This window comes from Peptacetobacter sp. (genome assembly GCF_029264495.1).
Taxonomy (GTDB): domain Bacteria; phylum Bacillota; class Clostridia; order Peptostreptococcales; family Peptostreptococcaceae; genus Peptacetobacter.
The window spans coordinates 1-50,939 of sequence record NZ_JARIBH010000008.1 but is presented as its reverse complement, the minus strand read 5'-3'; the positions used below and the strand labels follow the sequence as shown (position 1 = coordinate 50,939).

Annotated in this window: 48 protein-coding genes; 43 read left to right on the top strand and 5 right to left on the bottom strand. The window is 27.5% G+C overall.

Annotation, left to right across the window (positions count from 1 at the left end):
* The 12 genes from Q1J78_RS00870 to Q1J78_RS00815 form a co-directional block, all read left to right on the top strand.
* Window positions 1-943: cell wall-binding repeat-containing protein (locus Q1J78_RS00870; RefSeq protein ID WP_300279201.1), on the top strand; the 943-nt coding region annotated here is incomplete at its 5' end.
* A gap of 196 nt (window positions 944-1,139) precedes the next feature.
* A complete protein-coding gene (locus tag Q1J78_RS00865) occupies window positions 1,140-3,035 on the top strand; it encodes a BglG family transcription antiterminator (protein WP_300279198.1) in 1,896 nt (631 codons plus the stop codon).
* Window positions 3,036-3,044: 9 nt separating this feature from the next.
* Window positions 3,045-3,605, top strand: a complete 561-nt coding sequence (locus Q1J78_RS00860; RefSeq protein WP_300279196.1) for an RDD family protein — start codon at window positions 3,045-3,047, stop codon at window positions 3,603-3,605.
* Between the two features lie 82 nt (window positions 3,606-3,687).
* Window positions 3,688-4,008: a PTS sugar transporter subunit IIA gene (locus Q1J78_RS00855; protein WP_300279193.1), complete on the top strand. Its 321-nt coding sequence runs from the start codon at window positions 3,688-3,690 to the stop codon at window positions 4,006-4,008.
* Window positions 4,009-4,020: 12 nt separating this feature from the next.
* A complete protein-coding gene (locus Q1J78_RS00850) occupies window positions 4,021-4,341 on the top strand; it encodes a PTS sugar transporter subunit IIB (protein ID WP_300279190.1) in 321 nt (106 codons plus the stop codon).
* 23 nt (window positions 4,342-4,364) lie between these two features.
* On the top strand, window positions 4,365-5,711 hold the full coding sequence (locus Q1J78_RS00845; RefSeq protein ID WP_300279187.1) for a PTS sugar transporter subunit IIC: 1,347 nt from the start codon (window positions 4,365-4,367) through the stop codon (window positions 5,709-5,711).
* A gap of 13 nt (window positions 5,712-5,724) precedes the next feature.
* Window positions 5,725-6,246: a GrdB-related putative oxidoreductase gene (locus tag Q1J78_RS00840; RefSeq protein WP_300279184.1), complete on the top strand. Its 522-nt coding sequence runs from the start codon at window positions 5,725-5,727 to the stop codon at window positions 6,244-6,246.
* Between the two features lie 64 nt (window positions 6,247-6,310).
* A complete protein-coding gene (locus Q1J78_RS00835) occupies window positions 6,311-7,267 on the top strand; it encodes a glycosylasparaginase (protein WP_300279181.1) in 957 nt (318 codons plus the stop codon).
* A 1-nt stretch (window position 7,268) separates the two neighbouring features.
* Window positions 7,269-8,375 carry a Sapep family Mn(2+)-dependent dipeptidase gene (locus Q1J78_RS00830; protein ID WP_300279178.1) on the top strand — a complete coding sequence of 369 codons (1,107 nt, stop codon included), beginning with the start codon at window positions 7,269-7,271 and terminating at the stop codon, window positions 8,373-8,375.
* 20 nt (window positions 8,376-8,395) lie between these two features.
* Entirely contained in the window at window positions 8,396-9,136 is a 741-nt protein-coding gene (locus tag Q1J78_RS00825; protein ID WP_300279175.1) for a copper homeostasis protein CutC, read from the top strand.
* Between the two features lie 204 nt (window positions 9,137-9,340).
* Window positions 9,341-10,831, top strand: coding sequence for a YfcC family protein (locus Q1J78_RS00820; RefSeq protein ID WP_300279172.1), 1,491 nt, complete (start codon window positions 9,341-9,343; stop codon window positions 10,829-10,831).
* Between the two features lie 123 nt (window positions 10,832-10,954).
* Window positions 10,955-12,061 (top strand): NAD/NADP-dependent octopine/nopaline dehydrogenase family protein, encoded by a 1,107-nt coding sequence (locus Q1J78_RS00815; RefSeq protein ID WP_300279169.1) that lies wholly within the window; start codon window positions 10,955-10,957, stop codon window positions 12,059-12,061.
* 55 nt (window positions 12,062-12,116) lie between these two features.
* Here the strand turns inward: Q1J78_RS00815 and Q1J78_RS00810 are convergent, their stop codons facing one another.
* Both Q1J78_RS00810 and Q1J78_RS00805 read right to left on the bottom strand, forming a co-directional pair.
* Window positions 12,117-13,436: a sensor histidine kinase gene (locus Q1J78_RS00810; protein ID WP_300279166.1), complete on the bottom strand. Its 1,320-nt coding sequence runs from the start codon at window positions 13,434-13,436 to the stop codon at window positions 12,117-12,119.
* A 6-nt stretch (window positions 13,437-13,442) separates the two neighbouring features.
* Complete coding sequence (locus tag Q1J78_RS00805) at window positions 13,443-14,111, bottom strand: response regulator transcription factor (protein ID WP_300279162.1); 669 nt, start codon at window positions 14,109-14,111, stop codon at window positions 13,443-13,445.
* 238 nt (window positions 14,112-14,349) lie between these two features.
* Here Q1J78_RS00805 and Q1J78_RS00800 point away from each other — a divergent pair, with 238 nt between their 5' ends.
* From Q1J78_RS00800 to Q1J78_RS00785, 4 genes are read left to right on the top strand one after another with little or no spacing between them, the layout of a single operon-like run.
* Window positions 14,350-16,284 (top strand): BglG family transcription antiterminator, encoded by a 1,935-nt coding sequence (locus Q1J78_RS00800; RefSeq protein ID WP_300279159.1) that lies wholly within the window; start codon window positions 14,350-14,352, stop codon window positions 16,282-16,284.
* A 24-nt stretch (window positions 16,285-16,308) separates the two neighbouring features.
* On the top strand, window positions 16,309-16,593 hold the full coding sequence (locus tag Q1J78_RS00795; RefSeq protein WP_300279156.1) for a PTS sugar transporter subunit IIB: 285 nt from the start codon (window positions 16,309-16,311) through the stop codon (window positions 16,591-16,593).
* Window positions 16,594-16,602: 9 nt separating this feature from the next.
* The gene (locus Q1J78_RS00790) at window positions 16,603-17,049 is read left to right on the top strand and encodes a PTS sugar transporter subunit IIA (RefSeq protein WP_300279153.1); all 447 of its coding nucleotides are present in this window, start codon (window positions 16,603-16,605) and stop codon (window positions 17,047-17,049) included.
* A 20-nt stretch (window positions 17,050-17,069) separates the two neighbouring features.
* Complete coding sequence (locus Q1J78_RS00785; RefSeq protein WP_300279150.1) at window positions 17,070-18,431, top strand: PTS galactitol transporter subunit IIC; 1,362 nt, start codon at window positions 17,070-17,072, stop codon at window positions 18,429-18,431.
* A 79-nt stretch (window positions 18,432-18,510) separates the two neighbouring features.
* Here Q1J78_RS00785 and nagA read toward each other — a convergent pair whose 3' ends face one another.
* Window positions 18,511-19,656 carry an N-acetylglucosamine-6-phosphate deacetylase gene (gene nagA / locus Q1J78_RS00780; RefSeq protein ID WP_300279147.1) on the bottom strand — a complete coding sequence of 382 codons (1,146 nt, stop codon included), beginning with the start codon at window positions 19,654-19,656 and terminating at the stop codon, window positions 18,511-18,513.
* A gap of 21 nt (window positions 19,657-19,677) precedes the next feature.
* Window positions 19,678-20,403, bottom strand: a complete 726-nt coding sequence (locus Q1J78_RS00775; RefSeq protein ID WP_300279144.1) for a GntR family transcriptional regulator — start codon at window positions 20,401-20,403, stop codon at window positions 19,678-19,680.
* A 201-nt stretch (window positions 20,404-20,604) separates the two neighbouring features.
* Between Q1J78_RS00775 and pfkB the strand changes: the two genes are divergently transcribed.
* The 24 genes from pfkB (at window position 20,605) to Q1J78_RS00655 (ending at window position 45,819) form a co-directional block, all read left to right on the top strand.
* Entirely contained in the window at window positions 20,605-21,534 is a 930-nt protein-coding gene (gene pfkB / locus Q1J78_RS00770; protein WP_300279141.1) for a 1-phosphofructokinase, read from the top strand.
* 156 nt (window positions 21,535-21,690) lie between these two features.
* The gene (locus Q1J78_RS00765; protein WP_300279138.1) at window positions 21,691-22,860 is read left to right on the top strand and encodes an SIS domain-containing protein; all 1,170 of its coding nucleotides are present in this window, start codon (window positions 21,691-21,693) and stop codon (window positions 22,858-22,860) included.
* A 44-nt stretch (window positions 22,861-22,904) separates the two neighbouring features.
* Window positions 22,905-23,756: a tagatose-bisphosphate aldolase subunit GatY gene (gene gatY, locus Q1J78_RS00760; protein ID WP_300279135.1), complete on the top strand. Its 852-nt coding sequence runs from the start codon at window positions 22,905-22,907 to the stop codon at window positions 23,754-23,756.
* A gap of 287 nt (window positions 23,757-24,043) precedes the next feature.
* Window positions 24,044-25,948 carry a BglG family transcription antiterminator gene (locus Q1J78_RS00755; protein WP_300279204.1) on the top strand — a complete coding sequence of 635 codons (1,905 nt, stop codon included), beginning with the start codon at window positions 24,044-24,046 and terminating at the stop codon, window positions 25,946-25,948.
* 1 nt (window position 25,949) lies between these two features.
* Window positions 25,950-26,993: an aminopeptidase gene (ypdE, locus tag Q1J78_RS00750; RefSeq protein ID WP_300279132.1), complete on the top strand. Its 1,044-nt coding sequence runs from the start codon at window positions 25,950-25,952 to the stop codon at window positions 26,991-26,993.
* Between the two features lie 22 nt (window positions 26,994-27,015).
* Entirely contained in the window at window positions 27,016-27,324 is a 309-nt protein-coding gene (locus tag Q1J78_RS00745; protein WP_300279129.1) for a PTS lactose/cellobiose transporter subunit IIA, read from the top strand.
* A 69-nt stretch (window positions 27,325-27,393) separates the two neighbouring features.
* Window positions 27,394-27,726: a PTS sugar transporter subunit IIB gene (locus tag Q1J78_RS00740; RefSeq protein ID WP_300279126.1), complete on the top strand. Its 333-nt coding sequence runs from the start codon at window positions 27,394-27,396 to the stop codon at window positions 27,724-27,726.
* A gap of 38 nt (window positions 27,727-27,764) precedes the next feature.
* Complete coding sequence (locus Q1J78_RS00735; RefSeq protein WP_300279123.1) at window positions 27,765-29,096, top strand: PTS sugar transporter subunit IIC; 1,332 nt, start codon at window positions 27,765-27,767, stop codon at window positions 29,094-29,096.
* A 53-nt stretch (window positions 29,097-29,149) separates the two neighbouring features.
* Complete coding sequence (locus Q1J78_RS00730) at window positions 29,150-30,220, top strand: aminopeptidase P family protein (protein ID WP_300279120.1); 1,071 nt, start codon at window positions 29,150-29,152, stop codon at window positions 30,218-30,220.
* A gap of 4 nt (window positions 30,221-30,224) precedes the next feature.
* A complete protein-coding gene (locus Q1J78_RS00725) occupies window positions 30,225-31,412 on the top strand; it encodes a MalY/PatB family protein (protein WP_300279117.1) in 1,188 nt (395 codons plus the stop codon).
* Between the two features lie 679 nt (window positions 31,413-32,091).
* On the top strand, window positions 32,092-32,421 hold the full coding sequence (locus tag Q1J78_RS00720) for a hypothetical protein (RefSeq protein ID WP_300279114.1): 330 nt from the start codon (window positions 32,092-32,094) through the stop codon (window positions 32,419-32,421).
* Complete coding sequence (locus Q1J78_RS00715; RefSeq protein ID WP_300279112.1) at window positions 32,408-34,393, top strand: V-type ATP synthase subunit I; 1,986 nt, start codon at window positions 32,408-32,410, stop codon at window positions 34,391-34,393. Before Q1J78_RS00720 ends, Q1J78_RS00715 begins: the two co-directional genes overlap by 14 nt.
* 1 nt (window position 34,394) lies before the next feature.
* Window positions 34,395-34,868: a V-type ATP synthase subunit K gene (locus tag Q1J78_RS00710; RefSeq protein WP_300279110.1), complete on the top strand. Its 474-nt coding sequence runs from the start codon at window positions 34,395-34,397 to the stop codon at window positions 34,866-34,868.
* 28 nt (window positions 34,869-34,896) lie between these two features.
* Window positions 34,897-35,472 (top strand): V-type ATP synthase subunit E, encoded by a 576-nt coding sequence (locus Q1J78_RS00705; RefSeq protein ID WP_300279108.1) that lies wholly within the window; start codon window positions 34,897-34,899, stop codon window positions 35,470-35,472.
* A 38-nt stretch (window positions 35,473-35,510) separates the two neighbouring features.
* Window positions 35,511-36,518, top strand: coding sequence for a V-type ATP synthase subunit C (locus Q1J78_RS00700; RefSeq protein ID WP_300279106.1), 1,008 nt, complete (start codon window positions 35,511-35,513; stop codon window positions 36,516-36,518).
* Window positions 36,511-36,834 carry a V-type ATP synthase subunit F gene (locus Q1J78_RS00695; protein WP_300279104.1) on the top strand — a complete coding sequence of 108 codons (324 nt, stop codon included), beginning with the start codon at window positions 36,511-36,513 and terminating at the stop codon, window positions 36,832-36,834. Before Q1J78_RS00700 ends, Q1J78_RS00695 begins: the two co-directional genes overlap by 8 nt.
* Window positions 36,835-36,892: 58 nt before the next feature.
* Entirely contained in the window at window positions 36,893-38,662 is a 1,770-nt protein-coding gene (locus Q1J78_RS00690; protein WP_300279102.1) for a V-type ATP synthase subunit A, read from the top strand.
* A complete protein-coding gene (locus Q1J78_RS00685) occupies window positions 38,663-40,057 on the top strand; it encodes a V-type ATP synthase subunit B (protein WP_300279101.1) in 1,395 nt (464 codons plus the stop codon). It abuts the gene before it with no gap.
* A gap of 18 nt (window positions 40,058-40,075) precedes the next feature.
* Complete coding sequence (locus Q1J78_RS00680; protein ID WP_300279100.1) at window positions 40,076-40,777, top strand: V-type ATP synthase subunit D; 702 nt, start codon at window positions 40,076-40,078, stop codon at window positions 40,775-40,777.
* 206 nt (window positions 40,778-40,983) lie between these two features.
* The gene (locus Q1J78_RS00675; protein WP_300279098.1) at window positions 40,984-42,324 is read left to right on the top strand and encodes a DUF389 domain-containing protein; all 1,341 of its coding nucleotides are present in this window, start codon (window positions 40,984-40,986) and stop codon (window positions 42,322-42,324) included.
* A gap of 53 nt (window positions 42,325-42,377) precedes the next feature.
* Complete coding sequence (locus tag Q1J78_RS00670; RefSeq protein WP_300279097.1) at window positions 42,378-42,980, top strand: HD domain-containing protein; 603 nt, start codon at window positions 42,378-42,380, stop codon at window positions 42,978-42,980.
* Between the two features lie 138 nt (window positions 42,981-43,118).
* Window positions 43,119-44,288, top strand: a complete 1,170-nt coding sequence (locus tag Q1J78_RS00665; protein WP_300279095.1) for a class I SAM-dependent methyltransferase — start codon at window positions 43,119-43,121, stop codon at window positions 44,286-44,288.
* 62 nt (window positions 44,289-44,350) lie between these two features.
* A complete protein-coding gene (gene yaaA, locus Q1J78_RS00660) occupies window positions 44,351-45,154 on the top strand; it encodes a peroxide stress protein YaaA (RefSeq protein ID WP_300279093.1) in 804 nt (267 codons plus the stop codon).
* Window positions 45,155-45,168: 14 nt separating this feature from the next.
* A complete protein-coding gene (locus Q1J78_RS00655; RefSeq protein ID WP_300279090.1) occupies window positions 45,169-45,819 on the top strand; it encodes an Asp/Glu/hydantoin racemase in 651 nt (216 codons plus the stop codon).
* 128 nt (window positions 45,820-45,947) lie between these two features.
* Here Q1J78_RS00655 and Q1J78_RS00650 read toward each other — a convergent pair whose 3' ends face one another.
* Entirely contained in the window at window positions 45,948-46,745 is a 798-nt protein-coding gene (locus Q1J78_RS00650; RefSeq protein WP_300279089.1) for an HAD-IIB family hydrolase, read from the bottom strand.
* A 269-nt stretch (window positions 46,746-47,014) separates the two neighbouring features.
* Between Q1J78_RS00650 and Q1J78_RS00645 the strand changes: the two genes are divergently transcribed.
* From Q1J78_RS00645 to Q1J78_RS00635, 3 genes are all read left to right on the top strand, one after another.
* Window positions 47,015-47,848: a coiled-coil domain-containing protein gene (locus Q1J78_RS00645; protein ID WP_300279087.1), complete on the top strand. Its 834-nt coding sequence runs from the start codon at window positions 47,015-47,017 to the stop codon at window positions 47,846-47,848.
* 29 nt (window positions 47,849-47,877) lie between these two features.
* On the top strand, window positions 47,878-49,245 hold the full coding sequence (locus Q1J78_RS00640) for an MATE family efflux transporter (RefSeq protein ID WP_300279085.1): 1,368 nt from the start codon (window positions 47,878-47,880) through the stop codon (window positions 49,243-49,245).
* Between the two features lie 338 nt (window positions 49,246-49,583).
* Window positions 49,584-50,768 (top strand): cation diffusion facilitator family transporter, encoded by a 1,185-nt coding sequence (locus Q1J78_RS00635; RefSeq protein ID WP_300279083.1) that lies wholly within the window; start codon window positions 49,584-49,586, stop codon window positions 50,766-50,768.
* Window positions 50,769-50,939: the final 171 nt, after the last annotated feature.

Here is a 50,939-nt window from a genome sequence, read left to right as displayed (position 1 = left end):
TAGAATACAAGGTGCAAACAGAATAGAAACAGCAATAGAAGCAAGTAAAGATTTATACAAAACTTCAGCAAAAGCAGTTGTATTAGCTAACTGTGAAAGATATACAGATGTTCTTACTGCAAATCCATTTGCAATACAGGAAGAAGCGTCTATATTATTTACATACAAAGATAAATTACCAGAAAGTACTTTAAAAGAAATAGAAAGACTTGGAACAAAAAAAGTATATATAAGTGGTGGATACTCAGCAGTATCTAAAAAAATCGTTGATACATTAAAATCTAAAGGATATGATGTTGTTAGATTTGACGGTGTAGATAGATACGATACAGCTAAAAAAATAGCTAAAAAAATGAGAGAAAAAGGAAATACTAAAGTAGCAGAACTTGTATCAGGAGAAAATTATCCAGATGCAATATCAATGACTTCTATGGCAGTAAAAGATAATGCTCCTATACTTTTAACTAAAAAAGATTCTTTACCAAAATATACTAAAGAAGCTTTAGCAGAATGGGATATAGAAACTATAAAAATAGCAGGTTTAGATAAAGCAGTATCTAAAAATGTAGAAAAAGAGTTAAAAGAAGGATTTAAAACAGTAAAAGACTCTAAAGATAAAAATAAAATATATACTGGAGCAAAAGAAATAGTGAGATTTGGTGGTTCAGATAGATATGAAACATCAAAAATAATAGCAAGTAAGTCTTTCCCAGAATCAGAAAAAGGTGTTTATGTAACAGGAGAAAACTTCCCAGATGCATTAGTAGCAGGAAACTATGCAGGTAAAAATAAAGCTCCTATATTCTTAGTTAAAAAAGATACATTACCTCAGTCTGTGAAAAACTATACTGAAAACTCAAAAATAAAAAATATAACTGTAGTTGGTGGTAACATGGCAGTTAGTGAAAAAGTTTTTGATTTATTAAAAGAAGCTATAAAATAATTAAATAAATTAATGTTTATAAAGAGTTGTATATCGAAAAGTTGATATACAACTCTTTTTTTATAGATATAGTTAGGAAAAAGAAAAATATATTTCCTATTACTTAGGAAAAGAGAATAATGGATTAGGAAATAATAATGGTATAGAATTATAAATAAGAAATTATATAAAAAATATATCTGAAAGGAGAAAGAATATGTTAACTAACAGGCAGATGAATATTATAAATATTTTAAGTGATTCAAATAATTGGATGACTGGAAAAGAAATTGCAAAAATTATGAATGTAACAGATCGTACTATTCGTTCAGATATTGAGGCTATAAATAAATACTACGAATGTCAACTCATAGAATCGAATAGAAGACTTGGATATCATATAGATGAAGTTCTTTTAATAAAAAAAGATATAGAATTAAAAGAAATCATACCACAGACATCTCATGAAAGATGTATTTGGATAATACAAGAATTATTATTTAGAAATAAAGAAATAAATTTAATACAGTTACAAGAAAGAGTATTTGTGAGTGGATATTCTATAGACAATGATATAAAAAAAATAAGAAAGATGATAGAAATATATCCGACATTAAAATTAATAAGATCAAAAAATCATATTAGACTAGAAGGGGAAGAAATAGAAAAAAGAAAACTCTATAAATATCTCCTTACAGAAGAAACACAAGGTAATTTCATGAATTTAAATTCAATAGCAGATTTTTGGTCTGATTTTGATTTATTGGAAGTAAAAGATATATTTGAAAATATTTGTGAAAAATATGAATATAAGATAAGAGAAACAACATTTCCTATGATTATGATGCACGCTGGTGTTGCTATAGAAAGAATAATAAATCATAATTATTTAACTAGTGATATAAGTGAAAAGGTAAATGAAAGCTTAGAATACAAAGTATCATATGATTTTTTTAAATCTGTAAGCAAATTATTAAATATAGAAATAGTAAATGATGAAGTAAAATTATTTGCACTATTATTACTAGGAAAAAGTGCAGGTGATTATAGAAAAATAGCGAATGAAAAAGAAGAAATAAAAGAACTTATAAATAAACTTATAGAAAAAATAAAAGACTATTTTGGAATAGATTTTTCAAAAGACTGGGATTTAAAAGTTGGACTTGAAACACATATACAATCTCTAATTGAAAGACAAAGAAATAAAGTAGGAGTAACAAATTTATATTTAAAAGAGATAAAGCGTAAATATCCTCTTGTTTTTGAAATGGCAATCCATTCTGCAAAAGTTATAGAAGAGTTTACTGGATATATAATAGATGAATCAGAAATAGAATTTTTGGCATTACACTTAGGTGCAGCTTATGAAAGAACAAATTCGGTTCAAATGTATAGAGCAGTAGTAATAATTCCACATAATCAAACACTTTCAAAACCATGTGTAGATAAATTAAATTCTAGGTTTGGAGATAGAATGGAAGTTGTAAAAATGTTTAGCTTTTTTGAAGAAAGTCAAGTTATAGAATATGAACCTGATTTAATAATAACAACAGTTCAAGTTAAACATAATTTAGAAATTCCTACAATACAGATAAGTTTATTTTTAAATTATGAAGATGAGAGTAGGGTATTTCAATTATTAAATAATCTAGATAAAAGAAGATCAAAAGATGATTTTAAAGCTTTAATAAAAAAACTTATTAGAAAAGATTTATTCCATATACACAAAACTTATGATACAACATCAAAGATAATAAATAAGTTATGTGATGATTTAGTTGAAAAAAACTTGGCTGATAGTAGTTATAAAGAAGATGTGTTTAAAAGAGAGAGTATGTCAGCAACATCATTTTCTTATGGATTTGCAGTTCCTCATTCAGTAGAAGTATCTACAAATGAATCATGTATATCCATTATGATATTAGATAAACCAGTGAGATGGGGAGATTTTGATGTTAGATTAATAATATTATTATCTATAAGAGAAACAGATAATTATTTACTTAGAACTTTCTTTGATTGGTTGTCTAATATAGTTACAGATTCAAAAAAATTAGCAAAACTATTAGATGTAGATAGCTATGAAGAATTTATGATACAAGTTGTAGAATAGGAGAAAATTATGAATAAAAAAAATAATAAAAAAAAATATGAAAATGTTAATTTAACAAGAAGATTTTTGAGCTATATCATAGATTGGTATTTGGGAGGTTTAATGACATCATTTCCAATAGCAATAATTTCTCAAAAATTATTTGGAAATATGTTACAACAAAACATATTATCTTTTCCAAAACCATATGGATTAATTGCAGGGACTCTAGGATTATTATTTGCAATATTTTATTTTATAGTTGTTCCTATGTGGATAACAAAAGGAAAAACTTTGGGTAAAAAAATATGTAAAATAAAAATTGTACAAACTAATAATGAAGAAGTTGAATTTAAAAATATATTATTAAGACAGCTAGTCGGCATAATAATAGTTGAAGGTTCTTTGGTTACAGCAAGTGCTATATGGCATCAGATATTTACTCTATTAACAGGGATAAATGTTGTATCAATACTTATGTATGCAGGATTTGTAACTGGAATTATAAGTGCTTGTTTAGTTCTATTTTCAAAAGATCATAGAGCACTTCATGATTACATAGGAAATACAAAAGTTGTTATGTGTAAATAATTTCCTATCTTTAGGAAAAGGATATATAACATAGGAAATAAAAATAAAAGTATAATTTAAATTAGGAAGTGGAGGTAAAATTATGAACGAATTAGAATTAGTAAGTTTTCAAATAATATCAGCTGTTGGTACAGCAAAATCAAATTATATAGAGGCTATGAGATTAGCAGAAAAAGGAAAGTTTGAAGAAGCAGAAGAAAAAATAAAAGAAGGTCAAAAAGTTTTTCTTGATGGTCATAAAGCTCATGCTGGTTTAATACAGAAAGAAGCAGCAGGAGAAGGAGTAAATATAAATTTACTATTAATGCATGCAGAAGATCAGCTTATGTCAGCTGAAACAGTAAAAATAATGGCAGAGGAAATAATAAAATTAAATAAACGTATAGAAACTTTAGAAAAATAGGAGGAAGAAGTTATGAAAAAAGTATATTTATTTTGTAGTCAAGGTATGTCAACTAGTATGTTAGCTAGTAATATGCAAGGAGTAGCTGATAAACACAATTTACCAATGAAAGTAGCAGCATTTCCTTATGGAGAAATAGGAGAAATAATAAGAACAGATCGTCCAGATTGTATATTATTAGGGCCTCAGGTTAAATTTATGTATGAGGAAATCGTTAATCAATATGGTTCAGAAGGTATTCCAATAGCTGTTATAGACCAAGGAGATTATGGAATGATGAATGGAGAAAAAGTTTTAAAAACAGCAATAAAATTAATAAAATCAAATAAATAATTTAAAATAAGGAGAAAAGTAATATGATTAAAAAACTTGAAAAAGTTTTAATGCCCATAGCAGAAGCTATAGGAAGAAACAAATATTTAATGTCAATCCGTGATGGATTTTTACTATCAACACCACTATTAATAGGTGGATCAATATTCTTATTAATAGCAAACTTTCCAATACCAGCTTGGATAGAATTTTTAGAAGGAACAGTTGTAAATCAGACAACAGGTCAAACATTAGCAAGTTATATAGCAAAACCAGCTGATGCTACATTTACAATAATGGCTATATTTGCAGTTATAGGTATTGCTTATTCATTTGCTGAAAAGCTTGGGACAAATAAGATATTTGGTGCAGCAACTGCATTAGTTTCATGGTTCTTAATAATGCCATACATTGTAACAGGAGAAGTTGATGTAAATGGTGTTGCTCAAGCAGTTAGTTTAACAGCTATACCTCTAGGTTGGGTAGGAGCTAAAGGTATTTTCGTAGGTATATTCTGTGCATTTATATCAGTTCATATATATACATTTGTTGAAAAACGTGGTTGGACAATAAAAATGCCAGCAGGAGTTCCTCCAACAGTTGAAGAATCTTTTGCAGCATTAATTCCAGCAGCAGTAGTAATGATAGTATTCTTTACAGTTAATATATTATGTGGATTTGTAGGAACAGATGTATTCCAGATAATATTTGAATTCTTACAGACTCCATTACTAAATCTTGGAGATACTTTAGGTGCAATGGTTATAGCATATATATTCTTACATATATTCTGGTTCTTTGGTGTAAATGGTGGTTCAGTTGTTGGGGCAGTATTCAACCCTATATTACAAACTTTATCAGCAGGAAATGTAGCAGGAGAACATCATATAATATGTCAGCAGTTCCAAGATTTATTTGCAACATTCGGTGGAGCAGGATCAACTTTATCACTTGTAATAGCGATGTTATTATTCTGTAAATCTAAACGTATAAAAAATCTAGGGAAAATGTCATTAGTACCAGGTATATTCGGTATAAATGAACCAATATTATTTGGATTACCAATAGTATTAAATCCAACAATGTTAATACCATTTATAATAGTTCCAACAGTAAATATAATAATATCTTACTTTGCAATGGCTATGAATTTTGTTCCAATATGTTCAGGAATAAATATACCATGGACTACACCATTAGTAATATCAGGAATACTTGCTACTAACTGGGTAGGTGGTATATTACAAGGATTATTATTAATATTAGGTGTATTCATATACATGCCATTTATAAAAATATTAGATAAACAGTACTTACAAGAAGAAGTAAATACTGTAGAAGAAGATGAAGATGATATATCATTAGATGACCTATCATTTGACGATCTATAGGAGATGATTTAATATGAGAATTATAATGATTTATGATCAAATACAATCAGGAGCAGGTATAAAGGACGACCATAATGTTGCATTAGGTGCAAAAAAAGAAGTTATAGGACCAGCAGTTATGATGGAACAGTCATTAAAAGCAGTTGGTGGTAAAGTAATAGCTTGTCTTTACTGTGGTGATGGAACTTTTGCCGAAAATCCCGATGAAGTTAGTCGTAAACTTTGTGCAATGACAGACAAATTAAAGGCTGATGTTGTTATGTGTGGACCATGTTTAAATTATTTAGGATATGGGAAAATGGCTGCTAGAGTAGCTTATGATATAAATAATACAACTAAAGCAAAAGCATTTGCAGCTATGTCTGAAGAAAATGAAGAAACTATATCAGAATACAAAGATAAAATACATATAATAAAAACACCTAAAAAAGGTGGCGCAGGTTTAAATGAATCATTAGATGCAATGTGTAAATTAGCAGAGGCTATGCACAATGAAAATGATTGTTCAGATATAGTATCAAAATATTGTTTTTAAATAGAAGATTAATGAGGGGATGCTTTTTTAGGCATCCTTTCTGTATAAACAGGAGGAAAATATAATGTGGGGTATAATAGCAACATGGCGTATGGCCGTAGAAGGAATAACAGAAGCAGATAAAATGTTAAAAAATGGAGCAGATTCAGGAGATGCAATTGAAGTAGCAATAAAGGAAGTAGAAAATTTTCCTTATTATAAATCAGTTGGATACGGAGGACTTCCAAATGAAGAAATGGAAGTTGAATTAGATGCAGCTTATATGGATGGAGATACATTAGATATAGGTGCTGTTGCAGCTATAAAAGATTATGCAAATCCAATATCAATAGCTAGACGTTTATCTCATGAAAAAGTAAATTGTATGTTAGTTGGAGAAGGAGCAGAAAAATTTGCTCATAAAGAAGGATTTGAAAGAAAAAATATGCTAACAGATAGAGCAAAAATACATTATAAAAATAGAGTAAAAGAAGTTCAACAACAAGAAATAAAACCATATTCTGGACATGATACAGTCGGGATGGTTTGCCTAGATACTCATGGAAAAATGACAGCAGCGACTTCAACAAGTGGTTTATTTATGAAGAAAAAAGGTCGTGTTGGAGATTCACCAATATCAGGTTCAGGATTTTATGTTGATTCTAAAATAGGTGGAGCTAGTGCAACAGGATTAGGAGAAGATCTTATGAAGGGTTGTATATCTTACGAAATAGTTAGACTTATGAAAGAAGGAAAACATCCACAAGAAGCATGTGAAATAGCAGTAAATAATTTAGATGAAGAATTAAAAGCTAGAAGAGGAAAAGCAGGAGATTTATCACTAATAGCTATGAATAATAAAGGTGAATGGGGAGTTGCTACAAATATAGAAGGGTTCTCATTTGCAGTTGCTACAGAAAATGAAGAACCAATAGTATATCTTACTAAAAATGTAAATGGAAAATGTATACATGAAGTTGCTAGTCAGGAATGGTTAGATAATTATATGAAAACAAGAACAGCACCATTGGAGGAAAAATAAAATGGAATCAAAAATTATTCGGCAGATTGAAAAAAATTCAGATGAAATGATAAAAGGAATAAAAAAAATAGTCAAGATGCCGAGTGTTGAAACAGAGGCTGAAGAAAATGCTCCATTTGGTAAGGATATAGCCTTAACTCTAAATGAAACATTAAAACTAGCAGAAAGCTTAGGTTTTAAAACTAAAAATCTTGACAATTATATTGGTTGGGCACAATATGGAGAAGGTGATGATTATATAGGTATAATTGGACATTTAGATGTTGTACCTGTTGGAGAAGGTTGGAAACATGACCCATTCAGTGCATATGAAGAAAATGGTTATATTTATTCAAGAGGAATTTTAGACAACAAAGGACCTATATTAACTTGTTTATACGCATTATATAGTATAAAACAATTAAATATATCATTAAAAAGACCTATTCGTATAATATTCGGTTGTGATGAAGAAACAGGATTTGAAGATTTAAAATATTATCTAGAAAAAGAAAAAGCTCCTATAATGGGATGGACTCCAGATTGTAAATATCCAGTTGTATATGCTGAAAGAGGAAGAGCTGTAATAGAAATTTCTACACAAGAAAATAATATAGATGAATTTTTCAAATTTGTAAATACATATTTTATGAATGCAAAACCTAATGCAGAAAGTTTAGGATTAGATTATAAAGATGAAGAATTTGGTGTAAATGAAATGAGAAATTATAAGCTGATACATGAAGATAAAAATATTATATTTTCAGTAACTTTCTCATATCCAGTAGGACTTAGCCTTGAAAAAATAGTAAAAACTATAAAAGAAAAAGCAGGTAAAATGGATGTTAAATGTGTTCAACATTATACACCAGTTAAATTTGAAAAAGATGGCGAAATGGTAAGTAGTTTACAAAAGGCATATGAACTTGTTACTGGCTTTGATGGTACACCAGTTACTACAACAGGTGGAACATATGCAAAATTAATGCCAAATATAGTTCCTTTTGGACCAAGTTTTCCTGGACAGAAGGGAATAGGACATCTACCTAATGAATGGATGAAAATAGAAGATTTAATATCAAATGCAAAAATATATGGTTTAGGAATATATTATTTAGCAAACTTATAAAATAAGGAAGAGTGAAAAAAATGAAAAAAACTTTAGAAATTTGTTGTGGAAGCTATGAAGATGCATACAATGCTTATAAAGGTGGAGCTAAAAGAATAGAATTAAATAGTGCTCTACATTTAGGAGGACTTACACCTTCACTAGCTACACTTTTATTAACAAAAGAAAATACTGATTTATCGGTTATATCTATGGTTAGACCAAGAGGAGCTGGATTTAACTACACTGATGCAGAATTTGAGGTTATGAAAATGGATGCAGAAATATTAATGAAAAATGGATCTGATGGGTTAGCTTTTGGATTTTTAACTTCAGATGGAGAAATAGATATAGAAAGAACATCAGAGATAGTTAAAATAATAAAAAAATATAATGGTGAAGCAGTATTCCATAGAGCATTTGATTGTGTAAAAGATCCATATAAAACTATAGAAAAACTAATAGAAATAGGTATAGATAGAATATTAACAAGTGGATTAGAACCAAAAGCTATAGAAGGTAAAGAAGTTATAAAAAATCTTCAAGAAAAATATGGAGATAAAATTGAATTACTAGCTGGAAGTGGAGTAAATATAAGTAATATGGATGAAATAATGAATTATACAGGTATAACTCAAGTTCATAGTTCTTGTAAATCATGGGTTGAAGATAAGACTACATCTAACAATCATGTAAGCTACTCATACGCAGCATCTCCTAATGAAATGAAATTTGATATGGTTTCTACTGATTTAGTAAAAGAAATGGTAGAAAAATTATAATAAAATTGTTTTGAAACAGATACTTAGAAAATATTTCTGAGTATCTGTTTTTTATTTAACTATTAACACAATTAGACATATTCATTATGATAAATGATACAATTTGATATTTTTTAGTTATAAAAACGTTATATTTAATAACTATAATAAAATTGCAGATTAGGAAAACGATAATTTGAATACTTTAAAGGGGGAAAGAGAAAAATGTCTTCTAAAAAGAAAAATAAGAAATCATTTAAAATGCCAACAGCATATACGACGCTTCTTATTATAACATGTGTTATAGCGGTATTAAGTTATATAGTACCAGCTGGAGAATATCAATATGCTAATGGTATTCCAATTGAAGGAACTTATAAGGTTGTTCAATCAAATCCACAAGGGGTTTGGAATATAGCATCAGCTCCTATAAAGGGATTTGCTGGAGCTATAGAAATAGTTCTTTTTGTTTTAGTTATAGGTGGATGTTTAGGAGTAATTTTTGAAACTGAAGCTATTGATGCAGGGTTAGGTAAAATAGCAAAAAAATTAAATGGAAAAGAAAAACTTATGATACCTATATTAATGATTGTCTGTGCAGCAGGTGGAGCAAGTTATGGTATGGCAGAGGAAACAATAGCGTTTTATCCTATAATAATACCAGTTCTTTTAGCAGCAGGATATGATGTTGTTGTCGGCTTGATGACAATAATATTAGGTGCAGGTACAGGAATAATAGGAGGGATAGTAAATCCATTCTCAACAGGTATAGCATCAAGTCTTGCAGGAGTATCACTTGCAGATGGTATAGGATTTAGATTTTTACTTTTAATATCAGTACTTACGTTTGCAATTATATTTGTTATGAGATATGCAGAAAAAGTTAGAAAAAATCCTGAAAAATCTATAGTATATGATATAAAAGCTGAAGTTGAAGCACCATTTAAAAGAGATAATAAAGATAGTGAAGCACCAGAATTAACAAAAGAAAGATCAAGAATTTTAGTAGTATTTGGTGGTGCATTTTTAATAATGATTTTAGCTCTTATACCATGGCAAGATAAATTTGGAATAAGTCTATTTAATGATATACATAGCACTATAAAATCAATACCATTTTTAGGTGCTTTAGTAGGAAATATACCTCCGTTTGGAGAATGGTCATTTACAGATATGACAGTACTATTCTTTATAACTAGTATAATAATAGGAAAAATGTACAAAATGAAAGAAGATGAAATAGTATCATTATTTATAAGTGGAACTAAAGATTTACTAGGAGTTGCACTTATATTAGGAGTTGCAAAAGGTATTTCAGTTGTAATGAATGATGGTCTTATAATAGGTACAATACTTCACTTTGGAGAAGGAATACTAGCAGGACTTAATTCAGCAATATTTGCAGTAGTTACATATATAATGTATATACCTATGAGTTTCTTTGTACCATCTTCTTCAGGTCTTGCAACAGCTACAATGCCAATAGTAGCACCACTTGCAGATTTTGCAGGAGTAGCAAGAGAATTAGTTGTTATAGCATTCCAATCAGGAGCAGAAACAATGAACCTTTTATCTCCAACACATGCTGTTTTGATGGGAGCGCTTGGATTAACAAGAATACCTTATACAAGATGGGTAAAACATATAATTCCTTTTGTTGTAGGTGTATTTTTAATAACATCAGCAGTACTTGTATTAGGAGTAGTAATAGGTTAATATTAATTAAGTAATTAGTGTAGTAAATATAAAATTAATTATAAAATTTTAAATAAATTTTAATATAAATAAAAAATAAAATAATCAATCTTAAAATCCAAAAAATAGAAGGGAAGGGTAATTATGAGTAAAGTTAGTATTATAGGAGCTGGTAATGGTGGTATGACTGCTGCTTACCATTTAAGTAAAATAGGGAATTCTGTTTGTATATATGATTCTCCAAAATTTGATGCACAGATAAGAGCAATAAATGAAAAAGGTGGAATAGAAGCAGTAGAAGAATTACACGAATGCCCAATGTTATTTTCAGGTTTTGAAAAAATAACAAAAGCGACAACTGATATAAAAGAAGCAGTAGAATTTTCAGATATATTAGTAATGATATGTCCATCATTTGCACAGGAAATATTATTTAGAGAAATGCTTCCACATTTAACAAATGGTCAGACATTAGTTTTAATGCCAGGTAACTATGGTGGATTAGTTCTTAACAAAATAAAAAATGAAGAAAGAAAAGACTTAGAATTAACATTTGTTGATGCTATAAGTATACCTTGGGCATGCAGAATAGTAGAACCAGCTAAACTAGCTATAATGGGATTAAAAGAATTCCTTCCTATGAGTGTATTCCCATACTCAAATGTAGAAAAAGTTAAAGCTAGAATGGAAGGATTACTTCCATTAGATGTAGAATTCCTAAAAAATCCAATAATAGCAGGAATGGAAAATATAAACTTTGGAGGACACCCATTATTAACAACATTAAATATGGGTATATTAGAAAACTTCAATGGAGAATTTAGCTACTATAGAGATTGTTGTAGTACAGCAACAGCAAATGCAGCAGCTAAAATGGATCTTGAAAGATTATCAGTAGGAAATGCATATAATTTCAAATTAAGAACAGAACTTGAAGCTATGAATGCATTATATGCATCTGATTATGAAACAGTATATGAATTTAATAGAGCATCAACTACACATGTAAAAATAAGTAGCTCACCAAATAGCTCAAAAGCTAGATATATAACAGAAGATGTTCCATATCTTCTAGTACCATGCTATGAATTTGCTAAAAAAGCAGGTATAAGAGTACCAATAGTAGAATCTTGTATACACATAGCATCAGCATATAATGATGAAGACTACTTTACAACTGGTAGAACTCTTGAAAAAATGGGTCTAGCAGATCTTACAGTAGAAGAAATAAGCTCATATTTTGAAGCATAGTAAATAAGCCCCTTAAAATAAAATTATAAAGACCCCTTAATAAAAAGACACTGTATCAAACAGTGTCTTTTTTATATAATGAAATTTTAAAAATACAACCTTTAGAAGAAGGTATATGTTCAATAGAACCTTGATGAAGTTGTATAATCTTATAACAAATACTCATTCCAAGTCCAGATTTACCATTAGCTCCTTTTTCAAAAGGTTTAAATATACTGTCGTAATTATCTAATTTAAGAGATTCTCCATCATTGTAAAAAATAATATTTATTTTAGAGTTTGATTCAAATATTCTTATAGATATTAAAGATTTTGCATACCTTGTCCGATTATCAAGAATATTTTCAAATGCAACCTTTAATTCATCTTCATATACATATGAATATAAATTATTATCTAAACTAGAAATTACTTTTATTTTTGGATTTGCTATGAAAAATGCTTTAAAAGTATTTAAAACTTCAGATAAAATCAATCCAATAGATTTATATGTAAGTTTAGATTTATCAGGTGATGATTCTAATTTAGATAAAATTAAAAGATCAGCAACTTTTTTTTCTATTCTATCTGTTTGCTCTAATATAATATCGAAAGTAGAATCAACATTTCCAGAAGGATAAATATTTTCTTTTGCAGCCTGTGAATAACTTCCGATTATCATTATTGGAGTTTTTAATTCATGAGAAATATATTGCAACATAGATTGTTGAAGTAAATCTTTTTCATATAATTTTCTCCTCATATCTTCAAAGACATCTCCAAGTCTTTTAATATCAGCATCATCAGAATCTATAGATATAGGTTTATCCCAATCTCTTTCGGCTATTTTATCTGCATATGAACTAATATCATTTATTCCAGAGGTTATTTTTTTACATATAATTTTTATAAATTTAATTGAAAAAATAAAAATAAAAAATAAACCTATAAATAAAAATAAAATAATTTTAGGAAAAATTTCTCTATAAATATCCTTTATAACAGAATATCTATAAACTTTTTCACCACCTTTTTCATCTATATCAATCATATACATAATATATTTTCCATCGACTTTTTCTTTATATAGTTTTGATTTAGCGACTTGTTTTTTAGCTTCATCTAAAATTTTATCAGCTGTTTTTTTACCATGGATAGCTTCTACAAGATCAATACTATTTGCAGTAACACCTAAAATCCACTCATCTTTAATTACACTATCTTTATTATCATTATGATATTCTATAATCCTATCTTCAAAAATATGGTTAAAGTGATAGTATGACCAAAAATAAATTATACCAACATTAATAGATGTAATAACTATAATAAGCATTGAAAAGTATACACATAATCTAGAATACAAACTATGTCTAGGTTTAATATTTTTTTTCATTTATATTTATTTATTTAACCTATAACCATATCCATATATGGTTTCAATATTAATATTTGGAAGTTTTTTTCTTATTCTTTTTATAGAGTTATCTACCACTCTGTCACTTCCAAAATAATTATCTCCCCAAACATTTTTTAAAATTTTGTTTCTAGACAATGCGATAGAATTATTATTTACAAAATAAGTTAAAAGATCGTATTCAAGAGAAGATAAATCGATTTCTTCTGAATTGAAAAAAACAATCCTTTTTTTGGTATCAATAGAATACTCTCCAAGTTTTATAATATGATTTTCTAAAGCTTTTTCAGAAGAAGGTACACGAGCTAATAATTTTTTAGCTCTTAATACAAGTTCTCTAGGCATAAAAGGTTTTGCTATATAATCATCACATCCCATTTCAAGACCGAGAATTTTATCAATATCATCTCCTCTAGCAGAAATTAAAATTACAGGAGTAGATGGATTTAAAGCTTTAACCTTATTCATTAATTCAAAACCACTTCCATCTGGAAGCATAATATCAATTACATATAAATCTACATTGTCTGAAATATTGTCAAAAGCAGAATTTAAATCTGCAAAAGAAGAAACTGAAAAACCTTCATTAGATAAATATAATGAGAGAATATTTCTAAGTTGCTCTTCATCTTCTAAAAGACAAATATTATACAAAAAAATCACATCCTTATCATATTAATTAAATATATTTCCAATATAATTATACTAGAATTATATAATTAATATAAACATATTTTTAATTTATATATGGATAAAAAAAATAATATGGTATAAATAATATTAATGGAATAATATATTTATATATTAAATGTCTTTTGATTAGAGAAAAAAACTAACTATTAAATATACGAGAAAAAATATAATATTAAAGTATAGAAAAAAGGTGATAGAAATGACGAAATTAGCTAAGAGACAAAGATTGATTTTAAATATGTTTATAAACTCAAAAGACTATATAAAAGGAGATTATATAGCTCAGTCTAATAAAATTTCTGTTAAAACTACACAAAGAGAAATAAAAGAAATAAATGATTTTTTAAAGTTATACAATTGTAAAATTGAATCAAAAAGAGGTCAAGGATATAAATTTGAATATACAAAATTAGAAGATGTAAATATATTAAAAAGTATCCTTGAAGAAAGCGATTGTAAATTAACTTACATATTAGAAGAGAATAGAGTAGATTGGATTATACGAAAGTTAGCTCTTTTGTATATAGACAGTGAAAATGAGGCGATAAAATTAGATGAATTGAGCGAAGAACTTTTTATAAGTTTATCAACACTTAAAAGTGATTTAAATGTAGTTAAAGAAATCTTAAAAGAATACAACTTAAATATTGAAAGAAATGGAAATTTAGGAATTTATATTGTAGGAAAAGAAAATAAGTTTAGATATTTTTTATCAGATTATTTAGTTCATAAAATGAACTTAAAAAAATCAGATACTATATTTGGAATGATTGATGATGAATTATCAGATGAAATAAAACATATAATAGTTGAAACTATAAATAATTATAATTTAAATATTACAGATTTAGGATTTGATAATTTATTCAATCATATAGTTATAGCAATTACAAGGATAAAAAATAATAAATTTATAGATGAGAATAAAAAAAATATCATTGAAAATAACGATATTGAATATGAAGCATCAAAATATCTTTGCAACAATATATATAATCTATTAAATACAGAATTTCCAGATTCAGAAATTATGTATATTTATCAGCATTTAAAATCTCAAAATAGATTATTTAAAGATGATAATTATACTCTTGAAAAAGAGGATTATGAAAATTTAACAATAATAAGAAAGACTTTAGTAAAAATATATGAGGAAGTAGGTATAGATTTTACAAAAGATGAGATTTTGGAAAAAGGACTACTTGTACATTTAAACAGTGTATTAAACAGAATAAAATATGGAATGAATATAAGAAATAATTTATTAGATGAAATAAAGAAAAATTATGTTTTTGCATATGAGTTAGGAGATTTTTTAGCAAATGAGATAGGTAGAAATTTAAATGTTGAGATAGATGAAAATGAAATAGGTTTTTTAGCGCTACATTTTGGTGGAGCACTAGAAAGAATGAATATTAGAGAACGAAAAGAAAAATTAAAAGTAATCATTGTATGTGCATCAGGAATGGGGACATCTATACTTTTAAGAAGCAAATTAATAAACAGATTTGGCTCAAAAATTAATATTATGGGAGTGTATCCATCATATAAATTAGACAAAATAGAATTAAAAGACATAGATTTTATACTATCGACAATAGACTTAGAAAATGAAAACCTTCCAATTATAAAGATATCACCAATTTTAGATGAACAAGATTTAAAAAAGATAAATCATTTTTTAAAAAATGGTAATGAAAACTTTGGGATAAATATAAAAAATTATTTCAAAGAAGAACTATTCATAGAGAGTTTAGAAAAAGATAATTATATAGATGTTATAGAATATATGGCAAATAAATTATATGAATTAGATTATATAGATGATGTTATGAGAAATTCATATATTGATAGAGAAAAATTATCTTCGACAGAAATAGGAAATTTAGTAGCAATACCTCATGCGATAGTGGGTAAAGTTAAAAAAGCAGGTATATTTGTAGCTATATTAAAAAATCCTATAAAATGGTTTCACACTGAAGTTCAATTGGTTATGATGTTAGCTATTGACAAAGATGTATTTTTAGAACATGAAAATATATTTTTAGATATTTATGAACCAGTAAACGAATTGTACAAAGTAGAGGAAATTATTAAACATAGGAGTTTAGAATATATAAAAAAACAATATTAATTAAAAAATAAAGGAGAGATTAAAATGAAAAAAATAATAGTAGCATGTGGAGCAGGAATAGCAACATCAACAGTAGCAATACAAAAATTAAAAGCAGAATTTGAAAAAAGAGGGTTATTAAATCAAATATCATTCACTCAGTGTACTGTTGCAGAACTAGCAGGTAAAGCTGATGGACATGATATGATAATAACAACAGCTCAGTTTTCACAAAAATTAGATATACCAGTATTATCAGGATTACCATTTATAACAGGAATGGGAATAGATAAATTAATGGATGAAATAATTGAAAAGTTAGGAATGTAGGTGAATTAAATGTTAAATGAAGATTTAATATTTTTAAACAAAGATTTTAAAACAGATAAAGAGTTTTTAGAAAATATATCAGATGAATTATTAAAAAAAGGATATGTAAAAGAATCTTTTAAAGAAGCAATATTGAAAAGGGAAGAAGAGTTTCCAACAGCAATAGGTACAATAAAATATAATTTAGCAATTCCACATACAGATTCAAAACATGTAAATAAACCAGGAATAGCTTTAGTTAAGTTTAATAATAAATGTAAATTTAAAGAAATGTGTACAAATAATGAAATAGGTGTAGATATAGCATTTGTTTTACTTGTAACAGAAAAAGAAAAACAAGTTCAACTACTATCTAAATTAATGGAAATATTCTCTCAATCTGAGTTTTTAGAAAAAATATATAAAGAAGAAAATTCTTCAAAAATTGTAAGTCTTTTAAATGATAAATTAATATAAAATTATAAGGAGGAATTAATATGAGCATACTACAAAAGTTAGTAGACTTAGGTCCATCAGTTATGATGCCTATAATATTTTGTATATTTGCACTTCTTTTGGGTGTTAAATTTGGTAAGGCCATAAAATCAGGACTTTTAATAGGGATTGGTTTTATAGGTTTAAACATTGTTATAACATTATTAACAGAAAATCTTGGACCAGCAGCAGAAGCTATGGTTACAAACTTTGGATTAAATTTAAAAGTACTTGATGTAGGTTGGCCAGCAGCATCAGCTATAGCATTTGGATCTACAGTAGGTGTACTTATAATACCATTAGGAATAATAATAAACATAGTTATGCTACTTACAAAAACTACAAGAACAGTAAATATCGATATATGGAATTTCTGGCATTTTGCATTCACAGGTTCATTAGTGTATATATTAACAGGAAGTTTATCAATAGCTCTAATTTTAGCCGGAGTTAATATGATAGTAACTATGATAATAGCAGATAGAACAGCTCCGTTAGTGGAGAGTGAATTAGGTCTACCAGGAATATCTATACCACATGGTTTTTCAGCATCATATGCTCCTATAGCTTGGGTAGCAAATAAAATATTAGATTTAATACCAGGTATAAATAAAATAAAAATGGATGCTAATGATATACAGAAAAAATTTGGTATATTTGGTGATCCAGCAATACTAGGAACAATGATAGGTATTTTATTAGGATGCTTAGCTAAATATAATATAAATAAAACATTAAATCTTGCTATAGTAATGGGTGCAGTCTTAGTACTTACACCAAAAATGGCAGCAATACTTATGGAAGGTTTAATGCCTGTATCAGAAGCTGTTCAAGAATTAATACAGCGTAAATTCAGTGGAAAAGCAAAATTATACATAGGATTAGATTCAGCAGTAAGTGTAGGACATCCTGTAACATTAGCTGTATCACTTGTATTAGTACCAGTTACATTAATATTAGCTTTAATCGTACCTGGTAATCAGTTCTTACCATTTGCATCATTAGCAGGATTACCATTTATGTTTGTACTTATAACTCCACTTGCAAGAGGAGATTTCTTTAGAACTTTCGTAATAGGTGTAGTTATAATAGCTGTTGGATTATTAATAGGAACAAATATGGCACCATTATTTACTCAAGCAGCAGTAGCAGCTAAATTTGCAATTCCAGATGGAGCAAGACTTATATCAAGTATAGATTATGGTTCAAGTCCTCTTCCATGGATAATTATTAAATTAGCAGAATATAAAAACATAGGAATTGGAGCTTTAGTTATTGTAACTCTAGGTCTTATGATATGGAATAGAAGTATAATAGTTAAAGAAGATAAACAAATGGAAGAAAAAAATAATATGCAAGCATAGTAAATATAAAAGTTAACCCAATAAAAAAACTAGCTATCATTAGTATAAATGGTAGCTAGTTTTTTATTTGATTTAAATTCTAAAGAGAATATTTACATATTCCGTTTATAAATGTATTATATACATTTAATTTATTATCTATAACAACGAAATCAGCATCAAGACCTGGCTTAATAGAACCACAAACATTTTCTAAATTACAACTTAAAGCAGGATTAAAAGATGCCATTTTTATAGCTTCCTCTAAAGTTGCTATATTCCAATCGACTACATTTTTTATAGCTTTATTCATAGTTAAAACACTACCAGCTAAGCTACCAGTAGTAAGTTTAGCAGTTCCGCCTTTTACAATTACATCAAATTCTCCTAGTGTATAATTACCATCTTCCATAGAACCAGCTCTCATACAATCAGTGATTAATACGATATTATCTCTGCTTTTTGCATTCATCATAATATTTGCAGCAATAGGACTTATATGATGTCCATCACAGATAAGTTCTGCAAAAGTATTCTTTAATTCCATAGCAGCCCCAACCATGCCTGGTTCACGATGTGTAAGAGGACTCATTCCATTGTAAGTGTGAACAAAAATATTTGCTCCAGAAGCTACAACTTTTTTAGCTTCATCGAAAGTAGCAGCACTGTGACCTAAAGCAACAGTTACATTATGTTTTGTAGCATAACTTGTGAATTCTGCAGCATTTTCACGCTCAGGAGCTATTGCTATTTTTTTTATTAAATTATTTGATTTTTTTTGCCACTGATCCAAAATATTTGAATCTGGATCTTTAAAATATTTTTTATTCTGAGCTCCTTTAAATTTTTCTGTAAAGAAAGGACCTTCAAGGAAAATTCCCTGTATCTTAGCACCTTCAATATCATTATAAACATTTGCTATATTTTCAACAGATTCATTAAGTCTTTCTATGGAATCTGTAAGAGTTGTAGGTAAAAAACTTGTTACACCATATTTTAAAAGTCCTTTAGATATTGTTTTTACTGCTTCAGGTGTATTGTCCATAATATCACAATTTAAAAGCCCGTGAATATGAGTATCTACAAATCCTGGAGCGATTAATTTTCCTGAATAATCAATTATATTATCAGAATTAGGTTTTTCCTTTTGGAATGATTCAAATTTGCCGTTATTTATACATAAATAACCATTTTCTTCTACACCATAATTCATAAAAAATTTATCAGCATAAATATAAGTTTTCATAAAATTTCCTCCTAAAAATTGTTATCTAACGTGTCTTATTTTATAAATAAATTTATCACTTCTAGCTACACTTAATGTAAATTCTATAACTATATTATTATCATTATAAGTTGTACGAAGTAATTTTAAACAGGCTGAATCAATAGGTACGTCTAAAAGAGTAGATTCTTTATCAGAAACTATTCCAGCAGAGAATTCTTCATCTGCGATTTTTATAATTTCATTATAATCTTCTTGAAAAATTTCATATAACGGCTTTTCTATAACTCTTTCTTTTGAAAGACCTGGAAATTCTATAAATGGTAAATAAGTTCTTTCAAGCATCATAGGTATATCATCAGCCAATCTTAGACGTACAATTTTTATCATTTTATCACCAGTTTTTATTCCAAGCTTTTCTGCAAAATAATTAGTACATTCTAAAATATCAAAAGAAAGTACTTTTGTAGAAGGTACTTTTCCAATTGATTTCATATGTTCTGTAAAGCTATAGCTATCCATTAAATTTTGAGATTGTCTGTTTATTGAAGATACAAATGTACCTCTACCATGTCGTTTGTAAATGTATCCCATATGTTCTAAATCAGCCATAGCAAGCCTTACTGTTGTTCTGCTTACTCCATATTCATCACAAATTTTTCTTTCAGATAACATCCTATCATTAGGTTGCATCTCATTTTCAATTTTTTTTCTTAATATTTCAACTAATTGGTCGTATATAGGTCTTTTATCTTGTCTATTTATCATAATTATCCTCTCTCTTCTAAGTGGTAATAACCACAGTTAGATTATAAAATACATCATTATCTCTGTCAATTGTCAAATTTAATTATTATATTATCACAAAATCAGTTTTTTTATCTTAAATAAAAATTATTTTATTGACAATAAAAAAAAAATAATTTATATTTAAGTGGTAATAACCACTAAAACTAAGGAGGAATATATATGATTACAACTATAACGTTCAATCCATCGATAGATAGAATGTATAGAGTGGATGAAATAAACATAGGTGAAGTTCAAAGAGTGAAATCTACGAATGCAACAGCAGGTGGAAAAGGATTAAATGTTACCAAAGTTTGTAAAATTTTAGGTGAAGATCCAGTTGCAATAGGATTTCTTGGAGGATTTAATGGCAAATATATAAAAAATGAATTAGATAAAAAAGAAATAAAAAATCAATTTACAGAAATAAATTCTGAAACAAGAAACTGTTTAAATATAATAGATGAGAGTAAAGTTAGTACAGAATTTTTAGAAAAAGGACCTGTTATAGAATTAGAAGAATTAAGTAAATTTGAAAATGATCTAAATAAAGTTATAAAAGATACCAAAGTATTAGCAGCTTCAGGAAGTCTTTGTCAGAATATGCCAGTAGACTATTACGCAAAAATTGGAAATATTTGTAAAGAAAATAATGTTAAATTTATTCTAGATACATCAGGAGAATCTCTTAAATCAGCATTAAAATCAAAACCATATTTAATAAAACCAAATACAGATGAGATAAAACAATTATTAGCTATAGATATAAATTCACAGGAAGAAATAGTAAGTGCAGGGAAACAGCTTTTAGATATGGGAGCTGAAAATGTATGTATATCACTTGGAAAAAATGGAATGATTTATATTTCTAAAGATGTTGTTTATGAAGTTAAAATTCCTACAGTTGAAGCTATAAATACAGTTGGTAGTGGGGATAGTACGATTGCTGGGTTTAGTGTAGCAACTCTTAGAGGATATGATTTAGAAGAAAGTATAAGATTAGCAAATGCTTGTGGTATAAGTAATGCACTTAATATTGATACAGGATTTGTAAAAATTGAAGAAGTAGAAAAATATAAAAAGTTAGTAGAAATAAAAATAATTGGATAAAAATAGATTTGTTTCTATTGACAAAGAAAAATAAATAATTTATATTATCTTTAGTGGTAATTACCACATAACAAGTTAAAAACAAATTTAACAAATATATTTTTTTAAAGAACTGGTTATAACCTTATAACCATATGATATAAGGAGGGATTTAATATGTTTAAACTAGATGAACAAAAGTTAAAAAATCTAGGTGCGATAATAACAACAACAGAAATAAAACAGCAGCCAGAATTATGGGCTGAAGCTTATGAAATATATAAAGCGAATAAAGAAAATATAGATAAATTTATAAACAATATTAATGAAAAACATGGACAATTTAGAGTTATATTTACAGGTGCAGGAACTTCTGCATATGTTGGTAATTCAATAGTTCCGTATTTAAGCAGTAAAAATGATATGAAAAAATGCATAATAGAATCTATAGCAACAACTAATATAGTTTCTAATCCATATCAGTATTTAAAAGAAGATGTTCCAACTTTATTAGTTTCATTTGCAAGAAGTGGAAATAGTCCAGAAAGTATAGCTGCTCTTAATTTAGGAAAACAGATAGTTAAAGATTTCTATCATTTAGCTATAACATGTGCACCAGAAGGTAAATTAGCACAGATGACAAAAAATGATGAACATAACTATTTATTATTAATGCCAGAAAGATCAAATGATCAAGGTTTTGCTATGACAGGTAGTTTTTCTTGTATGATGTTATCAGCAATGCTTATATTTGATAATCTTGATGAAAATGAAGAAAGCTCATATATAAGAACAATAATAGAAATGAGTAATAATGTAATAGATAGAAAAGATGAAATACATGAATTAATAAATACAGATTTTAATAGAGTAGTTTACTTAGGATCAGGTGGCTTAGGTGCCTTAACTCAGGAAGCTCAGTTAAAATTACTTGAATTAACAGCTGGGAAAATAGCCACTGTATATGACTCTTCAATGGGATTTAGACATGGTCCAAAATCATTTATTGATGAAAATACTTTAATATTTGACTTTGTTTCTAATAATACGTATACAAGACAATATGATTTAGATGTATTAGAAGAGATAAATGGAGATCAAATATCAAAATTAACATGTGCAATATCAGTAGAAGGAGAGAATAATTTCTCTGGAAAAACATTTGGATTTGAAAAAAAATATTCTATGCTTCCAGATGTATATCTTGCATTCCCATATATATTATTTGCACAGGCGTTATCTCTATTTGTATCAGTGAAAGTTGGAAATAAACCTGATACACCATCTCCAACAGGAACAGTTAATAGAGTGGTAAAAGGTGTTATTATACACGAATACGAAAAATAAAATTGATTTCTTAATTTATAGATTAATTTAAAGGAGGTTTTACTATGGCATTAGTTACAACAAAAGAAATGTTATTAAAAGCACAGGAAGGTAATTATGCAGTAGGTGCTTTTAATGTAGAAAATATGGAAATGGTAATGGCAGTAGTAAGTGCGGCTGAAGAATTAAATTCTCCAGTAATATTACAGACTACACCATCAACTGTAAAATATGCAAGTTTAGATTATTATTTAGCAAATGTAAAGGTTGCAGCTGAAAGAGCAAGTGTTCCAGTTGCTATGCATTTAGATCATGGTTCAAGTTTTGAATTAGCTATGCAGGCACTTAGAACAGGATATACATCAATAATGATAGATGGATCACATGAATCATTTGAAGATAATATAGCCGTATCAAAAGCAGTTGCAGATGCATGTAGACCATCAGAAATACCAGTAGAAGCTGAACTTGGAAAAGTAGGTGGAAAAGAAGATGATTTAGATGGTGGAGAAGGAAATGCACATACAGATCCACAGGAAGCAAAAGAATTTGTAGAAAGAACAGGAGTATCATCTTTAGCAATTGCAATAGGTACTGCACATGGAATATATAAGGGTGAACCAAAAATAGATTTAGAAAGATTATCAGAAATAAGAGAAGTTGTTTCTGTACCATTAGTATTACATGGTGGTTCAGGTATACCAGATGAAATAATAAAAGAAAGTATAAGAAGAGGTATATCAAAAGTTAATTATGCTACAGAACTTAGAATAGCATTCAGTAATGGAGTTAAAAATTTATTAGCTGAAGATCCTAATGTAATAGATCCTAAAAAATATGGTGCTGCAGGGCGTGAATCTGTAAAAGAATTTGTCAAAGGTAGAATGGAAATTTGTGGCTCAATAAATCGAGCTTAAATAATATAAATTTATAAATAAGAAATATCCTGAATTAAAATAAAAAATTTGGGATATTTCTTAAAATTTTAAACAAAAGGATAAAGTTTTCCTAATAGATATGAAAAAAATGAATTTTTAAAATTAATAAAAAGTTATTATAATTAATTGGTAACAGGAAAGATTGAAAGATAAATAGTACAAAAATTTCAATAAAAATTATGAAAAAAATCATCTTTTACTAAAATAAAGTTTTAGATATAATTTTAATAGGCTTTAGATGATACAACTGATTAGGGGGTGAGGTTATCAGACAGCGTATTATTCTTGAAGAATTTATAAACTGTAAAGAAGAGTATTTAAAGTTAGATTATTTTGCAAAAAAATTAGGAGTATCTACTAGAACTATACGAAATGATATAAAAAATCTTGAAAAAGATTATAAAAAAAATGGATTCTATTTAGAGTATAAAACTAGATTAGGATATATTTTAAAGATAGTAGATAAAGAAAACTTTGAAAAGTACTTTAATGAATTACCCGTAGATATAGTTGAAAGCCCTGAACAAAGAATAGACTCACTAATAGTAGAACTCTTATTAAAAGATGGATATAGAACGATAGAAAATTTAAGTGAGCAATTTTTGATAAGTGTATCTCAGATGAAAAATGATTTAAAGAAGGTAGATGAAAAGTTAGCTGAGTACAAAATAGAAATAGAAAGAAAACCACACTATGGAATAAAAGTCAAAGGAAGTATAGAAGATATACAAGAAGTTCTTAGAGTTGAGTATTCAAAACTTAATAGAAATTTCATGGAATATAGAATGGAATTTATTGATAAAACAAAACTTATAAAAATAAAATCAATCGTAAATGAAATTTTAAAAAAATATGAAATAGAAATAAATATAACAGAACTTGAAGAATTATTGGCTCATATAATAATACTTTATATAAAAACAGGTATAAGAGAAAAAAATGATTCAATTAAATTAGAAAAAAAAGAAGAAAATCAAGTTCTAGGAGAAATATTAAAGAATGTATTTAAAGAGAAGAGGTATTATTTTACACAACGGGAAAATGATTACCTAAGAAATCTTATAAAAAGTAAAATTAAAAATACGAAAATGACTACTATTAATGTAGATAAAAATAAATTAAAAAGAATTATGCATGATTATTTTTCTGAAATTGATAAAAGATATAAAACAAATTTATTAGATGAAGAAGAATTTTTAAAACTACTATATATACATATATTAGCTTTAATAGATAGATCTAAAAGAAATCAAAGTGTATCAAATCCTTTTTCTGAAAAAATAAGTCAACAATATCCTACAGTTTTTAACTTAGCAATACAGCTTTCAAAAATAATAGAAAAGGAATATGATATAAAAATTGATCAAAATGAAATAGGATTTATAGCAACCCATATTGCAGTACCATTTGAAAAAAGGCAAAAGGATAATTTTAATAAAAAGTATAAGATAGCCATAGTATGTTCATCAGGAGGAGGAAGTGCATTCTTAATAAAAATAAGATTATCAGAAATATTTCCAAATGCAGAGATAGAAAACTTTTCACTTCTAGATGAAAGAGATGTAATATCATTCGATCCAGATATAATATTTTCTATAAGAGAACTTTCATTTAAAACAAAAGCACCAGTTGTTTTAATAAATGAGATATTAGATGACTTAGACAATTTAAGTATAAAAGAGAGTGTTATGTTAGTTGATAGTATGAGTGATATTAAGAATCCTAAAGATTATATATTGAGTCTATTTAATAAAAATAATTTTAGATGTATAAAAGACAGTAAGGATTATAAAGAATTATTATATAGTATGGCTCAAGAAATAGTTGATGAAGGAATTTGTTCAGAAACATATCCGGATGATGTATGGGAAAGAGAGGAGTGTCTTAGTACCATATATAAAAATGGGGTAGCAATTCCACACCCAATAGAGATGACTGGAAGTAAAAATATTATATCGGTAGGTCTTGTACAGGCTAGTGTCAAAGGAACAGAAAGAGTACCTAAAATAATTTTTATGATTTCTCTAATAAAAGGTAACTTGGAAATTCATAAGCAAATATCAAAATATTTAGATAAAATTATGAATAGTAAAGAATTGGTTGATATGCTAAATAAATCGCAATCTTATGAAGAATTTATTTATAAATTAAAGATATATATAGGAGGATAAAATGAACATAGATTTTTTAAAAGAATTATCAAATGCAGATGCTATAGCATCAAATGAAGGTGAAGTTAGAAAAATAATGTTAACAGAATTAAGTAATTATGCTGATAAAATTTCTTATGATGGTTTAGGAAGTATAATATTTTCTAAAATAAAAAGTGAAGATGCTCCTAATATAATGCTTTGTGCACATATGGATGAAGTGGGATTTATGGTAAGAAGTGTTGATAAATTAGGTATGATACACCTTATAAATATAGGTGGAGTTAAACCATTAGCACACTTTACTCAGAGAGTAAGAATAACAACAAGAAAAGGTGAAAAAATACCAGCAATAATAAATGCTACTTATAATGATGGAAAAGCTGAAAAGATATATGCAGATATCGGTGCTTGTACAGAAGAAGAAGTATACAATCTAGGAATTAGAGTTGGGGATATGGTTACATATACAACTGAATTTGAAAAATTTAGCCTAGACAATAGACTAGTTGGTAAAGCATTTGATGATAGATTAGGTTGTTTTGTAATAGGAGAAGTTTTAAAAAATTTAGAAAATAAAGATTTAAATTGCAATGTTCATTTTGCAGCAACAAGTAGTGAAGAAGTTGGTATAAGAGGTGGAAAAACAGCAACACATCTTATAGATCCAGATATAGTATTTGCAATAGATGTTGCGTGTTCAAAAAATGAATTTATAAGAGATTATACAAATCAGAAGCAAATCGATAAAGGTGTAATGCTTATGCATAGAGATAGAACATTAGTACCTAATAAAAATTTAGTAAACTATGTGATAGACACTGCAGAAGAAGAAAATATATCATTACAACATGATATGTTCCAATCAGGAGGAACTGATGCAGGAGAAGCTCATCTTGTAAACTCAGGGAAAGCAGCAGTTGTTACATGTATACCAGTTAGATATGGACATTGTGCATTTTCAATAGTAAGCAATAAAGATTTAGAAGATATAATAAATCTTTATACAAAAATGATTTTAAATCTAGACGAAGAAAAATTTAATAACATAAAGAATTTTATTTAATGAAAAAGGAGAACTAAGAATAATGTCAACAGAATTACAAATAATGGAGCTTATTTCAACAGCAGGAGAAAGTAAAGCAAAAGCTTTTGAAGCTTTAAAGAAAGTTAAAGAAAAAGATTTTGATGGAGCAAGAAATTTAATAAAAGAGGCTAGAGAGATAGATTTAGCAGCACATAATATACAGACAGAATTAATAACACGGGATTTAAATGAGGAAGTTGAAAGTCCTGAAATGAGCTTATTAATGGTCCATGCTCAAGATCATTATATGACTTCACAGTTAGCCAAAGACATAATAGAAGCAGTAATAAATGTCTTTGAAGAAGAATAAGTAAAAAATTATATTTAATATAATCAATATAAAATAAAATAATTAAAAAATTCTAGGAGGAATAAAATTATGAGAATATTATTATGTTGTGCAGGTGGATTTTCTACAAATATGTTAATGCAGAATATGAAAAAAGTTGTAAAAGAAAGTGCTAAACTTAATGAAGCAGATTTCGCTTTTACTGCTATACCAGCAGATTCATTAGAAAGTGAAATAGATAATTGGGATATAGTTATGATAGGACCTCAGGTATCTCATAAAACTGACTTTATAGCATCAATATGTGAGCCAAGAAATAAACCATTTGTTGTAATAGATAAAGATGTTTATGGGAAAATGGATGGAGCTACTGTTATGAAATTAGCTTTATTAACTTATAAAAAGCATCAAATGGGAAAATAAATAATAAAATAATAAATAATAAATAAGGAGATTAAGATATGTTCGCTAAATTTGAAGCATTTATGAACAAAGTGTTCATGCCTTTAGCACATAAAGTTGACAATCAACGTCATTTAAGTGCAATAAAAGCAGGTATGGTAGCAATGACACCATTTACAATATTAGGAAGTATATTTGCGATACTTCCAGCATTACCAAATATGCTAGGAGAAAGTAATCCAGTAAGTAAATTTATATTAAATAATTCAGCTATACTAGACTTACCAGTAACACTTTCAATAGGATTAATAGGATTATATGCATGTATGTGTATAGCATTCAACTTAGGAAATCATTATAAATTATATATTCCTGGATGTATCACTCTTGCAACATTTGCATTTTTATTCTTAGTTGCAGATATAACTCCAGAAGGAGCATTAGATTTAGGTAACTTAGGTGCAAAAGGTTTATTTACAGGAATGATAGCAGGATTACTTTCTGTAGAATTATATAATTTCTGTAAAGTTAAAAACCTTACAATAAAGATGCCAGAAGGTGTGCCAGATTTTGTTTCTAAATCATTTGAATTAATTCCAACAAGTATAATAGTTGGTGGTACATTTATAGTATTAAGATTCTTATCATTAAGTGTATTTGGGGAATTACCACCACAAATACTTACAAGATTCTTAGCTCCATTAGTTGGTAGTATGGATAATCCATGGGCTGTATTAGGATTAAACTTTGCAATATGTACTATATTCTTCTTTGGAATACACTCATCTGTATTCAGTCCAATAACAAGACCAATAATGGTTACATTTATAGCTGAAAATATAGCAGCTATGCAGGCTGGACAGCCAATACCACACTTCTTTACAGCAGGAGCATCTAGTGCTTTCTTTGGATTTACTGGTTGTGGTATAAGTATAGGATGTGTTGTAGCATGTCTATTATCTAAAAATAAAAGATATAAACAGATCGGAAAAGTATCATTATTCCCAGCTTTATTTGGAATAAATGAACCAATACTATTTGGTGCACCAATAATATTAAACCCAATAATGTTTATACCTCATGTATTTGGAGGAGCTATAATAGGTACATTACCAATGTTCTTTATGCATTGGGGATGGTTAAATAAACCAGTATTCGACCCTCCATATGTTGGTGTATTCTTAGAAGGTTTCTTAACTAATGGTGACTGGAGAACAATTCTTGCAAATGGATTACAGCTAGTATTAGCAATAGCATTATATTGGCCATTCTTCAAAATTATGGAACGTCAGGAAGAAGCAGCTGAAGCTAGCAAACAAGCAGAAGAAACAAAAAATATATTCTCAAGTGAAGATGAAGATTTACTTGGAGATTTAGATCTAGACTTCTAAAAGGAGGGATATTAAGGCTTCTAATTTTAAATTAGAAGTCTTAATTTGAATTTATGAATAATAGAATAGAAAAAATAAGAGAATTAATAAATAATTTAAAAACTGACGCTATTTTAATAAAAGGAAAAAATAATAAAAGATATGTTGGGGCTTTAACAGGAAGTGGAGTTTATGTTCTTATAACCAAAGATGAACAATATCAGGTTTTAGATGGAAGGTATATAGATGAAGCAGATAAAAGAACAACAGGATTTATAAAAAAAATAGTTCCTCAAGGTGAATATATACCTAGTATAATAGAGCTCTTACATGAATTAAAAGTAAAAAATCTTGCTATAGAAAGTCAAGCTATGAGTATACAAGATTATATTAAATTAAATGAATCTGATTTTGATATTACTTTATTGACAAATGAATTAGGAAAAGTAAGAAAAATAAAATCAGAAGAAGAGATAGCACTTATAAAAAAAGCATGTGAAATAACTGATGAGGTATTTGCAGAAGTACTTTCAGAAATAAAAGAAGGAATGACTGAACTAGAAGTAGCAGCATTACTTCAGTACCATGCTCTTAAAAAGGGTGCTAGTGGAATGTCATTTGACACAATAGTTGCTTCAGGGGAAAGAGGTGCCATGCCTCATGGAAGACCTACAATGAAAAAGTTAAAAAGAAATGAAGCTATAACAATAGATTTTGGAGTTGTTTACGAAGGTTATCAATCAGATATGACTCGTACAATATCTATAGGTGAACCACCAGAAATAATTAGAAAAATATATGATATTGTTTTAAAAGCTCAGACAACAGCAATAGAAGCCATAAAAGAAGGTGTAAACGCTCGTGATGTTGATAATGTAGCTAGAACAATTATAGCTGAAAGTGGATTTGGTGAATATTTTAATCATGGCTTAGGACATGGTATAGGGCTTGGAGATGGAGAAGTACCTACCTTAAATCAAAGAAGTAATGATGTTTTAACTGAAGGAATGGTTATGTCTTGTGAACCTGGAATCTATATACCTGATGTAGGTGGTGTTAGAATAGAGGATGATGTTGTAGTTATAAATGGTAAGGGAGTGCCTCTTAACAATACAACTAAAGAGTTTATAATATTAGGAGAGTAGTAAAATGAAATATGACTTTGATAAAGTTTTGGATAGAAAACAAGGTAACTGTAGAAAATGGAGTAATGATGTAATAAAAGAAAAATTTGGTTTAGGTGAAACAGCTATACCTATGGATTTAGCAGATATAGATTTTGAGTGTTCACCAGCTATAAAAGATGCTATAGTAAAAAGAGCATCAGTTGGAGATTATAGCTATACGTATATAAATAATGATTTTTATAACGCTGTTATAGATTGGAATAAAAGAAGATTTAATGTAGATATAGAAAAAGAATGGATAAAATTAACTTTTGGTACTGTATCAACATTACATTATATAGTACAGGCATATACAAAAGAAGGAGAAGGTGTATTAATAAACACACCAGCATATGATCCATTTGCAGAAGCAGTAGAAAATAATAACAGAAAATTATATTGTAGTCCATTAAAATTAGTAAATAATAGATATTATCTAGATTTTGAAGATATGGAAGAAATAATGAAAAATGAAAATATAAAGGTGTTTATTTTCTGTAGTCCTCAAAATCCATCTGGACGTGTATGGACAAAAGATGAAATATATAGATTAGCTGAATTATGTTTAAAATATAATGTACTTTTAGTGTGTGATGAAATACATAGAGATATAGTATTTAATAGAAAAGATTTTATATCTTTATGGAACGCACATCCATCTATACATGAAAAAAGTATAGTTTGTGTATCACCAAATAAAGGTTTTAATCTTGGAGGCCTAAAAACATCATATGTAGTTATAAAAAATAAAGAAGTAAGAGAAACACTGCTTTCAAGATTAAAAAGTAATTCAATAACATCTCCAAATGTGTTTGCTGTACCTGCTATAATAGCAGCTTATAATGAAAGTGAAGAATGGTTAGATCAGATGACTTCTTATGTTGAAGAAAACTTCAAATTAGTTTCGAAGTTCTTTGAAGAAAATATACCGAAAGCAAAAGTTATGGATTCTGAATCATCTTTCCTTGCGTGGATAGATGTAAGAGAAATATTTGATAATGAAGAAGAAATGAAAAAATTCTTTATAAAAGCTAACTTAACAATGGTTGTGGGAAGTTACTTTGTACAAGATGGAGAAGGTTTTGTAAGAATAAATATAGGTTGTCCTAGATCAGTTTTAGAGGAAGCACTAAGCAGAATAAAGAAAACATATGAAGAAATATATAATTAATAGAAAACTAGCTATCATTAGTATAAATGGTAGCTAGTTTTTTATTTAAAAATTAAAAAGTTAAAAAAATATTTAATTAAAAATAAATATAAATTTATAACTCACAAAAACGTTTTTTCTATCTAAAAAATTATAATATAATAGGAAAATAGCATAAATTTTATCTTAAAAAACAAAATTGATAAAAAAATAGCTAAAAAATAAAAAGAAGTAAAATTCAGAAAAAAGATTTTTAATATATACAACTTTCAAAAATGAACAAGTTGTATATATCTATGAAAAATAAAAAATTTCAAAATGTTTCAAAAAAAATCAAATACAACTAAAATCAAAATTAACTTCAAAATAAAAAAACAATAAATAGTAAATATGAAATATGTTGAAAAATAAGCAACTATAGTAAACAAAAATTATAAAAATAACTGAAAAATAATAAAAAATAATATAATTTATAGAAGTAATGCAAGAAAATGGAAAACGTATTCACAAAATACTAAAAACGATAGAAAATATATTTAATTATGCAAAATAAGTTAGAAAATTGAAGAAAAAGTATAAATTTAATTCAAAAAATGGAATTATAAAATTGACAAAAAACAAAATTATAAATATAATGAATATAATCTAATGAATATCATAAAAAAAGTTTGAATAATTTTAAAAGACAGGTGGTGAAAAGATGTCATCTATTGAATTAATTAAAGTTATCAATGAAGCAGAGAAACAAGCTGATAAGATCAAAAAAGATGGAGTTCAAGAAGCTAAAAATATAGTAGCCGAGGCGAATAAAAGAGCATCACAAATAATAGCAGATGCAGAAGATAAAGCAGATGCTGAATATAATTTGGCTATTAGTAAAGCTGAGTTAGATGCAGAAAAAGTATATAACGATATTATTGAACAAACATCGGAAAAAAGTAGAATACTTTTATCTAATGCAGAAAATAATATTAAAGCTGGAGTAGAGGTTGTTCTAGAAAGGATTGTGAAGTCTAATGTCAATTGTTAAGATGAAAAAACTTTCTGTTATAGGACTGAGCAACAATAAAGAAGAGCTTATAAAACACTTAATGGATCTTGGTGTTGTAGAATTAAATGCGCAAGATCAAAAACTTCTTCAAGAAGAATGGGCCAATATAGTTGTAAAAGATGGAAATGAAGATGAAGTAAGTAAGATAGACTCAGAACTTCAAAAGATATCTACTGTATTAGAGACACTTTCACAGTATGATAAGTCTAAAAAGCCTCTTATAAAGACTAGAAGAGCTATTACGAAGAAAGAATTTAAAAATATTATGGATGACAAAGATGAAATCCAAAATATTACTAATAAAGTGTATAAGCTTCATAATGGTCTTGTTAATTTGAAAGGACAAGAAAATAAAATAGAAACAAATATTGTTTCATTAAAACCATGGCTTTCTTATGATATACCTGTTGAATTGAGAGAAACAGAATATACTGAAATTTTAATAGGTGTAGTTCCAAGTACAGTAGAAATAGAAGAAATGAGAAAATCCATAGAAGAAACTTCTGATAAGACAGTATTTAAGCTTATTGGAAGTGATGCAGACCAACATTATATATCTATAATATCTTTAAAGAGTGATATAGAACTTGTGTTAGATTGTATAAGACAATTTGGATTCAATAAAGTTACTTTTATGAATATGCAAGGTACAGCATCTAAAATAATTGGAGATTATGAAAAAGAATTATCTAATATATCAAAAGAAAAAGAAAGTATAGAAAAAGAAATAGTTTCAATGACAGGTGAAATAAAGAAAATAGAGTGTCTTTATGATGAAACTATAATAGAGAAAGATAGAAATCAGATAAGAAATAGATTATTAAAGACAGAATCATCATTCTATTTTGATGGATATATGCCAGCACGGGCAGAAAAAAGTGTTCAAAAAGCATTAGAAGAAAATGGATGTTACTATGAATTTAATGAAATAGAAGAAGGTGAAGAAGCACCAGTACTATTACATAATAAAGGAGCAATATATCCATTTGAAGCAATAACAAATCTATATGCTCTTCCTGAATATACTGAGATAGATCCAACTAAATGGTTAGCACCATTTTACTTCATATTCTTTGGTATGATGTTGAGTGATGCAGCTTATGGAATTATAATGGCTGTAGCTTGCTTTATACTAAACAAAAAATTCAGACTAGAGGGAATGATGAAAAAACTTATAAATATGTTCTTCTGGTGTGGTATTTCAACAGCAATTTGGGGAGCACTTTTTGGAGGCTGGTTTGGAGATCTACCAACAGTAGCAGCAAAAACATTCTTTGGAATAGATAATTTTGCGGTAAAACCACTTTGGTTCAATCCAGTAAATGACCCTATGAAATTATTAATATTCTCATTTATACTAGGTGGAATTCATTTGTTCTTAGGAATGGGAATACAAGCATATATGCTTATAAAAGATGGTAAACCATTTGATGCACTATGTGATATAGGATTTTGGTATATCCTTTTAATAGGGTTAGTTCTATTTGGTGTAGGTGGAAATATAGGAGAAATGGCTATTACAATAGGAAAATATATGTCTATTGTAGGGGCTTTAGGTCTTCTATTAACAGGTGGAAGAAAGAAAAAAGGAATATTTGGAAAATTAGTTGGAGGATTAGGAAGTTTATATGATATAACATCTTACCTAGCAGATATTCTTTCATATTCAAGACTTCTTGCTTTAGGACTAGCTACAGGAGTTATAGCTCAGGTTATAAATACTATGGGAAGCTTAGCAGGAGGCGGAATAAAAGGATCAATACTATTAATAGTAGTTGCTGTATTTGGACATTTATTCAATATAGCAATAAATGCTCTTGGTAGTTTTGTTCATGCAAGTAGATTACAGTACGTTGAATTCTTCGGAAAATTCTATAAAGGTGGAGGATCAGCGTTTGAACCATTCGATAAAAAGACAAAATATGTCGACATAGTTAAGGAGGAGAATTAATATGTCAATCGGTACAATGTTAGCAATTTTAGGAGCATCATTAGCAGCAATAGCAGGTATAGGTAGTGCAATAGGTGTAGGTATAGCAGGTGAAGCAGCAGCAGGAGTAGTAGCAGAAGATCCTAAGAAATTTGGTCAGACACTAATAATGCAGGCTCTACCAGGTACACAGGGAATATATGGATTACTAATAGCTTTCATCATAATGTTAAAAATAGGTCTTATGGGTGGAAGTGGAATATTAGATTTAACAGTTGCTCAGGGTGCAGCCATATTAGCAGCAGCAGCACCAATAGGAATAGTTGGAGTATTCTCAGCAATAGCACAAGGTAAAGCAGCAGCAGCAGGTATAATGCTTATAGCTAGAAAACCAGAAGAATTAGCAAAAGGTATGATATATGCAGCTATGGTTGAAACATATGCCGTATTAGCATTACTAGTATCTTTCTTAATGTTAAATGCAATAGGATTATAAACAGTAACAGTTTAAGGATGTGGATATAATGAGTATTGAAAAAATAACAGAAAAAATAATTTCTGAAGCTCAGGAATATGCAGATAATGCTGTTGCTGAAGCTAGAAAACAAGAAGAAGAAATAATAAATAAAGCATTAGAAGATGCTGATAAAATACTTTTAAATGTCCAGAACAATATAAAAGCTGAATCAGATAAAGTATTTAGCAGAAGAAATTCACTAGCTCAACTTGAAACAAGAAAAATGATTTTACAAGCAAAACAAGATGCAGTGAATGAGTGTTTTGAAAGAGCAGTAAGCGAAGTATACAATATGGATGAAGAAAAATATATAGATTTTTTAGTACATATTTTAATCGATATTGGAGTAAAAGAAGGAGAGGTTCTTTTCAACAAAAAAGATGCTGAAACTGTTGGAAGCAAAGTAATTGTTCTGGCTAATGAAAAAGGAAATAAATTTAGTTTATCAACAAATACAATAGATGCTAAAGGTGGATTCAAATTAGTATCAGGGAAAGTAGAGATAACTGCTACTATAGAATCTATAGTTGATGATATAAAAGAAGAAATAACACCTGATGTGGTGAAGGCATTGTTTGATTAATACAAGGCTTACCCATTTTAGAAAGGGGATTGATTAATTTGGCAAAGATTAACAATAAAGATTATATATTTGCCACTGCCTGTGTAAGAAGTGGAGAAAAAAATATGCTTAACCACGATAAAATAAATAAAATGGTTGAAAGTAAAAATTCTGAAGAAGCATTGAAAGTACTTACAGAAATGGAGTATGGAGGATCTTTTACAGATGTAAAACCACAAGATTTTGAACTACTTTTAACACGGGAACATAAAAAAACTTACGAATTTATTAAATCAATAGTTCATGACCCTGAATATTTTAATATATTTTTATATCAATCAGATTATCATAATATAAAAGTAGCATTAAAAGCCGAGTTTTTAGATATCAATCCTGAACCATTTTTTATGGACAGCGGAAGTATTGATGCAAAAACTATGGAGAATATGATAAGAGAAAGAGACTTTATTGGAATGTCTACAGAGATGAAGGATGCTATAGAAGAAGTTTTAGACGTATTTGCTAGAACAAAAGATCCTCAGCAAGTAGATATAATTCTAGATAAAGCTTGTTATAAAGATATGATAAGACTTGCAGAAAAGTCAGAAAATGAGTATTTAAAAGGGTATGTAAAACTTTTAATAGATACTATTAATTTAAAAACTTTCGTTAGAATGAGAAAAATGAAAAAAAGTTGGGACTTTTTCTCAAAAGTATTTATTGAAGGTGGGAATATAACAGAAAAATTCTTTATAAGTGGATATGATGAGCAACTTGAATCATTTGCAGAGAAACTTGGAACATATGGACTTTCAGAGGTTCTTGCAGAAAGTATTCCGACATTAAAAGAAAAAGGAAGTTTTACAACACTTGAAAAAATGTGTGATAATCGTCTGATGGAATATGTTAAAGATTCAAGATATAAATCTTTTGGAATAGAAGCAATTGTAGGTTATATTTTAGCTAAAGAAAATGAAATTAAATCAGCTAGAATAATAATGGCTGGAAAATTAGCTGGTCTTTCATCAGATAGAATAAGAGAAAGGTTGAGAGAAAGTTATGTATAAAATAGGAATAATAGGAGATAGAGATAGTGTTACAGGCTTCAAAGCTGTTGGATTAGATACATATCCTTGTATGAATTCTGATGAAGCTAAAGAAGTGTTAAAAAGACTTGTATCCGAAGAAAATTTTGCTATTATCTACATAACAGAAAATCTATGCCAGCATATGATAGAAGAAATAGATAGCTATAAATCTCTTATAACACCAGCAATAATACCAATACCTGGAGTTGATGGTAGCTTAGGAATTGGTATAGCAGGAGTTAAGAAAAATGTAGAAAAAGCAGTAGGAGCTGATATTCTTTTCGGAGATAAGTAAGAAATAAAATTATTAATTCAAATAATATTTAATTAATATAGAAAGAAATGGTGATAAAATGAGCCAAGGAAAAGTAGTTAAAGTATCTGGACCACTAGTTATTGCTGAAGGAATGCAAGAAGCAAATATGTTTGATGTGGTTCGTGTCTCAGATGAGGGACTTATAGGTGAAATAATAGAGATGCGTGATGATAGAGCGTCTATACAGGTATATGAAGAAACAGCAGGTTTAGGACCTGGAACAAAAGTTGTATCAACAAATGCACCATTAAGTGTTGAACTTGGACCAGGACTTATAGAAAATATGTATGATGGAATACAAAGACCACTTGAAAAAATGGTTGAAGTTGCAGGAGCAAATATATCTAGAGGAATACAAGTTTCTGCTATAGATAGAGAAAAAAAATGGGAATTTGTTCCAAAAGTATCTGTTGGTGAAAAAGTTGAATCAGGAGATATAATTGGTACTGTACAAGAGACTGTTGTTGTAGAACATAGAATAATGGTACCAGTTGGTATAAAAGGTACTGTTAAAGAAATAAAATCAGGAGAGTTTACTGTCGAAGAAACCGTTTGTATACTTTCACTTGAAGATGGTTCAGAAAAAGAACTTACAATGATGCAAAAATGGCCAGTCAGAGTTAGTAGACCATATAAAGAAAAATTAGTTCCTGATATGCCTTTAGTTACAGGACAAAGAGTTATAGATACAATGTTCCCTATAGCAAAAGGTGGGGTAGCAGCTGTACCAGGACCTTTTGGAAGTGGAAAAACAGTAGTTCAACACCAGTTAGCTAAATGGGCAGATGCAGAAATAGTTGTATATATAGGTTGTGGAGAACGTGGAAATGAAATGACAGATGTTTTACGTGAATTCCCTGAACTGCAAGATCCAAAAACAGGGGAATCTCTAATGAAAAGAACTATACTTATAGCTAATACATCAGATATGCCAGTTGCAGCTCGTGAAGCTTCTATATATACAGGAATAACAATAGCAGAATATTTTAGAGATATGGGATATTCAGTTGCATTAATGGCAGACTCTACATCAAGATGGGCAGAAGCACTTCGTGAAATGTCAGGTCGTCTTGAAGAAATGCCAGGTGAAGAAGGTTATCCAGCTTATTTAGGATCTCGTTTAGCTCAATTCTATGAAAGAGCAGGACGTGTAATAAGTTTAGGAAGTGAAGGAAGAGAAGGTGCATTATCTGCTATAGGTGCAGTTTCACCTCCAGGAGGAGATACTTCAGAACCAGTTTCGCAGGCAACTCTTCGTATAGTAAAAGTATTCTGGGGACTAGATAGTGACCTTGCTTATAAACGTCATTTCCCAGCTATAAACTGGTTATCTAGCTACTCTTTATATGTAGATAGATTAAATAAATGGTTTGATAAAAATGTAAATAAATATTGGTCAACAAATAGAGCAGATGCTATGAGATTACTTCAAGAAGAAGCAGAACTTCAGGAAATAGTACAGCTTGTTGGTGTAGATGCACTTTCATACTCAGATAGATTGAAACTTGAAATTGCAAGAACAATACGTGAAGACTATCTACATCAAAATGCATTCCATGAAGTAGATACATACTCTTCATTAGAAAAACAGTTCTTATTATTAAGATTGATAATGTTATTCTACAATAGAAGTGCAGAAGCTATAGCCAATGGAGCAGATTTTGATAAAATAGTAGAGCTTCCAGTAAGAGAAAGAATAGGAAGATTTAAATATGTAGAAGAAAAAGATGTAAACGAAGTGTATGCATCTATAGATGAAGAAATGTTAAATTGTTTAGCAGATCTAACATCTAAGGAGGTGGAGTAATTGATTAAAGAGTATAAAACTATCGCAGAGGTTGCAGGACCACTGATGCTTGTCAAAGATGTAGAAGGCGTAACATATGATGAACTTGGAGAAATAGAACTTCCATCTGGAGAAAAAAGAAGATGTAAGGTACTAGAAGTTAATGGAAATAATGCTCTTGTTCAGTTATTCGAAAATTCAGCAGGTATAAATTTAGCTGAAAGTAAGGTTAGATTCCTTGGACATGGTATGGAACTTGCTGTATCAGAAGAAATGCTAGGTAGAGTATTTGATGGTATGGGAAGACCAAAAGACAATGGTCCAGAAATAATACCAGAAATGAAATTAGATATAAATGGATTACCTATGAATCCAGCAGCACGTGACTATCCGTCAGAATTTATACAGACAGGTGTATCAGCAATAGATGGTTTAAATACATTAGTAAGAGGGCAAAAATTACCTATATTCTCAGGTTCTGGACTACCTCATGCTGAACTTGCATCACAGATAGCTCGTCAAGCACAAGTTCTTAATAGTGAATCAAATTTCGCAGTTGTATTCGCAGCAATGGGGATAACTTACGAAGAAGCAGACTACTTTGTATCAGATTTTAGAAGAACTGGTGCAATAGATAGAACTGTATTATTTATGAACTTAGCGAATGACCCAGCAGTAGAACGTATATCAACACCTCGTATGGCACTAACAGCAGCTGAATATCTTGCATTTGAAAAACATATGCATGTGCTAGTAATATTAACAGATATAACAAATTATGCTGAAGCTCTTCGTGAAGTATCAGCAGCACGTAAAGAAGTTCCTGGAAGAAGAGGATATCCTGGTTATCTATACACAGACCTTGCAACAATGTATGAAAGAGCAGGTAAAAAATTAAACTGTGAAGGTTCAATAACTATGATACCTATCTTAACAATGCCAGAAGATGATAAAACACATCCAATACCAGACTTAACAGGATATATAACAGAAGGACAGATAATATTATCTCGTGATCTTTATCGTAAAGGAGTTACACCTCCAATAAATGTTCTTCCATCATTATCTCGTTTAAAAGATAAAGGTATAGGAAAAGGAAAAACTAGAGAAGACCATGCTGATACTATGAACCAGCTATTTGCAGCATATGCTCGTGGTAAAGAAGCAAAAGAATTAATGTCTATCTTAGGGGAAGCTGCACTAACTGAAATTGATAAAAAATATGCTAAATTTGCAGATGCCTTTGAAATGGAATATGTAAATCAAGGATATGAAACAAATAGAACAATAGAAGAAACACTAGAAATAGGATGGAAATTATTAACTATATTACCAAAGAGTGAATTAAAACGTATTAAAGACTCTAATATAGAAAAATATTATCCTGAAGAAAAATATAATCCAGATGCTAAATAAAAGAAGGGGGAGTAGGCTATGGCAAGACTAAATGTAAATCCTACTAGAATGGTACTTGCTTCTTTAAAAAAGCGTCTAAGTGTTGCCAGTAGAGGACACAAGCTTCTTAAAGATAAACGTGATGAATTAATGAAAACTTTCTTAGATTTGGCAAGAGAAAATAAAGTTTTGCGTGAGGAAGTTGAACTTTTGATAACAGGAGTTTATCAAAACTTCAGTATAGCAAATGCAGTAATGTCATCACAAGCTGTAGATGAAGCCCTTATGTACCCAAAACAAGGAGTAATAGTAAATGTCGATAAAAAAAATGTAATGAGTGTTGATGTTCCAGTATTTGATTTTGAAACAACAACAGATGATGTTACAGATATTTACTCATATGGATTTGCTACAACTTCAGGAGAACTAGATTCTGCAATAAGTGAATTATCTAGAGTATTTCCAATAATGCTTAAATTAGCAGCTATGGAAAAAGAAGCAAACTTACTTGCTGATGAAATTGAAAAAACTAGACGTCGTGTTAATGCTCTTGAATATATAATGATACCTCAACTTGAAGAGACTATAAAATATATTACAATGAAATTAGACGAAAACGAAAGAGGAAATCAGACAAGATTAATGAAAGTAAAAGATATGATGCTTAAAGAAGCTATTGAGGAAAAAAGAGCTCAAGATGAAGCTATGTATAATGAATATAAAGAAACACATTCCAAATAAAAATATAAAAACAGAAACCAAATTTGGTTTCTGTTTTTTATTATCTATAAGTTTTATGAATTTTAAAATGATATTATATATTTAAATTTAAAATAATATTTATCACAAATGAAAAAGATATTATTTTATGTTATAATTATGCTCGATTAATTATAATCAATAATAAAATTTATAGAAAAATATATTAATAAAGAAGGTGTATTATTTTGTCGATTTATAAAAAAAATTTAGAAAGTCTAAAAGAACTTTTTTCTATAAAAAAAGATCAAGCTGAAAATGAAGAAATAAAAAAAAGGATAGACGAATCATCATCTATAAGTGGAACAAATTTGTGGATTTTGATAATGGCTATATTAGTTGCATCCATTGGTCTTAATATGAATAGTACAGCAGTAATAATAGGTGCTATGCTTATATCACCATTAATGGGTGGAATAATAAGTATTGGATATGGTTTTGCAATGAATGATATAAATCATATAAAAAGATCTGCAATAAATTTTGGTATACAAATATTTATAAGTATATTTGTTAGTGTAATTTATTTTAAAATAACACCATTAACAGAAATAACACCAGAGTTATTAGCAAGAACAGAACCTACAATATGGGATGTTTTAATAGCTATATTTGCAGGAATTGCAGGTCTTATAGGCCTTACAAGAAGAGAAAGAATGAGTAATATAGTTCCAGGTACAGCAATAGCAACTGCATTAATGCCTCCTCTTTCTACACTAGGATATGGAATAGCAGTGCATAACATACATTTTATATTAGGTGCTGCATATTTATTCTTTATAAACTCATTTTTTATATGCTTAGTTAGTTCAGTTGGATTTAGATTAATGCATGTAATAAAACCTGGAGAAGATAAAACTAGATCACCAAAATCAAAAGTTATATTTTGGATACTTATAATAGTATCTATACGGCCTAGTATATATCTTGCATGGAATATAGTTGATGAAACAATAACTCAAAAAAATTATGCAGAATTTATAGAAAAAGAATTTGATTTTAGTGAAACACAAATATTTGATGAAAGTATAGATATAAAAAATAAAAAAATAGATATAGTATTAATAGGAAAAGAATTAACTTCTAATGAAATTAAAAATATAGAAAAAAATAAAAAAATATTTGAATTAGGAAATTATAAATTAAAAATAAATCAAATGCCTGTATCAAAAGGTGTAACTAAAGATGAGATTGAAGGAATGCTTAGTGGAGATAGTTCTATACTTGAAAAAAATAAAGAATTAATAATAAATAATGTTGAAACAAAAGAATCAAAATATTATGAAATAAAAAAAGAGCTTTTTATACTTTATCCTGAAATAGATGAAGTTGGAATTACTAAAATAATGAATAAAGATGGAAAAGAAAAACAAGTTTTAATTCTAGCTTCAAAAGAAGGAATAAGCATAGATACTCAAAAAAGAATTAAAAATTGGATAAAAGAAAAAACTGGTGAAGATATGAGTATTATAGTATCTAAAAATCAAGCAATATTAGATGAAAATAAGGTAGAAGAAAAAGTTGAATAGCAGTAAAATTATATATTATATAATTAATAAAAAGGAAGGTTTAATCTAAAAATATGATTCCTAAAAGAGTAAAACAATTTTATGTTAATCTAACAGATAAATTTACTGAAGAAGACGAAAAATATGCTCAAAACTTATTGGATGGTTTTGAATATTATCTATTTATGAAAATTTCAAATTCAGAAAAGAAGCATAGTGTTAGAGTATCTAGAGAATTTAAAAAAATTTCTGAGGAAATAAAATTAAATAAATATAGTCCAACAAAAGATTTATTAGTTGAAAAAAACCAAACTACAGAAAATTTAAAAAAAATAATATCTAAAGATGGTGAAGAATATATAAATAATTTTATTATAGAAAATGAAAATTTATTTATAAAAGCAGGATTGTTGCATGATGTAGGAAAATCTAAAAAAAGAATTAATATAATAGAAAAATCCATAATAGTAATATTAAATAAAATTACATCTGGTAAACTAAAAAAATCAAAAAATAAAAAGATACAATGCTACTATAGACATAGTGAATATAGTGAAAATATGTTAAAAAATCATATAAAAAATAAAAATTTATTGGATTTAATAAAAAATCATCATTCTTCACAAACAGAAGATTTAAAAGTATTATTATTTCAAGTTATAGATGATAGAAATTAAAATATATAAAAAATATGAAATTTAAATATATAACAAGATATTTTTAATATAAAAATAAAATAAAAATGAAGTGAAGTAAATAAAAAATATATATTTAAAATATATATTTAATAAAATAATTGAAAAAGGAGTATAAATATGGAAGAATTAAAAAAATCAATAGATGAAATATCAAAATCTAATCCATATAAGATAGTTATAAGTAATAGAAAAAATAAAGAAATAGACTATAAAAAAATAAATATAAATTTAAAAGAAATAAAAGATAGAGAATTTTATCAAATTGAAAAATTTACAGATAAACAAGTATTTCATGAAAATATAGAAAAAGAAGAGTTAGAAAATCATATAATAGAATTTTTAAAAGAAGATTTTAAACAACTAGATGCATGGTCGGAAGATGCAGTCTTTAATATAAAAATTTCTAAAAAAGGTAAGGTATTTTTTGGAAGAAAAAATGCAAAAAAATCTATAATGGCAAAACAAGTAAAAACACACAATAAAGAAAAAGAATATATAATAAAAGAAGGTATGAATGTACCAGCATTAATTGATTTAGGAGTATTCACAAAAGAAGGTAAAGTTGTAAAATCAAAATACGATAAATATAAACAAATAAATAAGTTTATAGAATTAATAGACCATGAAATAAGAAAAAATGAATATAAAGAGCTTACAATACTAGACTTTGGTTGTGGTAAATCATATTTAACATTTGTACTTTATTATTACTTTGTAGAAATTAAAAAGATAAATGTCAAAATGATAGGCTTAGATTTAAAGGAAGATGTTATAAAAAAATGTAATGAGATAGCAAAAAGATATAATTATGAAAATCTTCACTTTGAATTAGGAGATATAAATGGATACAAATATAATAACAAAGTAGATATGGTTATAACTTTACATGCATGCGATACAGCAACAGATTATGCTTTATATAATGCAATAAAATGGAATACCAAAATGATTTTCTCTGTTCCTTGTTGTCAACATGAATTAAATGAGCAAATGAAGTCAGAGAATTTATCAATACTTACAAATTATGGAATAATACAAGAAAGAATAGCAGCCCTTATGACAGATTCAATAAGAGCAAACTTATTAGAATCTTTGGGATATAAGACAAATTTACTAGAATTTATAGATATTGCTCACTCGCCCAAAAATATATTAATAAGAGCAGTAAAAACAAATGTATCAAAAGAAAAGAAAGAAAAATCATTAAATGAAGTAGACAATCTAATGAAAGAATTTAATTTTGATCAAACATTATACAGACTTTTAAAAGAAGATAATCTTATATAAAAATAAAACATAGAAAATTTTATAAAAAATATATTTAGTTCTAAATAGGAAAGGTGAAAATAATGATAACAATAATATCTCCGGCAAAAAATATGAGAAAGCCTAATATTTGGAAAGAAAAAATTGATAAAAGTGAACTTACAAATCCAAAGCTTTATGAAAAATCAAATAAAATATTAAGTCATATGAAAGAATATATAACAGAAGAAATTCAAGATATTATGAAAATAAAAGAAGATTTAGCACAATTAAATTATGCTAGATTTCAAAAAATGAAACCTATTAAAAAAGATAGTGTTGTTATTAAAGATAAAATACCATCTATATTTGCATATGATGGAATACAATATAAAAATATTTCACCAGAGGATATATCAAAAGAAGGACTATTATTTTTAAATGAGCACTTAAGAATAATAAGTGGATTTTATGGAATATTAAGACCATTTGATATAATAGACGAATATAGATTAGAAATGCAGACAAAAGTAAAAATTTATGAAAAAAATAATCTGTATACTTTTTGGAATACAAGTATAGCAGAAGAAATATCAAATGATTTAAATAATGAAGGTATAGTATTAAATTTAGCATCAAAAGAATATAGTAAAACAGTTGAAAAAACTTTTAACTCTAAAGAATCTAAAATAAAACTTATAAACTGTACGTTTAAAGTTGAAAAAGGAGAAAAATTAAAGGTAGAATCTACAGCTTCTAAAAAAGCTAGAGGGAAAATGGTTAAATATATTGCTGAAAATAAAATAGATGATTTAGAAAGTATAAAAAAATTTAAAGAAGATGACTTTGCTTATTCAGAAAAATATTCTACAGATAAAGAGATTGTTTTTATAAAAAAAGTATATTAGAAAAGAGTGATTATATGGAAAAAATAGCTGTTATAGCAGGGACTTTAGTTGATACAAAAATGGGAGGGGAATTTTTAGAAAAAAAAGGACTTGAAGTAGAGTTATATCCAGTATCGGAAAATCCTATAGAGCAGACAAAATTTCAACATCTCAAAGACGAAATCAAAGAAAATGAAATAAAAAAGATAGTATCAAAGATTAAATCAAAAGGAATCAAAAAGATCCTTGTATATTGTAATTCTTTAAGCTCAGCAGTTGATATGAAAAAAATTTCAAAAGAAGAAAATATATCTATAATAACACCAATGAATGCATATGAAATAATTGCCAATAATTACAATAATATAGGTGTGCTTGCAGCAAATAATAAAGGACTTTCTGGAATAGAAAAAACTATAATAGAAAACAATAATAATTGTAATGTAATTGGAATAGGTATGTTACCTATAGTATTAGATGTAGAATCTAAAAAGGAAGCAAATAAAATAATAATAGATAACTCTTTAGATATAGCATTAAAATTTTTTGAAAAAAATAATGTTGAATCTATAATATTAGGATGCACACATTTTTCATATTTTTCAAATGAAATCAAAAATTATACAAATTTAAATATAATAGACCCATCGGAAATGATGTACAATTTACTTATGAAAATTAAATAAGTGATAATAACTTAGAAAATAAAAATAAACCATATTATTTTGAAATAATATGGTTTATTTATTTATAATTAAAATAATATAAATTTGTATATTAAAATAATATAAATTTTAAAACTTGTTATCTAAAATTAAATCCAACCAAAATGCTCACAAGCAAATTCTATACCATCATCATCGGCTGATTTAGTTACAAAGTCTGCTTTTTCTTTTAAAGCATCAATTGCATTTCCCATAGCTATAGATGTCCACTCATCTCTGAACATTTTTAAATCATTTTTTTGATCGCCAAATACAACAACATCTTTATAAGGAGCTTTAAAATGATCCATAACAGCTTTTATACCAACAGATTTATCATCAGGTTCAACAAATAAATATGCATCGTGGAATCTGACAAAAGGAAGATTTTTTAATCCTTCTAAAGTATCATCTAATTCAGGTTTACAAGCTACATAAAGTTTATAAAAAGTGTCTATATTATGAAAGTCTAGATTTGGATCTACAATATTTTTCATATAGACATCATTAGTATATTCTACAAAACTATTATCCTTAGTATATCTTATTGGAGAATTTTCCATAGATATTCCCCAAGGTATTCCTTTTTCTTCTAGTTCTTCCAATAAAGCGATACAATTTTCTTTATCAAGAGGTTTTATCCCTAAAAGTTTCTTATCTATTGTTATACCATTGCCACCATCACTGACCATGTTTTTAAACCCAAGTTCATCTAATAGCTCAACAGCTTTAGCATGACTTCTTCCAGTAGCAATAGATAAAAAATGTCCGTTTTCTTCAAGTTTTTTTAAAGCTCTTTTTGTTGATTCAGGAACATATGGTTCTGGAAATCCAGTAGAAAGAGTTCCATCTATATCAAAAAAGAAATATTTTTTTACAAATTTTTCATTAGTACTAATAAAAATCACCACCCTAATTAATTATCTCTAAAGAAATGTTACCATAAAAATCAAAAAAATAATATCTTAAATATAAATTAAACTTATTTATTTTTTATCTTAAGTATTTATTTTATTCTTTATTTGTTCTATTATATTAATGTGAAAATATATGTGTATACTATAGATTATCAATTTCAGAATAAAGAAAGGAGTATGTCAAAACTAAAATATTATAAAATTATAAAATAAGATACAGAAATAAACAAAAAAACTTACAAATATTATTTTATAGATTTTTGACAATAGTAATTATAGAAATGAATATTTTAAATATAGATAGGAGAATAAATTTAAAAAAAGAATATAATTCATTGAAAGAAGATTTTGCAGATATTGTAATAGATAGAGCTGAAAATATAATAAAAAAAGAGGTTATTATAAAATCTACATATCAATCTCATTTTGGAATGTATGAATTAGCAATATTAGAAAATGAAGCAGAAATTAGAGTAATTAATAGAAAAATAGATTTAGCAAATGAATATATGAAAAATGAAAAAGAGATAGATGAAGAAAAAATAAAAGAAATAGTACACTCTGAAGAATTAGCATTTAATGAAATTATAGAGGATAAAAAGAATCGGATAAAAAAAGCTAATGATTATTTAAAAAGAGAAAGATTAACCGATAGAGAACAAGATAGAATGAGGGATAGTTTAAGACTTTTAGTTATGAAATTACATCCAGTTTTATCGAAAAATTCAGATGAAAAATCTGTAATGATGCTAGAAAAAGCATTAGATTCATTTATAGATAATAACTACGGTAAAATGAGAATGCTTGAAAATATAATAGATTCATCAGTAAAAAAAGAAGAAAGTTTATCTGAAAAAGATATGATAAATGAAATAGAAAGATTAAAAAAAGCCATATCAGATGAAATAATGCAAGCTGGATTTGAAAAGAAAGAAAGAATATTTGAAATGGAAGAAATAGTTTTTGATATAGTAAAAGTTGAGAAGCAAAAAAATATATTAAAGGAAGAATTAAAAACAGAACAAAAATTAAAAAATAATCTTAAATATAAATTAGAATTATTAGAAAAAATATATAATTTTAATTTAGAATAAAAATAGGGAAATTAGAATATGGAGGATTTATGGAAGGGAGATTAGATTTAACAGAAGGAAGAATAGCTGAAAAGCTAATAAAATTAGCTCTACCTATAATGGGGACATCATTTATAAATATAGGATATAATGTTGTCGATATGATATGGGTAGGAAAAGCTGGTAGTGAAGCTGTTGCAGCAGTGGGTACAGCTGGATTTTATACATGGTTAGCACTTGCATTTATAGCAATTTCAAGAGTTGGAGGAGAAGTAAAAGTATCTCAAAGTGTTGGAAATCATAATATAGATGAAGCAAAGTCATATATAAAATCAGCTATAGAAATAAATATAGTACTTGCTATATTATTTGGAACGGTATTGATTGTATTTAATAGACAATTAATAGAATTATTTAGACTTGGAGCTGAAAGTGTAACTAGACAAGGAAGTACGTATCTTATAATAGTAGGATTTGGGATGATATTTTATTTTATAAATCCTGTATTTACTGCTATATTTAATGGATTAGGAGATAGTAAAACACCATTTTTAATAAATACGATGGGACTTTTAACAAATATATTATTAGATCCAATTCTTATACTTGGTGTAGGGCCATTTCCTAAAATGGGAGTAGCAGGTGCTGCTATAGCAACAATATCAGCACAGGCAATAGCGACATTTGTATTTATATATAAAATAATAAAAAAAGAAGGAATTTACTTCAAAATAAGGTATTTTAAAAATTTAGATTTCAAATATCATAAAGAATTATTTATTTTAGGTTTACCAGTAGCAATTCAAAGTGGAATGTTTACAGCATTTTCAATGTGTATAGGTGTAATAGTTGCAAGATGGGGGCCTGTTGCAATAGCTGTTCAAAAAGTAGGAAATCAGATAGAATCTATATCTTATACAACTGCTGATGGAATGGCATCTTCTGTTTCTGCATTTGTAGGTCAAAATTATGGAGCGAATAAAGTAGAAAGAATTGAAAAAGGTGCAAAAGTTGGAATTGTATTTGCTATATTTTGGGGAATTATTACTATGGCACTACTTATATTTGGAGCAGACTTTATATTTAAATTCTTTATAAATGAACCAGAGGCACTAAAAGAAGGTGCAAATTATCTAAAAATATTAGGATATGGAGAGATATTCCAATGTTTAGAGATAATAGTAAGTGGTATATTGAGAGGATTAGGAAGAACATATATATCTTCTATAATAGTAACTATATTTACAGGTGCTAGAATACCTATGGCAATACTACTATCTTCTGTATTAGGAATGGGACTTACAGGAGTTTGGGTGAGCATAACAATGAGTATGTGCATAAAAGGAATATTAATGTTATCTGTATACTTACACTATAAAAAAAATAATAAATTAATAGTAGAAAAGGAAACTATATAAAAATAGATATAGTTACAAAATTAAAAATATTTTTAAATTTTCAGAAAATAGATATAATACTATTGCATATTATCAAAATAGAGAGTATAATCTGAATAGTAGTGACGATAACAGAAATAAGTTGCTTATAAATAGAAATCAAGTAAATTAACCATATAAATTTTATGTAAATAAAAGACTGTATCACATTCTGCTGCGTGGACAGTTTTTTATTTTTTTATGTAGATTTATAAAATAATAATATTCAATTAAAAAATATAATATGTTTTATATTTGAAAATATAATAAAAAAACTCTATAATTATATATAATGTATACAAAAGTGAGGAGGGATAATTTTGATTTCAAAGATAATTATAAAAAAATTTATAAAAGATAGTGAAAACATAGAAGATGAAAAAGTAAGAAATAGATATGGATTTTTAGCCGGAATAGTGGGAATAATTGCGAATTTAATACTATTTATTTTAAAATTCAGTATAGGTTTTTTAAGTGGAAGTATTGCTATAACAGCAGATGCGTTTAATAACTTTTCAGATATGGCGTCATCAGCAATTACAATAATAGGTTTTAGATTGGCAAGTATGCCTGCTGATGAGAAGCATCCGTTTGGACATGGGAGATTAGAGTATATATCAGCTTTAGTAGTTGCATTTATGGTTATGTTTGTAGGTATAAAATTTGTACAAACATCATTTGAAAGAATAGTAAACCCTATTGGAGTTGAATTTAATTTAATACCATTTGTATTATTACTAGCATCAATATTAGTTAAGTTGTGGCTAGGTAAATTTAATAAATATGTAGGTGAAAAAATAGATTCAGCAGCACTAAAAGCAGTGGCAGTAGATGCTATGGGAGATGTATTTACATCTAGTTGTGTAGTATTATCATACTTAATAGCTAAGTTTACATCTATTCCATTAGATGGATATGTAGGTATAGTTGTATCATTAATAATATTATATGCAGGTTTTTCATTGATAAAAGAAACTATAAGCCCTCTTTTAGGAGAAGCACCAGATGAAGAAATGGTAAATGAAATAGTAGATAGTCTATTACAATATAATATAATTTCTGGAGTACATGATTTAATTATACATAATTATGGTGTTGGAAAATGTATAGCATCAATACATGCTGAAGTGCCTAGTAATATAGATATAATGGAAATACATGAAGTAATAGATGATGCAGAAAAAGAGATATCTAAAAAATTAAATATACATCTTGTAATACATATGGATCCAATAGCTATTGAAGATGAAGAGTTTATAAAAACAAAAAATGAGTTAGAAGAGATAATAGAGAGAAGTGAAATAATAGAATCATTCCACGATTTAAGAATTGTTGGAAAAGGAGAAAAGAAAAATCTTGTATTTGATGTTGTTGTAGATGGCGATTTATCACACATTGAAGAGGAAGATTTAAAAAAATGGATGAATGAACAAGTTCAAAAGAATCACAAATACTATAATTGTGTAATATTAGTAGATAAAAACTATGTTAAAAATCATTTTTAATAGTTTAAATAATTAAAGATACAAATAAAGGTGGTAATCATTAGTTTGATACCACCTTTTAAATTACAGATATATTTATTTTGAAGAAAAAATGCTTTTTACAATACTCAATATTTCATTTAATACTTCAAAATTACTTTTTACATTTTCCTTAGTAACAATAATATCAGC

Coding starts and splice junctions, on each gene's coding strand:
- Q1J78_RS00865 (WP_300279198.1), top strand. CDS start 1,140: ATGTTAACTAACAGGCAGATGAATATTATAAATATTTTAAGTGATTCA.
- Q1J78_RS00860 (WP_300279196.1), top strand. CDS start 3,045: ATGAATAAAAAAAATAATAAAAAAAAATATGAAAATGTTAATTTAACA.
- Q1J78_RS00855 (WP_300279193.1), top strand. CDS start 3,688: ATGAACGAATTAGAATTAGTAAGTTTTCAAATAATATCAGCTGTTGGT.
- Q1J78_RS00850 (WP_300279190.1), top strand. CDS start 4,021: ATGAAAAAAGTATATTTATTTTGTAGTCAAGGTATGTCAACTAGTATG.
- Q1J78_RS00845 (WP_300279187.1), top strand. CDS start 4,365: ATGATTAAAAAACTTGAAAAAGTTTTAATGCCCATAGCAGAAGCTATA.
- Q1J78_RS00840 (WP_300279184.1), top strand. CDS start 5,725: ATGAGAATTATAATGATTTATGATCAAATACAATCAGGAGCAGGTATA.
- Q1J78_RS00835 (WP_300279181.1), top strand. CDS start 6,311: ATGTGGGGTATAATAGCAACATGGCGTATGGCCGTAGAAGGAATAACA.
- Q1J78_RS00830 (WP_300279178.1), top strand. CDS start 7,269: ATGGAATCAAAAATTATTCGGCAGATTGAAAAAAATTCAGATGAAATG.
- Q1J78_RS00825 (WP_300279175.1), top strand. CDS start 8,396: ATGAAAAAAACTTTAGAAATTTGTTGTGGAAGCTATGAAGATGCATAC.
- Q1J78_RS00820 (WP_300279172.1), top strand. CDS start 9,341: ATGTCTTCTAAAAAGAAAAATAAGAAATCATTTAAAATGCCAACAGCA.
- Q1J78_RS00815 (WP_300279169.1), top strand. CDS start 10,955: ATGAGTAAAGTTAGTATTATAGGAGCTGGTAATGGTGGTATGACTGCT.
- Q1J78_RS00810 (WP_300279166.1), bottom strand. CDS start 13,436: ATGAAAAAAAATATTAAACCTAGACATAGTTTGTATTCTAGATTATGT.
- Q1J78_RS00800 (WP_300279159.1), top strand. CDS start 14,350: ATGACGAAATTAGCTAAGAGACAAAGATTGATTTTAAATATGTTTATA.
- Q1J78_RS00795 (WP_300279156.1), top strand. CDS start 16,309: ATGAAAAAAATAATAGTAGCATGTGGAGCAGGAATAGCAACATCAACA.
- Q1J78_RS00790 (WP_300279153.1), top strand. CDS start 16,603: ATGTTAAATGAAGATTTAATATTTTTAAACAAAGATTTTAAAACAGAT.
- Q1J78_RS00785 (WP_300279150.1), top strand. CDS start 17,070: ATGAGCATACTACAAAAGTTAGTAGACTTAGGTCCATCAGTTATGATG.
- nagA (WP_300279147.1), bottom strand. CDS start 19,656: ATGAAAACTTATATTTATGCTGATAAATTTTTTATGAATTATGGTGTA.
- Q1J78_RS00775 (WP_300279144.1), bottom strand. CDS start 20,403: ATGATAAATAGACAAGATAAAAGACCTATATACGACCAATTAGTTGAA.
- pfkB (WP_300279141.1), top strand. CDS start 20,605: ATGATTACAACTATAACGTTCAATCCATCGATAGATAGAATGTATAGA.
- Q1J78_RS00765 (WP_300279138.1), top strand. CDS start 21,691: ATGTTTAAACTAGATGAACAAAAGTTAAAAAATCTAGGTGCGATAATA.
- gatY (WP_300279135.1), top strand. CDS start 22,905: ATGGCATTAGTTACAACAAAAGAAATGTTATTAAAAGCACAGGAAGGT.
- ypdE (WP_300279132.1), top strand. CDS start 25,950: ATGAACATAGATTTTTTAAAAGAATTATCAAATGCAGATGCTATAGCA.
- Q1J78_RS00745 (WP_300279129.1), top strand. CDS start 27,016: ATGTCAACAGAATTACAAATAATGGAGCTTATTTCAACAGCAGGAGAA.
- Q1J78_RS00740 (WP_300279126.1), top strand. CDS start 27,394: ATGAGAATATTATTATGTTGTGCAGGTGGATTTTCTACAAATATGTTA.
- Q1J78_RS00735 (WP_300279123.1), top strand. CDS start 27,765: ATGTTCGCTAAATTTGAAGCATTTATGAACAAAGTGTTCATGCCTTTA.
- Q1J78_RS00730 (WP_300279120.1), top strand. CDS start 29,150: ATGAATAATAGAATAGAAAAAATAAGAGAATTAATAAATAATTTAAAA.
- Q1J78_RS00725 (WP_300279117.1), top strand. CDS start 30,225: ATGAAATATGACTTTGATAAAGTTTTGGATAGAAAACAAGGTAACTGT.
- Q1J78_RS00720 (WP_300279114.1), top strand. CDS start 32,092: ATGTCATCTATTGAATTAATTAAAGTTATCAATGAAGCAGAGAAACAA.
- Q1J78_RS00715 (WP_300279112.1), top strand. CDS start 32,408: ATGTCAATTGTTAAGATGAAAAAACTTTCTGTTATAGGACTGAGCAAC.
- Q1J78_RS00710 (WP_300279110.1), top strand. CDS start 34,395: ATGTCAATCGGTACAATGTTAGCAATTTTAGGAGCATCATTAGCAGCA.
- Q1J78_RS00705 (WP_300279108.1), top strand. CDS start 34,897: ATGAGTATTGAAAAAATAACAGAAAAAATAATTTCTGAAGCTCAGGAA.
- Q1J78_RS00695 (WP_300279104.1), top strand. CDS start 36,511: ATGTATAAAATAGGAATAATAGGAGATAGAGATAGTGTTACAGGCTTC.
- Q1J78_RS00690 (WP_300279102.1), top strand. CDS start 36,893: ATGAGCCAAGGAAAAGTAGTTAAAGTATCTGGACCACTAGTTATTGCT.
- Q1J78_RS00680 (WP_300279100.1), top strand. CDS start 40,076: ATGGCAAGACTAAATGTAAATCCTACTAGAATGGTACTTGCTTCTTTA.
- Q1J78_RS00670 (WP_300279097.1), top strand. CDS start 42,378: ATGATTCCTAAAAGAGTAAAACAATTTTATGTTAATCTAACAGATAAA.
- Q1J78_RS00665 (WP_300279095.1), top strand. CDS start 43,119: ATGGAAGAATTAAAAAAATCAATAGATGAAATATCAAAATCTAATCCA.
- yaaA (WP_300279093.1), top strand. CDS start 44,351: ATGATAACAATAATATCTCCGGCAAAAAATATGAGAAAGCCTAATATT.
- Q1J78_RS00655 (WP_300279090.1), top strand. CDS start 45,169: ATGGAAAAAATAGCTGTTATAGCAGGGACTTTAGTTGATACAAAAATG.
- Q1J78_RS00640 (WP_300279085.1), top strand. CDS start 47,878: ATGGAAGGGAGATTAGATTTAACAGAAGGAAGAATAGCTGAAAAGCTA.